The organism is Paenibacillus sp. URB8-2 (assembly GCF_013393385.1).
In the GTDB taxonomy this organism is placed as follows: Bacteria; Bacillota; Bacilli; order Paenibacillales; family Paenibacillaceae; genus Paenibacillus_AQ.
On sequence record NZ_AP023239.1, the window covers coordinates 5475273 to 5532943 of the forward strand.

The window sequence follows — 57671 nt, forward strand, 5'->3', positions numbered from 1 at the left end:
CACTTCCTGCAAAGTTGTAGAGAACACCACTTTGGTCATCTGGTTTAATTCTTGGGCCATCATCCGGGCGCCTTCGGGAGCATTCGGATTGTTTGCCACATGCGGCCAGTAGCTTTCGAACATCTGGTAGGTCACCCTGCCGAATAATACGGTGTCGGGATTCATCATCTCATGCGCAGCTTTGTCGACCTCGGGATCATGGATAAACCAGTCGATCTCTCCGCCCAGACCCGCATAATAACCATCGATAGAGAGATTGTTGAACACAACAACTTTTCTCATAGGGCACCTCTTTCATAGATTAGATCAACCCTCTTTCATAGATTAGATCAAAATGCAGCCGAAAACGTCCTGTCCGAATAGACTATATCCCAATCTTTAGCAGATTCTGTCCTGGCGTTCAAGAGGGATTTTCGCCGCAGCAGAAGCAGAGATGCGTATAGCCGCCACCGCATACGATAAGTCCCCGCCAAGACTGCTTGCCGGGGACTTTCAACCTCCTAAGGAATGGCGCAAATCAGATGTCCGCCAAGTCAATCGGTCTTCAATAACGAACCGAGCGGTTTCAGAACCGCTTCCACCCCTTTTGTCGGATTGGGTAGATGGACATGAAGCAAAGCTAAAATGCTTAACGTCAAGCCGGCCAGAATAAGCACGACATACACAATCAGATCTTTGCGCTGTTTCTTTTTGATTAATTGGGGAATATCCCAGCCGGCCAGCACAACAAACAGGAGGATAATCGCCATGATCTTCATGCTTATTCCTCTCCCTCTTCCACGGTAATCATCGACTTGTTCGTCAGACCGGTGCGGACCACCTTCGCATGAGGCTTAATGTCCACTTCCAGTTCGGGGAAAACGTCATCCCAGCTTTCTTTAAACTGCCGATTCCACGCTTTCGGGTATGCCCGGTATACAGCGTTGCCGAACCCGAAGATGTCCGAATTAAATGTTTTTTGTGCCTTCTCGATCGTGGATTGTATTCTTCTCTTCGTTTCCAGCTCCAATTCTTGTTCGACATATTGAATGATCTTGGGGTCGCTCATATCCAATGAGGAGTTATTTTCATAGACGGTGTTTTCCATATAGATGTCCCCTTGGATTCGGAGCTTGCGGTCCCGGAGAATCGGTTTGATCTTCGTCGCTTTCCGGACAGCCATGGCGCTGATATTGCCCCCGCCCTTATCCTTTGAAATCTCCACTGTGACAACACTGGTCTTCAGCTCATTGCGCAGCCACAGCGCCCCGCGCGTCTCCGCATCGTCCAGCCAGCCGACCAATTTATCTTTGCGGAATACGGCTGAACCGGATATAACCGTGTTCATGTCCCCTCCGGAAGATCCTTCTTCGTTGTCAATCTCGGTTTGTCTTAAAGCCACCTGGGCAGCGATCGGCTCGATTCCGTCCGTAAGGAGCATCTGAAAAAAGTCTTTTAAGTAGATTCTGATTGCGACATGACGCTTCTCCTCTTCCCTGATTTCCTCGGCGGAAATCTTCTCCCATTTGGCGTTGAACTTTAAAATTTCCGCCGCTTTCCCTTCGCTGAATAGAATGTAACTGCGCAGCCGGGATTCCCGGTACCGCACAAAAAAATCAAGCACGGGCGCAACCCCCTCCCGCGCCAGCTGCTCCCCGATGATAATAATCCGGCTATGGGAGAAGAACAATTGGCGGGGAAGCTTCTTCTGCAGCCTGCGGCAAGCGTCCAGCATGGTCACTCCTTTCTCCGACACGACCACGGTTGCTTTATTTCCATCGCCGCTCCCTGAACCGCCGCTTCCCGAACCGCTGGCCGGTCCGAGCATCGTCGGAACGGCAATCTGCAGCGTGAGCAGGTATTTCCCGTCCTCCATCTTGTCAATGGCGGAGGCGGTCACAATCGACAGATCGTTCAATTCAACTCGGCCCCAGCAGCCGCTTGTCGGCAGCATTGCGAGGATCAGCAGCATAATCCCTAGCTTTCTCATCAGGCGTCCTCCTTTCATAAGCAGGGCTACTCGCCGCGCTTCGGGGAACGCGGCCGTAGTGTTCCTTTCATACGCCGGGGATTGTTCTTGCCGGTCTCGGTCGAACGCTTGGTCATTCCCCACCAAGGCACACGCAGAAAAACATCCTTCATATCACTGGCATGCATGGGAGCCAGCGGAGACAAATAAGGAACACCGAACGAACGCAGGCGCGCCATATGGATCAGAATGAACAGCACGCCGAGCAGTACGCCATACAGTCCGAGTGTCCCGGCCAGAATCATCATCGGAAACCGAAGCAGCCGGATGGTAATAGCCTGGGAGTAGCTCGGAACGATGAAGGAAGCAATCCCTGTGATAGAGACGATAATGACCATGGGCGCGGACACGATCCCTGCGCTTACGGAAGCCTCGCCGATCACGAGCGCCCCGACAATGCTGACCGCTTGTCCGACCGGCCGGGGCAGACGCACCCCTGCTTCCCGCAGCGCCTCGAATGAAATTTCCATCAGCAGCGCTTCGACAATAGCCGGGAAAGGAACCGTTTCACGGGAAGCAGCGGCGCTGAGCAGCAGGGATGTTGGCAGCATCTCCTGATGAAACGTCAGCAGAGCGATGTACAGTGATGGCAGCAGCAGAGCAATCATCAGAAACAGATAACGAAGCAGCCGGATCAGAGTCGAGACGACAAATCTTTGGTAATAATCTTCACTGGCCTGCATCATTTCAAAGAAAGTAACCGGAAGAAACAGGGCAAAGGGAGTGTTGTCAATCAGCACCCCAACTTTGCCTTCCAACAAGTTGGCCACGATCCGGTCGGGACGCTCCGTGTAGTTTATCTGGGGAAATATGGAAAAATGGTTGTCCTCTATCAGCTCCTCCACATAACCGCTCTCGAGAATGGCGTCGATGTCGATCCGGTTCAATCTCTCCCGGACTTCTTCGATGAGTGCTTCGTCCGCGATCCCTTCCAGATAGGTAATGGCGACATCCGTCTTCGACAATCTCCCCAGCTGGATGCTTTCAAATTTCAACTGCGGCGTTCTCAATCTGCGGCGAATGAGATTAATGTTGGTGAGCAAATTTTCCGTAAATCCTTCTCTTGGCCCCCGAATGACGGCCTCAGTAGCCGGCTCTTCAACCGCCCGCATTTCCCAGCCCCTCGCGCTGATGAACAGGGCCTTGTACACACCGTCAAGGAGCAGCGCCGTATCTCCACGCAGAATATGGTCTATGGCATCCTGAATCCGCCCGCCGGTGCTTACTTGCGAAGCGCTGATCACCTGTTTCCGGAGCAGGTTCTCAAGGCCGGTCAGCGTTAGTCCCGATTTCTGCGTCATTTGTTCGCCATACCTCAGCAAGGGCTCCATGATATCGGATTCCAGAGTGAGGGTATTCACCATTCCGTCTAGGAAAACTAGGGCCGCGTTTTGGGAGTCGCCTATTTGAAATTCCCGGAAGATGATGTCGGAGGATCGGTCAAAAATCTTCTTGATGCGGGCCAAGTCCTGTGCAATATTCCCGCTGACGAGCTCGTGATTTGGCGTCATCCCTTGCCCCATATCTCGTTCACCCTTTCCCACAAAGTCGACCCTTCCCTACATATAAAGTGCCGGAAGCACTAACCTCTCTTATTTCCGCTCCCTTCTCCCTCCCGTTTCCTTTCGTCCAACCGCCGGATTTTGGCAACAATCAACATGAGCAGAGGAAGCAAAATAACGAAAGGGAGGGAAAAGAACGGCCAAATCGTAAAAGCAAACACGGTATCCTCAACAAGATTTCCATAGGCGACGATAGAGAAAATAAAGATCAAAACACCTACGGGTATAACAACGGACCGGTAGTCGGAAAGCCTGCACCACTGAGCCAACCCGATTACAGCGCAATAATAGCAGACCCCTATCTTCGTAAAGCCCGACGTTATCCAAAGCAGCATGCCGAGAGTATCCAAATTGGTTACGAAACCCGCCTTTTCGATGTACTTTATAGTTTCGTGAGTCGGATAATTCATTCTGGCAGTGACCGATGGACCTAGCACGAGAATAGATACCAGAACACTTATCGTAAGGATTATGCCGCCAAATAAAATAGCAAGGATATAGGACTTCTTCACCTTCTGAATATTGCGGATATTGGGCAGCAGCATCGCAAATAGAATGGTCTCGCCAAATGGATTTGAAGCCGCCGAGATTGAGCCTTTCATAACGGGAACGATTCCTTCACCCATAAACGGAGTCAAATTATCCCATTTGAATTCCGTTATTAACAGAATGATGATGGGCAGGACGAACAGTTCGCGAAAAGGCAAAACAAGTTCATTGACTCGCCCAAGGGTTTCAATCCCTCCCCGAATGGCATAAGCGATAACGGCCAGCAGCGATCCGCTTACGATAATAGGCGGTGCACTCGGCAGTGCGGTTATCGTCACATAATCGCGAAAAATCCCGGTAACGAGCGACCCCAAATATAAAGGGTACAATACATACAAAAAGCCGACTATTTTTCCAATCCATTTACCCAATATGATTTCGCTGTACTGGATGATGCTTCGCTTCGGAAATAGAAGCCCCAAGCTGGTAAATAGAAGAACAACCGCTACTCCAGTCAAAGTGGCGATAATAATGGTAAGCCAACCGTCCTGTTTAGCAAAGGAAGCGGCACTGGACGGAATGATCACGGTGGCACCCCCCAGTAGGAAGGTTAACATTAAAAAACCGGCCTGCCTGGCACTAATCTTTCCACGATCCAGCATGATGGTCCCTCCATTTTCCAAGCATACTTCGCATAGTTTTCCAATTTGCCGTTAAAATAACCGCTTCCGATTATGTTTATTTTCATCTGAATTGCAAATACTGGGTTTATTATTTTTCACGGGAAAGGACAGGACATGGCACAGGAAAAAATCAGCGGGTGGCAGCTATTTTCCATGATTATTCTGTTTGAAATCGGGACTACAGTACTCTTTGGATTGGGTATGGAGGCCAAGCAAGATGAGTGGCTGGCGATCTTGGCCGCGATGCTCGGGGGACTTGCGTTAATGCGGGTTTACTCCAAGCTCTGCGAATATTATCCGAACCGGACGCTTGTGCAAATCATTCCCGAGATCGTCGGAAAATGGATCGGCTATCCGCTGTCGCTTGTTTATATCTTGAATTTTGCTTATGAGTCTTCACGGGTGCTTCGGGACTTCGGGGAGCTCATTGCGCAGACGATTTTGATAGAAACGCCGATCCTAGTCGTTATGGCCGGATTCATGCTCGGCATCATCTATTGTCTGCGTGGCGGGGTTGAAGTGTTCGGACGTTTGGGGGAGATCTTGTTTCCGGTTGCTTTTATCGCCCTGGTCACCGGATGGATTCTCATCCTCACTTCTCAAATTCACCATTTTGAGTATATGGAGCCCGTCTTTGAAAAGGGCGGACAGCCGATCTTGAAAGCGGTCTTCCCCTTCCTTCTTGTGTTTCCGTTCGGCCAAACGCTCCTGTTCATGATGTTTGCCAAAAACCTGAATCCCCACAGTCGCTTCCGAAAAGTCGGGATGGTCGGGATTCTCGCGTCCGGCATCATTTTGTCATTAAATATGCTGGGTCTAATTTCCACATTTGGCTCACTCGTTCTGAAAGAAACGGAATTTCCGCTGTATACTGCAATAGGCATGGTTGATCTGGGGGATTTTATTATGAACCTGGATGCGCTCGCAATCCTGATGATGGTGCTGGGCGGGTTCTTCAAGCTGGGGGCATTCATGTACGGTACCGTACTCGGAACCGCGCAGCTGTTCAAATTGGAATCCTACCATCCACTCCTTATTCCATGGGGAACGATTATTCTGGCAATGTCCTTTATCATTGCGTCCAATTACACCCAACATATCTATATCGGCTGGAAAATATCGATACCCTATATTTTTTTCCCGCTCTATATCGTAATCCCTATTCTGTTATGGATCATTGCCGCTATTCGTAAAATGGTGGGTGCATGAATAACGGGCGCAAAAAGAGCCGCTCCGCATGTAGAGTGCTCTACCGCGGGGCAGCCCTTCTATAGCTTTTTCTGATTCACCTGTGATTTACCACAATGTATACCCTGCTTCGACAAGGATTTTATACCATTGCTCTTTGGTCAGCTCGGGGCCTTCGGCCGACTTTATAGCCCGCTCAATCCGCTCTTTGTTTCCGGTGCCAAGGACAATGACGGGATTGGACGAGTGCTTGAAGATCCATTTGTAGATGACTTCGTCGAGATGCTCCAGCCCCTGCTCCTGCCGAATCGCTTCGAGGACGTTATGCATGTTCTCCTCAACTGCACTAGTCGGTTTAAAAATTCTGCCGCCCGCCAGAGGCGACCAAATCATCGGAGATATCCCTTCTTTCAGGCAGTGGGTCATGGTGCCGTTTTGATAATTCTGGATGCCCAGCGGATTCAGCATAAATTGGTGAGTGACAAAATTAATGTCCGAATATTTTTGCAGTGTGTCAAATTCAAGCGGACTATGATTGGATAATCCGAAATACTTGACCTTGCCCTCGCTTTGAAGCTGAAGCAGCGTTTCGTTAAGCTCGCGCGGATCAATCAGCAGATCGAACATATGGATGAGCAGGATATCAATGTAGCCGCATTGAAGTTTGTCCAAAGAGTCATTAACCTGTGTCAAAATATATTCTTTATCCGTGTTGAAAAAACGAGTTTTAATATGAGGGTTTCGGGCATTCGGCACACTGATTGCGCATTTCGTTACGATTTCGATTTTCTCCCTCAGGGACGGTTCCAGCTTCAGAGCTTCCCCGAACAGCGCTTCGTTTCGATGATCGCCGCCGTAAATATCGGCATGGTCAAACGTTGTGATTCCCCGCTCAATGCACCATTCGATAAATTCCACCGCTTGTTCGACACTTAAATTCCAGTCATTCATTCTCATGCATCCAATGACCAGTTTGGATATGGAAAGCTGCTCGTTTAATTGAATTTTCAACACAGTCACCCGCCTTGTTCCTAAGATATGACAAGCTAAATCCGTTCTCATTATATCTCTTTAGGAAAGCGATTACTTTAGATGTTTTCGGATGTTTCTTTCTAAAACTTTCGGATTTCATTTCCGACTGCCTATCCCAAATCGCCTTTGGAATAAGGCACTCATAGGTTTGACTTAACAGTGTTGTAAGGATTCGATTCGGCGGGATACGGTATAATGAAAAATCAACACGGATATAACCATTAGAACAATCGCCTCTAAATAGAGATAAACGTAGGATAGTTGTTCAACAACAACTCCGCCCAGCATGGGTCCGAGTGCTCTGCCTAAGGTAGAGGACATATTTACAAAACTTTGATAGGAACCTTTTGCATGAGATGGTGAAATCGTATTAATCATTGCCGGTATGGCGGGAAACACAAACATTTCTCCTAAGGTAAGCAGGACAATAGCAGCCATGAACCCTATATACTGCTGACTAAATATGAGGACAATGAAAGAAAAAATAAACAGCGTAACGCCCAAATAAATCTGTATTTTATAAGTATGAGCCACTTTCTTAATAATTAGCGAAAGCAGCGGCTGGCCTAAAATAATAAGTATGGCATTGATCGTCCATAAGAAGCTATATAAATTGAACTCGTAACATTAAGGACCGCCAGAATCGGGTAAAAGGTAAGAAAGAACCTGAAAAGGCGGAGATTTAAATGACTACAGAACAAGAGATCGGAAAACTGACAGAAGCCATGAAGGAAACGGAAAGTACCCGGATGTATGAAAGATATTTGGCGATAAGGCTGCATCTAGAGGGCCGGACCCTCACCGAAATTGCCGATATTTTGGGCAGATCCTTTCCGGCCATCAGCGGATACTGGAAGAACTACCGTAAGAACGGACTGCAAGGTCTCGAATTGGGTGAATATCCGGGTGGTTCCAAGCGACTTTCGAATGAGCAAGAGGAACGGCTGAAGCAAGTCATCGCTGAGAAACGCCCTGTCGATGTTGGCTTTGAAGCGAAGTATACCTGGACGTTAAAACTCATTCGTGCCTGGATTCTTCGGGAGTATAGCGAAGACTACACGCTCAAAGGCGTCTCCAAAATGCTGAACCGCCTTGGCTTCAGCTACACGAAGGCCACCTATACTTTGGCAAAGGCCAATCCAGAGGAGCAAGAGCAGTTTCGCCAAGTCACGCTACCTGAGCTCAAAGACCAGTTAGATCAAGGAAAAGTGGATCACCTGCTGTTTGAAGACGAATCGGCTATTTGGGCCTATCTAGCCTTACAGTACAATTGGTTTCCGAGAGGACAACAGCGAAAAATCAAGACGTATGGCCAGCATCAGGGTGCCAAGCTGTTTGCAGCGATCGATTACGAAACCGGCCATGTCCTTCACCGGGAAGAAGAAAAACTGGATGCGAAAGCGTTCCAACGCTTCTTGGCCGACATTTTACAGACGTATTCCGGCAAGGTCGTGGTTGTACTGGATAATGCCCACATTCATCATGCCGATGAAATTCAGCCTTTTCTCAAGGAGCACGCCCGATTGCAGTTGGTCTATTTACCCAAGTACAGCCCGGAACTCAATCCCACGGAAGGTTTGTGGAAATGGCTAAAGCACGATGTCGTGAACAATGTGTTTTTCCAAAAGTTCTACGTCATTCGTTCCCATGTGGCCGATTTAATAAAAAGCATCAACCGAACTCCTCAAGCCGTAATTGACCGCTTACTTCTTCAGGTATAAAGATTTTTAGTTCAACTTATATAGCCAAGAAAATCTTAGCAACTGGAGAAAATTAATAACATAACTATGGAGGACGGATTTTCCGTTCTCCTTTTTTTCTAACTAGATTTTTAACCGCCGTATAGTACAAAACAGCCGCTCCATCTTTTCCGTTACATTACAAGTTATTTACACTAGTAATCGAAAAAAACTGAAAGCAACTTGAACTCAGTCAATTGTCTGGGCAATTTAAATAAACCGGGCTAGTTTAATAGCAAAAAAGATGTACATAATAAGTGTAATTGACTATACTTTAAATAAGAAAAAAGCATTGATATAATCGGATTTTTAAGTGTAAAAGGGTGGTGTAAATGACGACATACTTATTTGCCTATGAGCACTTTGATACTACAGAAGGACGTCTAGTCTATAAACCTAATCTCAATCCCTTTGACTATGAAATATACCAGCTTATCCTAGAAGCAGAGCGAAATATAGGGGCATTAGCTAGACTTGGATTAAAAAGCCATCCATTAAAGCCTACAATCCTGCGTAACTCTTTAGTTAGAACAGCCCATTTCACAACTAAAATTGAACAGAATAAACTGGAATACAAAGAGGTAGAGCAACTCTATCAAAATTACAAGAGAAACCCAATTACTATAAAACAAAAGGCACAATTAGAAGTTAAGAACGTCTTTGAAACCTATGAATTTATATACAGTTTAGATCCAAGCAAAGATTTTTCGGACATGGATGAACCTGTATTAAAAAAAATCCAACACACTTTAATGAACGACTTAACCGGTTATCCAGAAGGTTATAGAAATATACCGGTAGCACTTCAAGATGGTGATGGGCATGTTAGTTATCAACCTCCTGCATTTAATGAAGTCCCACGGCTTATGCAAGCCTACTTTTCCTGGCTATACACTAGTGTTACCGGATTTATGAATCCCTATGAAACGGAAAAAGTAAATCCCGAAAAGAAAGTGCATCCTCTGATCATCTCTGGGGTCACCCATCATTTAATAGGGTATATCCACCCGTTTCCTGACGGTAATGGAAGAACAGCTCGGGCATTCTCAACTTTGGTTGGCTTAATTCATACCGACCTCGCTACAATCAAGGATGCATTTAGTGTTGAAGAATTCTTTGATAAAAGAATCGAGGATTATTACGACACGCTTATGACTGCAACCCAAGGTGACCTACAACCTTTCATTGTATTTTATCTTGAATGTGTTAATGCATCTCTTACCAAAGTTCTCAAAGAACTCCAACGTTACGATAGAATAAAACATATTCGTGAACTATTGGGAAAAGGACATGCTAAAACTATGTTCGAGTTGATTAGCAGGATGGAAGACGGAGAAATATTTCATAGACAACTGTTTGATGATATCCTTGAGGCCTCACCCTCAAGTATTGCAAAAAACATTTCAAAGCTTAAAGATTTGGGTGTTATAAAGTCAGGGCATAGCCGAGGAGAATATATCGTTTGCATCGTGGATTAAGCCAATGTGTGCCTAAATCAACATTTTTTTCGTACCACAAGGACTTACCTATTAACTACATCAATCAGAGCAAACTTCGAACCTCCTCTATAAATTCTCGAGGAGGTTCTTTAAATTAAATCTTCCGCAATATGCTTTTTCCTACATGTAATAAGGTTCACCGCGCTGGCAGTAACACCAAGTTCTCACCGTACACTCAGCAACTCGGCTAAAGAAATTCGGTCTATAATTTCGTAGCCTCGACCCTGCCCTCTTGGTTTCACCACAACGGTGCCTAAGTTAGGAATCTCGCCCAGCCCCACTCCTTGAGGGAAACTGTGAGCAACGATCACTTGGTTCGTGCCTGAAGGCGGCGCTTTCTCTAACACCGAAGTCAAGGCAACTAATGCCGCTTCTCACTCGGAAGGGGTGACGTCACCGCTTAATCGATAAATTCTAATCCAGAAGGGATCGGTCTGAATATTTTCTTTCCCAAAAGCCAGCTCCGCCGTTTCCTTTGTACGACATAAAGGACCTGCCAGAACCGGAGATTGAACGGGAATTTGCAGCCTGAGAAATGCCTCCCCAAAAGCGGCAGCTTGTCTTCGGCCTTCTCCTGAAAGATTTCTCTGCGTGGAACAATCCCTCAGATCAAGATTGGGCCGGTCTTCTCCTGCGGTTGCTTCGCCATGCCTGACATACAGAATATATCCGCCTTGGCGAAGCGAATCCAGGATCGACGGGTTCACTGGAGCGTATTGGGGAGCATTTTTTTCAAAACTGCCACACCCCTCTCGCTCGCATACGATTTCCAACCTGTAGTATATGCAAGGAGAGGGAATTAAATCGGGTATTACATCAGTCCCAGCAGCATTCCACCCGCAGCGCCGGCGAGTACAACCATCCAGGGTGGTAGCTTCCAAAAGACCAGCATAATGAACAAAATAGCCGCCAGGGCAAAATCCATCGGTTCCAAGATAGCGGTAGTCCACAGCGGATCGTACAGAGCCGCCAGCAAAATGCCGACCACAGCCGCATTGACCCCTACCAATACTCCTTGGATTTTCGGACTGTTTCTTATCCCATTCCAAAATGGGAGCGCGCCGACAACAAGCAGAAATGCCGGTAAGAAAATGCCGAGCGTCGCAACGACCGCGCCTGTTATCCCCCCGGCCATGGCTCCAAGGTAGCCTGCAAAGGTAAATAGCGGTCCCGGAACCGCCTGAGCCGCCCCGTAACCCGCCAGGAAATCCGCTTGGCTAACCCACCCAGTCGGAACAACTTCCCGTTCCAGAAGAGGGAGCACGACATGCCCTCCGCCGAACACCAAAGAACCGGAACGATAAAAGCTGTCAAACATTGCGAGCCAGCCCGTTTCCCCCGGCGTTCTGAGAAGCGGGAGCGCCACAAGCAGGCCAACAAATAAAGCGAGGCAGCAAACGGCAACGGTCCGGCTAATCCCAATCTGAAGGTCCGCCGCCCCCGCCGCGTTGTTTTTTCGATACAGACACAAGCCGACAGCCCCCGCAGCAATAATAATAAGCACTTGACTGTAAGCTGTATGCCAGGACAATGCAACCGCAGCAGCAGCAACGGCGATGGTCACTCTATGCCGGTCGGGCGTGAGCTTTTGCCCCATTCCGAGAATGGCCTGAGCTACAATCGCTACCGCTACGATCTTCAGTCCATGAATCCATCCTGAGCCCGCGATATCGTAACCTTGAAGCAGGAAGGCAAACGCTACTAGCGCAATGACTGACGGCAGTGTGAAACCAAGCCATGCAACAACCCCTCCAAGGAGCCCTGCCCTTAATATTCCGATGCCAATTCCAACCTGGCTGCTGGCGGGACCGGGGAGAAACTGGCACAGGGCTACGAGGTCGGCGTAGCTTCGTTCATCCATCCATTTTCGGCGGCGTATGTACTCATTATGAAAGTAACCAAGATGTGCGATAGGTCCCCCAAATGAGGTGAGTCCGAGTTTTGTAGAAACACTCAGCACTTCCAGAAGAGTCGCAACTCTTCCCTTTTGAGCATATTTCGGCGCTTCTTGCTGATTTGCATCCATGATATGGACTGCTCCTTTTCCTATCAAAAATTGATTTTATTCTATGCTATGCTATGCTATATGCCCACACGAATCCAGAGCTTTTACAGAAATTTTACAAACCGTTTTCAGTTCAAATCTTCTTAGGGCATAAACATCCGATAATAGTTGACTGTTGCTTGCACTCATGTTGAAGAACAAATATTAATTCATTGTCTATATTTTACAGCCAGCCGTTTTGCTCGCAACATCACAAAATTAGCTGAACGGACGTTTGATTTCGGTAACCTGGCTCCTTCGTATTTTTACATGATCATGATCGTTAAATTCCATCCGGAAATCACACAAAAAGAGCTATGCCACAAGCTGTCGATCGCTCCTTCCACTAGTACGAGGTTCGTTGATAAACTTGAAAGCTTAAAGCTGGTGACCAGAAAAGTAAACGGCAAACAAACCTGCATCTCTTTAACGGAAGATGGAGAGAAAGTGTACGGTCAGTTTCGAAGTTCTTTGGCCAATTCCGTTGTAAACAAAATGTGGGTGGACCGGCTGCACCAAGAAGAAGACGTCACGGTCCATGATTTATATGCGGAATACCCGGACAAACAAATTAACGTGGAACGTGAACAGCAATTATTGCTGGAGCATGACCGGATTGTTTTTCAATTCCCGCTTTACTGGTACAGCAGTCCTTCATTACTAAAAGAATGGCAGGATGTGGTCCTCACTTACGGCTGGGCTTACGGATCGCAAGGAATGAAATTGCATGGAAAAGAGTTTGGTCTGGCGATTTCGACAGGGGGAGCGGAACCGCTTATCAGGCGGGAGGGTACAATCATTACAGCATGAGCGAGCTGACCAAACCGTTCCAGGCCATGGCGAACCTGACGGGTATGCGCTTCCTGCCAACCTTTGCGACCCAAGGGGTCCGGTTGTTGAACAATGAACAGGTGCGAGAAAGCGCAGAGGCTCTGGTCAATCATCTTAAATCATCATTCTAAAATTGAAGGCTCGATCAAAAATATAAGCGGGATTCATTGCAAAGACCCCGTCACTACTTAAAGTAGATGACGAGGTCTTATTGGAACATGCCGAAAATCAGCCTTTTTATATAATATGGCTATGGAGCAGTTGTGATTGCCGGCAGAGGCGGAGCTACTCTTTTCTTTGTAGACTGTTCATATGCACTTGCAATGTGGATAATTCCGGATTCGTCAAACGCCCGGCCGAGGAATTCGATATTCGCTGGCATGGATGTCCCCGTCTTGGAAGCGGCATAGCCCATCGGAACGCTGATCGCCGGGAAGCCTGTATTCTCGCTCCATCTGCTGAACAAGCCGGCCTGTTCTTTACCGATCAGGTCAGCCAACTGAGCCGACGAAGGATAGGCGATCGCTGCAAATCCGTTTTTAGCCATGGTATCGAGCGTCCAGTCCTGCAGCTTCGTCCGCATGGCGAGTGAACGCTGATAGCCTATATTATCGGAGAGGGCCGCAGGATCAACCTTAATCTCACGGTCGTAAGATTCTTTGGCGTACTTGCTATATTGACCCGAATCGTATAATTCTTTGAATGACTTCACAGGAACGCTGCTGCCTTGTTCCGAAAGGAACTGGTTCACATCCCGGGCCGATTCGAAAGTGATTACGGATGACGAGCCGAGCAGATCTTTGCCGGGTCCGGTGATTTCAACGACATGGCCGCCTAAGGCTCGGATATCATTGGCGGCTTGACGCAGCAGAGCAACAACCGGCCCATTGGGTTGGTCACCCCATATTGCCAAGCCACCGGTTACAAGACCGATCTTGACTCCGTCCAGACGACCGCCCTTGGCGAAAGAGGCATAACCTTCTTCAGGAATCTCTCCAACGCTGCGGGCAGTCATAGGGTCAGCAGGGTCATAGCCAGCTATGAGGTCCAGCCCGATGGCCGCATCTTTAACGCTCGCGGCGAGCGGTCCGGCTGCATCCTGCGTAATCGCCCGCGGGAATATGCCATGTTGGCTTACCAAACCCATAGTGGGCCGAATGGTGACAACCCCGGTCAAGGCTGCAGGTATGCGGAGCGACCCTCCCGTATCCGTGCCGATCGCAAGGGGAGCGTATTGCGCGGCAATCGCCACTGCGCTGCCTCCGGATGAGCCTCCGACGGTACGCTCAAGATCGTAAGGGTTCTTCATGGGGCCTTGGAGACTGGATATGCCGTAAACCGAAGCGGCAAAATCATCCAAATTGCTCTTTGCAAGGATGATCGCTCCTTGCTCCTCCAATCGGTCAATGACGGTAGCGTTGCTATCCGGTACCCAGTCCTTAAAAAGGACGGACCCGTTAGTCGTAGGCATTTCCTTCGTATTGATGACATCTTTGACCACTACCGGAACGCATTGGGCCGCACGCATCGGCAGACCCGAACTCTGTTCCATGTCAAGTGCGGCCGCCTGGGCCATTGCCTGTGGATTCATATTAATAATGGCATTAAGCTTAGGCCCTTGTTGATCATAGGCTTCAATCCGGGTCGTATAAGCGCTTATTAGTTGTTGACAGGTGAATGCGCCTGTTTTGATGCCTTTTTGAATTTGAGAAATCGATAATCCCTGAACCGAATTCGCCGTGACGGAAGAGAGCTGAAGATACTGGGTTAAGCGTTGGTTCAGCACCTCTGCATCTGCTTTGGTCAGCTTGCTGCCGAAGCCGAACTTCCCATTTCCCGAACCATTCATTATCCCAGCTTTGGTTAAGGCTCCGATAGCACCTGCATACGGACTGTCAGCCGGCACATCCGAGTAATTTGTAGGTGAATTGCTTAGGTGAACAAGTGTTTGAATGATCATGGCCGCATCTTCTCTGGAAATAGGTTCATTTCCGCCATTAATTCCCGTTGCAGATCCATTTGGCGCGGTTTGCTTAAGCAATTCTAGCAGTTCCGTTCTTGTCAGAACTTCCATAGAGTTGGATTGTGCAACAGACAAGCCCGGCAACTGAAACAGCAAGCATCCAACAAGCAAAACTTGTACCACACGACGACAAAAATAATTCATTTGAACCCTCCAATCACCTATTTTTTCACAATACATCTCATACTTTAATAGTTAAAATTTTTAATGTCAATTTATATGACATTTAAACGGTTTTATGTAAATATATATTACATATTTAGTTTTTTGGAGGTTTACAGGAAGTTATTTTCAAGTATGGCCGCAGCAAATAACCCGCAATTTTTAACAGGTCGATGTGTTTGGTTTGGGACAGTTTTTTTCCCCAATACCCGCCCAGCAAATGAATGATCCGATCCAGGTCATTATTCTTAAGCTGTTCCATGGCTCTGCGCAGGACAAGAGAATTCTCATAGCTTTGACGCAAAGGTTGGGTCAACTCCTCGTAACTGCCCTGTCCACACAAGTCATAGGCGGCGTATACCCCTGTAAGTAATGACGTATATTGTCCGAATCCCATAAAGGGCATCATGCTTCCAAAACAATTTCCAACGTAAAAGGTATTGCCTAATCTTGCGCTTTGGCATATCCCTATCGGATATTGAGTGATCTGAAATTGATCGGTAATCGGTAAGTCTTGTCCGAGCAAGGATTGTACTTTTGTATAAAATGGTTCCCATAACTGATCGGTACTTGTATTTTTGTTCTTGGGTATATCAGGAATCGCTACGACGATATTCGCTTCTTTTTCTGAAAAGGGTATCAGATATCCGTATCCATAGGGGCCCAGATCATAATCCATCCAGGTCATGACCGTGTAGAGATCGAAGTTTCCCTCCACTGTCGCTCCTTTAATCGATACTGTCAGATCCTCCCGAAAATTTCTTGATTGTTTGGCGTAGCTTGCGTCTCCGGTGGCCACAACGACATGCGTATAGTCTTGAAGTAAATCCTCATAAGTTTTCATCGAATGAAAATGAATGGGCGATTTTAACTGTCTTGCCAACTGTGCTTCAAACGAACGGTCATTTCTCCCTCTTACGTTTGAATAGCCAAGCTCCCCCTCCAGTACCGCCGCTTTGTTTTTGGAGTAGACATTCATTGTCCGTATATTCGCCGTAGGTTGAAGAAATATACCGAACTGGTCCGAAAGTGAAGCTATGCTGTCATGAACGGGCCGAGTCATGATGGAAAGAAGAACTTCCCCGTTGACGAATCGGTCCCCGGCCATACTGCGTTTTTCGAATATGCTTGGCTGAATCCCGTGTTTCTCCAGAGTCAACGCACATGCTAATCCGGAAAGTCCCGCACCCATAATTGCAATTTTCATGGCTGTCCCCTCAGATCGAATATTTATAGAAACTCAACACTTACTATCTGCAAAATGAGCCCTTCGTATTCTCAGGTAAGTCACCAAGAAGCGCTTGAGCATGTTAGAAACGTAGAGGGGATTCTCCGGGATAAAGGATACGAGGTTATGGTCAATGAAACTGCAAAAGAACGGGATGCCACCCTTTTTTGTATGACTGCGTGCGAGGAAGGTTATGACCTGGTCGTTTCCATCGGCGGGGATGGCACGCTTCACGAAACAATTAACGGGCTCAGCGGTCAGGACTATCTCCCGAAGCTTGGCATCGTTCCTCTTGGGACGGTCAATGATTTTGCCCGGGCCTTGCAAATTCCGCAGGACCCGGAACAGGCGATCCGGACACTCACTTCTTCCAGAGTACAAACCATAGATATCGGCCGATTGAACGACCGGTTGTTCATTAATGTGGTTGCCGCTGGCTCACTCGCTGAATCGGTGTCTTCCGTATCATCAGAGGATAAATCAAGACTTGGCGCTTTAGGTATGGGAAGGTGAATCCCAAGTTGACGGCGAAGAGGGGCCTCCTCTGCCGATCGATCTCGGGATTATTCCCCGTCATATCCGGGTCATTGTGCCGAAAGAGGAATAGAGGATCACTCCCCGCAAATCATCAATTTGTTACCATCCGGGTCTTTCACCACGAACCAATGGCCATGTTCGATTTCTGTAACAAGCTCCGCGTCGAGCTCTTTCATATAGTCAAATGAACCTTGCAGATTATCCGTCAACAACATAAAGGCAGGGGTCTTGATGGACGGGGCTCCGCCCGGTTCGTCTCCTCCCCACTTCGGCATCGTATCAAGAATGATCCCGGTTCCTTCCATCGGCAGCGGGCATAAGTGGCCTGAAAGGATTTCGCAGTCTGCTTCATTCAACCCCAAAACCCGGCAGTACCAGCTGCGGGACCTCTCGATATCCCGAACCGGAACAAAAATACTTCCGACCTTATTCTTGATCGGGCTGTTAGCCTTTGAAACTTCTGTGGACTGCTGATGTTCGCTCATAGGTTTCCCTCCATTAATCAAATTAAAACGCTTTCGTAAACGCAATCGGACTATTTAATCAGACCTGAGCCACAACTATCAATTTAAAGCCTAAACCGAAATCATCTCTAACTGCCCACCATTCCGTAACTTCACAACCTAATGCATTTTGATAATATGACTTTGATTGTTCCAGGTCAGACACTAATAGAACAGTCAAGCTGTTTTCGATTTTCCCTTTGGCTTGTTGGTTCAGCTTTACACACCGCCATTTCACAAGGTATTTTTCACCATAATACCAAACTAATGTTCCCTTTTCAATTAAAATTTTAATCAATCTTCACTCTTTATCAATCGGTTTCGTGACGCCATCTTCGTAGAAATCAAAGATGAGCTGTTGCCGGGTTCCCCTTACCCCGTAGAATACGTCCGCTAACTGCTTTCCCCTGCGTTTCAACTCCGAATCCAGCCATTCCCTGGTCAATCCGTTATTCTTCAAATTTTCTTCGATGAGTATTCCGTCCATGATCAATTCCACCGGAAAAGCTTGCTTGTGCGAATGAAGTTTCATATCCTTTTTGGTTACATATTGGTGCTCGTCCTTCTTTAATACCGACACCGTCCCGTTATCTTCGAGAACGGCATACTCCACTTCCTCAATGTTAAAAATCCCTTTTCCCCTCAAGGCTTGATCCAAAGAATCCATAGAATATCTTAGTTTTCTCATATTATCTTCCAAAATTTTCCGCCCTCAATCAGTATGGTGGGAGAACCGGATATCAGCCTTCTCATTTTACGGCTCTTCAGGGCGATGATCGATAGTACAATGGATGTAACGGTAATGACAAAGAGCGATAGCAGCAGATGGGTGAACGCCAAGTTGGCCGCAATGGTTCCAATGGTAATGCCAGTCACAAAATCACGCAGCAGAATCGCTGAAAAGGTCCGAATAATAATTCCTATATACGCTTCCATCTTTATACTCACTCCTTAAACGCCCATTATTCCCATATCGAATGGAAAGAAAACCTGTTGCAATCCCGTATGGAGAGTCTGGCAGAATTATTGGAATAAAGAGCGATCTATTACTTTAGAGGCAAAATTTTAAAGGGCACCCTTGTCGGGTGCCCTTCGATCTGGGAAAGGAGACTGGGAAAGCAGTAGTGGCGCCCCCCTTCCTTAGCTGTCTAGATTCTGTAGTCGTCGACTCTCCACTTTTGGATAGACTTTTTAATGGCGTCGGGTGACAACTGATCTGCTGCCGCTTTCTTGCAAAGTGAAGGAAATTCCTCATCGGAGGCAAATCGCAAAGCTACAATTTGCTTTACGTTAAGCCTCGGATCCAGCAGCTTTTGAGTCAATACATAGTGCCGGAGATTTTCTTCGGCTCGTATCGCTCGATCCTGTGCCTTTAAAGGATAAGAGCGAACGACTAGAAAAATAACGATGAACATTATAGAAATAATTAGAAAAAGAACTGCAGGAAAAACTTGACTTCCCGCTTTCAATGATCTCATCAGCTCTACTACAGCAGAGATAAACAAACCTGCGGTCATAAGGGTAAGCAAAACGTGAAAAAGAGGATGTATTCTCCGATGATTTTGATAGTTTTGAGATTGCTGACTCATTTCTCTCCCCCATTTTATGTCCTATTCGCGCACTATACCTTTTTTACAAATTCAGATTTCAAACTCATAGCTCCAAACCCGTCAATTTTACAATCAATATCATGATCCCCGTCAACTAAACGTATATTTTTCACTTTTGTGCCTACTTTTAAGACGGATGAACTTCCTTTTACTTTAAGGTCTTTGATTACGGTCACCGTGTCGCCATCGTTTAAGATATTCCCGTTCGCATCTTTGATAATTCTTTGATCTTGAGCAGTCTCGGGTTCGGATTCTAAAGTCCACTCATGAGCACATTCCGGGCAAACATAAAGACTTCGATCTTCATACGTATATTCGGAATTACATTTTGGACAATTTGGCAAATTAGACAACACTACATTCCTCCATTCGTTACATCCATAGTAACATATCAAGTAGGAATGGTTATAACAAATGTTGTGCCTTTGCCTTTTTCACTGTCGACTTCAATCATCCCTTTAACTTTATTGATTGTACTGTAGGCCATGAGCATGCCAAGACCCGTTCCTTCTTCTTTGGTAGAATAATAGGGCTTGCCCAGACGTGATATTTCTTCCTTTGTCATTCCAATTCCTGTGTCCTGGATACTGATAATGATATTTTGCTTTCTTTCCGATATATCAATGACCAGAGTACCGCCGCCCTTGTCTTTCATTGCTTCAATACCGTTTTTATAGAGATTAATTAAACACTGCTGGATTTGGTTCCTATCATAGCTTTTATTTAACGAGTTATTGAAACTAAATTGGACCTCTACTTGATGGATGGTGGCATAAGGTAAAATGAGATTTTTTGTATACTCTGACTCGGCCTTCATGTTGGAATAAACCATATTTTCGGATTGTGGCTTGGCAAATGAAAGATAATCACTCACTATTTTTTCAGCTCGATTTAGTTCTTGCAAAGATAATTCTATATATCCTTTTTCCGTCGGTGTTACAGTATTTGATTTATTTAAAAGTTGTAAAAACCCACTGGTAACCGTAAGAGGATTTCTTATTTCATGTGAAACGCTGGCCGCAAGCTCACTAACGACATTTAATCTTTCCGATTGTAAGATCCGGTCACGATTTTTAATATTGGTAATGATCTTCTCTATTAAGAGCATAATGATCCCCATCACACCAACATGAGTCGTTAATGCATCCAAGGTGAGAATCCAGAATTGTCTATCCAATGTCCCCATAATCATACTTAAAATGATCAGGTAAAATCCCATGGTAAGAAAAGAAATAACGGTTGCACATAGTATTCGACTTTTAGAATCCAGTTTCAAAAACTTTTTACTGAATAAGGGTACCAAAATTAATACAGCCGTTGAATAGAAAAACGAATGAACCGTTCCGGCGCCGCCTACATAGAACCGGCAGATATTTAATATTAAATATAACGGGAGAACATTCTTGTACCCTCCAAAAAGGGCCACTATAATAAACGGGATGTATCTTAAATCAAAAATAAATCCCATTTCCAGCTTAATCGGTTTGGCAATACAAAGAATCATCGTTACTGCCGATAGTATAAGGAGCATTTTTCTATTATAGGAACGCGGTTTATTTTCAAAAAAAATTAGAACGATTACAACCGGAAAGAGTAAAAACAAGAAATTCAACAGTAAGGTCTCAAACAAGGCAAAACTTCCTTTCGGCCTCTCTTGCTAAAAAAATGAATGTCTATTTTAATATTATAAGCAAAGTCAAACTTGGTCACTATTGAATTTTAGACACTTTATGTAAAAATACTTTGCTCACTGATTTACATCGGTCACTTGTGGGCATAATTGAACCGCCGGCGGGTTCCGTATATGATAATCTCATCATGTTTTCTTGGGAGGCTTCGTTAACGTGGCAGTATTCATCAATGAACAAATTAAAGCATCCGAGGTGGTGCTGACTGGACTCAGAGGCGAGAATTTAGGCATTGTCTCCAGAGAGGAGGCGCTGGCTATGGCCCGGTCTGAAAAAGCGGACTTGGTCTGCACCTCGCTGATGAGCAGTCCCCCGCCCTGCAGCCTGGTTTCGAAGGGAACAGGAAAAACGGCCGCTAAGAAGAACGCGGCAGCGCATAAGACGGACGCAGGGCGGGGAACAGGAGGCAGCGGCAAGGAGAAGGTCAAAGAGCTTCGCTTCACCGCTTATATTGAGGAGCATGATTACGACACGAAGCTCCGCCAGGCGGACAAGCATCTGCGCTCCGGCAAACCGGTACAATTGGTCGTAAAAGCATCCGGCGCCAAAGAAGGGCTCGCTGCCAAGGCTGTGCTTGAACGCCTTTTGGCCGATCTAAAGGAGATCGGAGTGAAGGACACCGGCATCCAGACGGGTGGCAAAGGCTCGCAGGTGAAATTAAATCCGCGCTGAATCAAGATTTGTTCCCAGTTTTAGACATGACCGGTTCATTTGCGGGTAACATTCATTGTGGCTATCGTTGCTCCCTGCCCGCTAATTGCTCTTGGGCGAGACGGATCATTTCCCGAACCATGGAGCCGCCAATTTTGCCGCCGACATGACCCACCGCTTCTGTAGTCAGGCCCCCATTTTCACCTGGCTGCAGAGGTACACCAAGCTCTTTAGCCACTTCGTATTTCACGTCATCCGGCCGATTCGGATCAACAGCATATCCTTCGCGCTTCATTACATTGGCTTTGAAAGTCTGCATATCCTGCTCCACCCCTGGCACCGCATATTTCCTCTTTCTTCTTGCCATTCTGATACACTCCCTTGATGTCTTTTCCCTAACATGCCCTGAGGCATAAATCTTCATCCCGTTTCCGCCGCAACCAAATTTCGCGCTGCTTATGTATGATACGGTAGATACGATTCACCGCGCTGGCTGAATCCGCAAGTTTTACTTTTTTATCCAAAAAGTATTGAGATAGGCGGTCTTAAACCCTACCCGTTCCATATTTCCGTGGCTGACCGAACCGAACATCACATCCGTATAAACCGTCTTAACGCCAAGTTTAACGGCATCAGCAAGCCGATGGTTAAGCAGAGCCAATTGGCATCCTCTGCCCCGATACGTTGGGAAGGTATAGTCAATTGCAACTGCTCGGCGGGAAAAAATCCTCTTTCGGATAGCGCGCGAGTTACCTCTTCTGTCATATGGTTAGGGGTCATTCAATACATGGAGCGGCATTAGGATAAAACTCAAGCAGCTTATCCAGATCCGGAAGGTCCCCAGGCCCGAATCCTTTGATCCGATTGTAATAAATCGAAGCCGGATCCGTTTGGTCCCGAAGCAAGATGGAGTGGCCTACGCGTAACACTTCGAGTTGTCTCTCCACAGGAACCAGAGAACGGCTTGCGTTCAGCCTAGTGAGTTCCAGGTGAACTCTCCCCCACTTAGCTTACGCATGAAGTGGGGGCTTCTGTTGGCATCGATACAGGGTTGCACACGCTTGCGAGCTTCATGATTGAAGGCTCAACGCCTGTTGCACCCGAATGAGGGAAGCCAACGTCCAATACGTTCGTTTTGCCAATGAAGGGTCTTTTGCCTCCAAGGACAACCACATCTTTTCAGATGTGGCTTTTTGTATAGTACGTAGCACGTAGCGTGCGCCGATGTTATACGAAGCATTAAGATCCGCGTGATACGTTTTTCCTGTTGCGAATACAGCAACATCACGCTTTGTGTTGCGTTGTACAAATCCACTTCCGTCAAAAGCAAGCGCACTTGTATTCGCCGGGTTAACCATGGAAACCCGCATCCCCAAGAAATGCGCCATTTCGGTCACTTTCGTTTGGATGCACCGCTTGGCCCAAAACTGGAGTTTGGCACGAAGCCGCTTGGCTCCCCACGTTCCTTTAGGCAAACGCATCTTGCCTAAAAACTCCATGACAATGACATCTGCGCTGTGCTTTTGGGCAAAGGCGAGGATTTGATGCGCAGTATCGTGGACGATATGCGTCTGTAAGCCATTCATCCGCCGCCAGAAATTCGGTTTTGCCCCTATACCGGATTGTCGCTGGGCTTGTTTCAGTTTGCCTGTGATTTGGCGCAATCGGTCTTTCTTTGGCTTGGTTGATAAATGCCCTCGCCAAGACAGTGCCGCTTACGTCCATCACGGAACAGACTGCGGAATTCGTTAACCCCAAATCAACGGCACACACCCGTTGCTTGGAAAGTTCCGCCTGAGTCAACTTCACCTCCCCTTCATAGGCGATATGAAGGGCATAGCGTTTTCCTTTCCGGACTAATGTGGGGCTGCATTCTTTCATGCTCCACACGTTACGTTTAAATAGGTCTTGCCCCTTAAAGGTAATGGGGAGCCATACCCAATCGCCTTGATGAAATATCTTAATGTTGGCTGCCCGATCGGAGGTTCGAATGAACATATTGCCTTTGTACAAGCAAGGGAACGCCTGATGCTGAGCTTGGAGTGTCGGCGGTTTCTTCGAAAAGCGTTTCCCTTCTTGCCCAGCGTGTTGTCGCTCGGCTTGCCAAAGCCCAAAGCGGGAATGATGACTTTTCACAATGCCAAACGCTTCTGCAATGGCACTTCTGCGGAAGTACGAAGGAAACTTATAAAAGCGTTGATCAAACTCGGCGTAGAGCGGATTCGGATTGTGCCTGGTACGGTGAGTCAGCCGTTCTACCGCCGTCACAACCGCTTAGGTGGATAACGATTCCAAGGCCATAAACTGCTCTTGAATGACCGTAATCAAGAACGACAGCGCCTCTTGATAAACATGAAGAGTCGCATCTAGCATGCGGTGGTGAGACGTAATCGGATGTTTGAGTGTTTTGACCACCTTCATGAGATACGCCTCCATCGCAAGTTTGATGGATCTAGCATAACACAAGAACGTATGTTTGGTGAAACAAACGTGTCTAACCCCCACCTTCGCTGTTGGCTTAGAGGCGGGGGACTGCGACACTAAATCTTTTCAATTTGTTCCAAGTAATACAAAGGTTTGTTCACATTCACAGAGGATGCATCTCCTTATGGAAAGGTAGCGTTCATTTTAGACGGACTTCCCTTCACCATAGCGCCAACTATAGTCTTTATCAAAAAAGCCCTCATTCCTATGAAAGTCGGGCATTGCTCTATTTTCAATATTAGCTGTATCGGGAGATGAGCTGATGCAATTGGCGGGAGACCTCATGTACGCCGCGGCGAAGCTCATTACCGGTAAAAGTCACGCGGATAAAGCTCTCGTCCGTACCCATGGCTTCTGACAAGAAACTGCCAAGTCCGCGAGCTCTGCGGTCAATCTGGATATAGAGCTCTAAATTGTTGACCCGAGGGAAGAACATTACTTCAAGCTCATCCAGCGCGCCGCGAAACTCACGGGTCGGCACATACTCGAACTCCTGTACAAAAGGCAAGCCGGCACCAAGACGGGGAGCATACTCATTGGTCACCTCACGCAGCCTGAAACCCAGCTCCTCCAGCGCGCCGAATACCACCTGCATGTTATCGCTCGGCAGCACCTCGAGATAATCATGGTCGCTTGGGTCCAGCGCCATCTTGATATCCAGCCCTGTCATCAGCCATACCGGTGTGTTGCGGTACGATACGGGCGTACGCTCAGGAACGGTAATTTCAAACGGAATTTCCCGATCCTCCCCTGCCTTAAGCAAAAATCCGTCCGTGATAAGGATACGCGCGATTTCTACTTCATGATTTACCTTTCTATCATTTTCTTCTTTCTCATACTGAGTCTTTACGTAAATATAAATCTTGTCAATTTGCTGCTCCACCTGGCCCCCGCGAATGGATACCACTCCGCGCAGCGTACCGCCAGCCACTACCTGCGCCTCCTCGAGCCGAGTGTCCACTTTAGCCGACCCTATGCCGACGCTTGCCAATACCTTTTTGAACATAGACATGTACCGGTTCCACCTCCGCAATAATGCATCCTTATAATACGTTGATACTATGCATTACGCAGCATCCGGCTGATCCGTTTCAGCCAAGAACGAACTTTAGTCTAGGCACATGCATAGTATGAAAAGAAGTTATTATAAAGGAGTGAATCAAATGGCATTTTTGCCACCGTCCGGAACACCCGCCCAAGACTTGGCTCCTCCCCCTCTCTTCATCCCTCCCAAACCTCCGGCATATGGATCTTATATTATTGACTGCTCGCATAGTTATACTTATGTCTGGCTATGGAATGGGGATAGTTTCTGGTATTACCCAACTCGGGTGGAGTACGGAGAAGTTTCAGGCTATCGCTGGAGCGGTGCGTATTGGTTTTATTATGGAATTGATCCCAGATTCATAAATGCGGTTTCTTGTCCTCCGATTCCTACGCTTTACTAAACATGAAGAAGCAGAGGGGGCTCGGCAAGCTTTTAGGTCATCCTTTGCAGGATGGCCTTTTCTATGTAATGCTTAAAGTAATGACGCTCCATTTTTACACTTAGATTACTCCATATTCAGATAACCTGCATACTGCCTCTAGAGTCACCCGACCGCGCCATTCTAATTCGGAAGCAAGACCTGGGGCTTCCCAGGTAATAGGCCATCCTCCGTCAGGCATTTGTTGTTTCAGAAGTGCCTCCAAGTGACTATCGATTTGGTTTTGAGTAAACAACGGCCTACAAATTGCGTCTGTTTTCGGTGCAAAGTGAAGAGGTGTCAGACCATAAGTATCAACTGGAGCATTAGGTACGAAAAATCGTGCTCGAGGAAGAGCTGTAGCGATTGCATCTAAAAGGTTCAATGCCTTGGCCCTATCAGGTATATATTCTGCCAAAGTAGCAGCACAACAAAGAGTATGAGCTTCAAAGGAAGGACTTTCGATCATCATTTGATAGCAAGTTTCCGTTGCCAGAGAGAGCCATTCGTGCTGGACACCCTGATAATGAAGTAGCCCGCAAATAGCAGTTGTCGGATTAAGACCAGGAGTTAGGGTTGAGTGTATCCAATGACTCGCCATAGGAGACTGATATACGGATTCCTGAAAAAATGGGACGAGCCCCTTCTTGTCTGAAACGGATTCCAGAAAGCTGCATAAAGAAGTTGCAAGTTCAACGTCACGATATCCAGCTTCCTGGAGTGCTCCAAGGCCAAAAGAAATAAACAATGGCTGACTTTCTGGACAACGAACATCGGGTTCTAATGCATGCCCCAGTCCACCATCCGTATTTTGATAGGCACGTACGATATTTCCGACAGATTGGGGAGGTGCGCCTTCATAGTGAACCTCGAACAGTCTGCGTTCCAATAAACGAGCATGTGTAAGCATGAATGTACGTGCTTTTGCCAAATGTTCAGTCATGATTAACCCACCAATCCATATCATTATTAGATAGTAAAACATTTTATGGAACGGTTCTCTGCGCTGTCTGAAGCGGCAAGTTTTGAACAAAAACTACCTGCAGCACTATGGATAGTCTTTAGGATTATATAGCCTTTGTCTTTCGGCAACTCGGATAGACATAAAGAAGGCTGTTGAGACTTTCTCGACAGCCTAGAACCTTATTTACTTGGCGATTGCCGAAGGGCTTGCGGATTGTCCGGCAGCTGCCGGGCGGCCGGAGAGGAGCAGCGCAGCGCCCCAGAACAATTTGACGGCAAGATCCACATAGACAAGGGTGTGAAAAGACAGGTCCGGCCACAGCATGCCGGTCAGGGCGTTGGCGCTTAGCAGGACCGCCAGCAGAATCATGGAGCGCCCATGCACCCATGCCATCGGAACAAAATGAAGGCCTATCGCCAAAAAGGCCCCCAGCCAGACCATCCGGTAATTGCCGTCTCCAAAGTGAGGACCGCCAATCGACACCATTAGTATAAACATGAGAATAATAGAATAGAGCGTCATCTTGCCTTGAAAGGCGGTTTGCGGTCCGTAGGATAGCCTGCGGTTTACCGCTTTGTTGGTCAATATCCCAAATATTCCGGTCATATACCCCAGTGAAAATACAGGCATGGAAATGAGCTGCGTTCCACCTGCAAGCAGTCCCGCAAACAGGATTGCGGCCACCTAGATCAGCCATAATCCGTAAACTCTTTTATTCAGAAAGGTTCTGCCCCGTTCTTGTCTTCCGCTTGGGTCAAAAGCATGCATCAGAATATAAGGAGCAAAACAATTGTTCTGCTCCTCTTAGCTTTACCTGCATATAGTTGTCATGACCCGGATGCTGTTTCCCCTACTTCTGACAAACTTTATGAAGTAAATACATGAGCCTTTTTCTCATGCTCCCATCCTCCATTAGTTAGACCGAGCGACCGCGCGGTTGAATTGTGAATTTCGTGCATAAGTTCCGGGTTTACAGGTAATGACACGCCATAAGAAGGAATCATTTCTTTTATTTTCGGTTCCCAAGCCTTTATATGTTGCGGGAAGCATTTTAGGATGACTTCAAGCATGACAGATACGGCGGTAGAAGCACCCGGAGAAGCGCCAAGCAATGCAGCGATCGAGCCATCAGCGGCACTAATCACTTCCGTGCCAAACTGTAGTGTTCCCTTGCCGGCAGCCGTATCTTTGATAATTTGCACTCGCTGGCCCGCGACCACTAGATCCCAATCCTCGCTTTTGGCGTTCGGAACGAAATCCCGTAAAGCTTCCATGCGTTGTTCTTTCGATAACATCACTTGCTCAACCAGGTATTTGGTCAGTTGAACGTTCTTGACGCCTGCCGCCAGCATCGTTACGAGATTATCCGGTTTTACGGAAGTTAACAGATCAAACATGGAACCGAATTTTAAGAACTTTGGTGAGAAGCCGGCAAAAGGGCCAAAGAACAACGATTCTTTCTTGTCGATGAATCTGGTGTCAAGATGCGGAACAGACATGGGAGGAGCGCCAACCGCAGCTTTGCCGTATACTTTGGCATGATGCTGCGCGACAATATCCGGTTTCTGACACACCATAAATAGTCCGCTTACCGGAAATCCTCCAATCCCTTTTCCTTCAGGAATACCGGATTTCTGCAGCAAATGCAGGCTTCCTCCCCCGCCGCCGATAAAGACGAATTTGGCCGTATGGCGCCGGGCGATACCGCTATCTATATTCCGCACTTTCAATTCCCACGAGCCGTCGCTCGTACGTGTAATATCATCAACCTGATGTTTGAACTTAATATCGACTTTGTTACTCTTTAAGTGGTCAAACAAGATGCGTGTTAAAGCACCAAAGTTGACATCCGTTCCCGATTCGATTCTTGTTGCCGCTATAGGCTGATTGAGTGTTCGGTCTTTCATCATCAGCGGAATCCATTCCATCAGTTGCCTTGGGTCATCGGAGTATTCCATCCCTTGAAACAGGGGATTTTTCGAAAGCGCTTCAAATCGTCTTTTTAAAAATGTTACATCTTGTTCCCCTTGTACAAAACTCATATGAGGCACAGGCACGATAAAATCCCGCGGATTCCGTATCCGGTGGCTGTCCACCAGATAAGACCAAAACTGCTTGGAAACCTGGTACTCTTCATTCACTGTTATCGCTTTGCTAATATTGACCGACCCGTCCGGTTGTTCGGCGGTGTAGTTCAGCTCGCACAGTGAAGAATGCCCCGTACCCGCATTGTTCCATTCGTTGGAGCTTTCCTCTCCTGCGCCCGCGCGCCGCTCAAACACGGTGATTTCCCAGTCCGGCGCTAATTCTTTCAGCAATGAACCCAAAGTCGCACTCATGATTCCGGCACCAATTAAAATAACGTCAGATTTCGTTTGTCGGTTGCTCATTTTTACCGTCCTTATACCCTACGATTTGCAGGAAGGATGTAAGGCGCTCCTGCTTAGGCGCCACAGCAAGCCAGTGCGCGACCGGGTCGCACACCTTTTCTGGATCAATTATGATCTAATCTTAGTGTATCATTATTGTTATTAGATTTTAATATTTATCTAATTTTTTATTGGAATAGCGTTGAACAAATTATGCCAGCGGTGCTGTGAGCATGTTTTCGCACCTATCACAGTATTATTCAACTTTGTTTGTCCTACTTCTTTAAAGCCTATTTTACCCTCAGAAGTAATTTTTATCGCTCGTGTTTTAGGTAGACGTTGCACCCAATTTAGCTCTAATAACTTCTCCAGAAGGGCATTTCCTAATGCTCCAGTAAGGTGGTGGCGTCTTTCACTCCAATCCAGACATTTGTGTGATAATGAGCGGCGTTTGTTCTTAACATTTTCAATACCCGTTCTAAGCAATATATTTGTTAATTGCACCCCTACCCCCGGCGAGATGATCATAACACGTTCTTGCGTAACGCAGCGCTTTATCTTCTGAAGTTAGCATTGACCAATTTTGCTAAATGGAAACTTGCCGTTTGAGGCTGGATTCTTACCATATATGCTAACTCACTTGCTGCATGAAACCTCCCGTCTAGTAAGACAGTTAATATTGCTGCACGAGAAGTTTCGCTCATAAGAGAAGCAATCATGGCTACATTCGAGTTTGCTTTCATTTTGACCCCCACTTTGCAATCCATACTTCGACGATAATTGAACTATTTATATTATACAATTAGGGAGGATGTAGAAATAGGAGGAGAACTACAATGAAAAATACGAAGCAGATTCCAAACGCAGAAATGATTAAACCTATGATTTTATATTATGGAACTTCTGTAATTTTGCTAAATACATTGAATGAAGATGGAACAGTAAATATTAGCCCTATTTCATCATCATGGGCATTAGGAGACTACAACTTCCTGAGTGTGTAATTAATATTCCCAGTCTTTCTCTTTGGGAGAATGTTGAACAACTAGCCCCTTACACAGGGAAAAATCCTGTTCCTGAAAATAAGAAAAAATATGGATGTGCATATCAAAAAGACAAATATTCTATTAGTGGATTAACTCCCATTGAGTCTACGACGGTAAAACCTACACGAATTATGGAATGCCCACTACAAATTGAGGCAAGAGTAAAAAACATTCGAATTCCTGATCATTCCCCTAACTTTGCAATTATTGAGACACAAGCTGTGCATGTACATGCTCACAAAGAAATTATCATTGAAGGAAATCATATCGATCCCCAAAAATGGAGTCCCCTAATATATAATTTTCGTCATTATTTCGGTCTAGGTAATCAGCTCGGTAAAACCTTTCGATCTGAAATTTAAATAATCAAGTACGGCACAAACGTCTGGCTCATCCCCTCCGCGGCAACTTCATTCATTGTCTAAAGCCCTTTTATGGAGCTATTATCCGGAAAGCTTGCCGTTACTTATGGTGGGGTTCACCGTGCTGTCTGTAACGGCAAGTTTACAAATTTATTTTCTAAAACTCGATAGTTAGATGAATAAAATGTGTTACAATTGTATATACAATAGAATATACAAGATTGTGGGGAAGCGGTTGTGTCATTTTTTATATGGGACGATGAAAACATAGAACATATTGCTCGTCATAATGTTGAACCATTTGAAGCAGAAGATGCTTTAATGGATCCACAGAGGCTAAAGTTTTCAGCCCATAGTGGAAATTTAGGGATAATTGGTGCTACTGAAGATGGAAGACGGCTAGTTGTAATTTACGTGAAGAAGATCAAGGGAAGAATAAGAGTAATAACGGCACGTGATGCTACTGAATCTGAGATCAAAACATACAAAAGGAGGAATCGATAATTATGAAAATCATTACTTCAAAAGACCAGATTCCACAAAACATGAGTGATTCGGAAACAGCAGAATTCTGGTCGAACCACACAATGAGCGAAGAATTATTGGAGGCTTCAATTATAGAAGAAGAGGATCATGACTTACCCAAAAGAAAATCTTCAACAATTTCTATTCGTATCGATGAGGACTTACTCCTCCGTATCCGTAATTTAGCCAGATTAAGGAAAAAGGGCTACCAGACGCTTATCAAAGAATTTTTAATTGAACGGACCTATGAAGAGGAAAAAAAAATTCTCCTTTTTGAGGGGGATATTTTAGATTTCAATGATATTACTCGAAAAGAGACAGCAGTAGCAAAAGCTGAATAAATCCATAAGAGGACGGCCACTATCACCATTAAAGGGGTCGTTTGGGTCTATTAACAAAACATGCCCTTACTTATGATACTGTTCCCCGTACCACTTTATAGGGCAAAATTCTTCGGCCTCTTTAAGTACTCTTCAGATTTTTGAAGTCTACTATATGTACATCTAACTAAGCTAGTCCTGTAAACGAAACGGATTGAAGCGCTTCTCCAGTTCCAGTAGCCGATTCAGTTCCATTCCCGTTTCTTCGAACTTTTCCCTCTGATCATAGAGCCTTGTATACAGGCAGCGAAGGAAGTGCTTACGGTTCGTATTGAGGGTGTAGCTTTCCACGCTCCTTGTTCGCGTCGGCTCCATCTGCCCCAACCACTCGCAAATCGTGGCAAAGGAAACCTTTTGACTCTGAATCATAGAGACGATCGCCGTAGCGAGCCGTTCGTCCTCTTCTCTCTGATACACCTCGGCGGGTCTTTCGAGCAAGGCCTGCACGCCCGTCCAGATTTCGGCACATTCTTTCGCTCCCGCATAGCGACTCATCGCACATTCATCCAACGCATCCGCAACATGCGCAGCGGCATGCGCCCATCCCTTTACCTCCACGTATCCGCGAAAATCGCTTTCCAAATGGCAATAGCGAATCAGTGCATTCAGAGCGAGGTCATAGCTTTCTCTAGTTAAGTACGGCTCCCGATTATCGCAGGTAAGCAACAGGGCGATCAAAAGGGAAGTAAACGTACGCTTAAAGACGCTGTCCGTCTCCTGCTCCCCGATCCCGTAAAACAATCCGCTATCTGAAACGGATTGCTGAAGCAGTTCTTCCATTTGGGGCTTCCCGAGTGCGTTCTCCTCCAGCAGCCAATTAAACAGAGCGGAGTACGCTCCTTCCCGAATTTCGGAGTCGGGAGACCCGAGCAAGATCACCGTCCGCTGAACGAGCGTCCATACATCCTGTTGTTCCTCTTCCATTCTGTCATTGACCCCTTCTATTCCCATGTTCGTTTCTCATTGATTGCCATCTTTTGCGTGAATGCTTGTTCGAGATCAATCCCAAGCTTGTTGGCAAGATCGAAGATATTCCATACCACATCATACATTTCAAACCCCAGGTTCTCCCGCTTCTCTTCGTCTGGAGAGAAGGAAACATTCAGAACCTCTTTCGCCAGTTCCCCCACTTCGGTCATGAGGTACAGCGTTCTCTGCTCGATGGTACTCGTGTCGAATCCTTTGACCTTGCTGTATTCCCTTACGTATTGCTGAAATTCTGCTGTGTTCATCTGTGAAAATGACCTTGATTGTGATTCAGGAAGCTTCATATTCATCCTCCTCATAATTCATACGATGATTTTACCATTAAATTACTATACAAAAAATATGGAAGGGCCTTTGCAAGCCAAATGAAAAGGCCTCAGTCCCAGTGAATTCAGTTGCTTACGTAATCATTTGACAAACAAATTACTGCATAATAGAATTAGAATGAACATTCGATCTAATCTATTGTTAGCTATAGAATGAATGTTCAATTTATATATTGGAGGTTTTATGATGAGTAAAACAGTCTTTATTACGGGGACCAGTTCAGGATTGGGTAAACTAACGGCGATTCGATTTGCTCAATTGGGCTGGAACGTCGCAGCCACCATGCGTACGCCCGAGAAAGAAACCGAACTTACGGCTTATGACAATATTAAAATTTTTAAACTGGATGTCACAAAAGTGGAGCAGGTTCAAATGGCCGTGGAACAAGCCATAGCCGCATTCGGGAAAATTGACGTCGTCGTCAATAATGCCGGTATGGGCACTTACGGCCCGTTGGAGCTAGCCAAAGAGGACGCGATCGATTGGCAGTTCGCCGTTAATGCGCGGGGACCGATCAATGTTATTCGTAAATTTTTGCCACATTACAGAGCTAATGGAGGGGGCATGTTCATCAATATCAGCTCCTTCATGGGGATCACGACAGCGGTGCCGCTTGGATCGCTTTATAACATGTCGAAGTTCGCTTTGGAAGGATTAACGGAAGGTCTTTATTACGAACTGAAGCCGTTCAATATCGAGCTTAGATTGATTGAGCAAGGCGGGTCTACAGGAAATAATTTCAAGGAAAGTATCACTTGGAACAGAGATGAGAACATTAAAGACTACGATGATTTGATGGCGAAAGTGCAAAATGTAATGAATACCGCCGAAACCAGCGGCAGTCTGGATGACCCTCAAATCATTGTGGACGCCATTGTCGCTCTGGCAACGGGGGAAAGCAAGAAGTTCCGTACCGTTATCGGCGCAGCAGGCAACGACCTGATGGCTCTTAGAAACTCTGTGCCGATCGAGGATTATTTGGAGACCATCGCTAAAAATTATATGTAACGATATTACAACCTTCTCCCGCTGCTACCCTGAGGCTGTATTGACTGAAGAACGTATTAAGTATATTCTAGTTTAGAATGAACGTTCGATTTGATGCTGGGAAAGGAAGATCTGAATGTTTGAAAAATACAACAAAGTGCAGCGGGCCGTCCTCGAAACGACTCTTAACATTATCATTCGGAAGGAATTACAGGCTACCTCAATGGCGCTAATAGTTAAGGAATCTGGCGTATCGACCGGGAATATTTATCATTACTTTCAAAGTAAAGAAGATATTGTAAACGAGTTGTACAAAGCAATTGTCACATTCAACGGAGAGTATGTGCGCGAGGGTTTACTGCAGGGCAGAACGATTCGTGAAAAGTTCGAATTAGGTTGGAATCGGGTTGTCGAATTGGGTGAAAAATATCCACAGGGCTTTCAATTTATTGAGCAGTATTCGTTCTCGCCTTACATTTATGATGAGGTGAAGCAGGCAGTCTATACAGATGGCTGGTGCGGGCCTATGAACAAGTTGTATGAAGAAGCCATTCAGCAGAAGTTGTTTATCCCCATGAATCCGAAGCTGATGGTACAGATGCATTACGGGACATTAGTTTATATTTTGAAAGCCCATCTGCAAGGGATCTTCGAATTAACCAGCGACAGCGTGCATGAAGTAATCCGTTCCTGTTGGAAGGCTGTGCAGCTAAGCGGATAATACTCAGGCGGCGAAGACCCCTCGAAATACTAATTTCGACGGGTCTCTTCCTTCCGATACAGCACTCTAAAATATCCGGGTCGATTGAACCGGCCAGCGTACCTGAACCTTATCGCCAATTTGTAGGCCAAGCTCCTTCGTGGTTTGGTTAAGCCTTGCAATAAAATGCTTGTCCATCTTCTCAATGACGACTCCGATCAGATAGGATGCGCCAGTATAATGGATAAATGAAACATTGCCGGACAACGAGTTGAAACTTTCCAAGTCTCTTACATCAGACAATCCCGTCCCCTCCGGCAGCACTTCGACGGTTTCGGGCCTTACCATGACATAGGTCGGAGATGCTGCTTTCACCGTCTTTTCCGCCATAATCTTCTGACCGCCCGGCAGCTCAAACCTCCATTTTCCGTTACCTGCATCCAAGGCGGAAGCCTCCACCAGATTGGATTCCCCCACGAAATCAGCGACAAAAGAATCCGCCGGCTCCGTGTAAATTTGCTGCGGCGTTCCGATTTGCACAATGCGTCCATGATTCATAACCGCAATGCGATCAGATAATACCATCGCTTCTTCCTGATCATGCGTCACAAATATACCGGTAAATCCGAATTCCTTCTGAAGAGAGCGGATTTCAATACCGAGCGCTTGCCGAAGCTTGGCATCCAGATTGCTGAGAGGTTCATCGAATAACACCAGCGTCGGCTGCAGGACGAGTGTCCTCGCCAAAGCGACACGCTGCTGCTGCCCTCCGGAGAGCTGCGCGGGAAACCGTTTCACAAAGCTGCTTAATTGCACCGACCGCAGGGCGGCCTCCACTCTGTCCTTTATCTCGGATTTCGGTACTCCTTTACGGCGCAGCCCGAAGGCCACGTTGTCATACATGTTCAAGTGAGGGAATAAGGCATAGTTTTGAAAGACCAGACCGACATCCCGTTTATGGGGAGGCACCTTCGTCAAATCCCGCTGGCCCAGCAGGATCGATCCGGACGTCGGATCTTGCAGGCCGGCGATCATACGCAGTGTCGTGCTCTTCCCGCAGCCGCTCGGCCCAAGGAGAGACAGCATTTCGCCGCGATTAATGGCAATATTCAGATCTTTTACGACAGTATTGCTTCCATATTGTTTGACAAGATTCTTTATTTCCAAATGACTCATGACCACACCTCATATTCAAAATCTGTTGTTCCGCTTCATGACGAAGGCTCCCAATAGACCAATCAAAAACGTGCAAACGATAATAATGGACGATACTGCCGCCAGAGACGGTGACAGATTGAATTGAATATCGGAATAAATCGTCATCGGCAGTGTGTTCACTCCCGGGCCGGTCAGGAATAACGCAATCACAAGCTCGTCAAACGACATGACCAGACTTATAAAAGCACTTGCTGCCAGCGCAGGCTTGGCAAGGGGCAGCGTGACCAGAAAAAACGTTTTTACCGGTGAGGCGCCGAGGATGATTGCCGCTTCTTCAACCGATCGTTCCATGCGGGAAAACCCGGCCAGCATCATTCGGATAACATAGGGGATGACCAGCACGATATGGGCGAGCAGAAGTCTCATAAAATACATTTTGACTCCCAAAGAACTGAAGTATATCAGCAGCCCGATCCCGAACAGCAGCGTGGGAATGACCAGAGGTGACAGGAACAGCGATTGAAGCGCATTTTTAAACCGGAAATTAAACCTTGCCAAGGCATAGGCAATCATCGTTCCGATCGGAAGCGCCACACAGGTCGTCAAAATGGCGAGCCACAAGCTGGTCCAAAAAGGCTTCCCGTATCGCCCTCCTGTCAGTACCTCCTCATACCACCGGAACGTAAATCCCTTTGGCGGAAATACGAGATACTCTCCGGGATTGAATGATGAGATGATAATGACAATTAGCGGCGCCATTATAAACAGATAGATTATGCCGTTGACAAGATTAAGGAGCCGGAATTTCCGTTTCATATCAAGTTCGCCCTTTCCGACTTATTACGGCTAAGCGCCCGGTTATACAAATTGGTTACAATAAGTACGGTCACAAGCAAAATTACGCCAAGTGCCGATGCGTACGGCCAGTTGAGCAGATTAATCGTCTGATCGTAAATTTCCGTGGCCATCAATTTAACCTTGGATCCACCGATCAAGGACGGCGTAATGAAGAAGCTCAGGGTAATCGAAAAAACCAGCAGCGTTCCGGCCAGGATGCCCGGCATCGACAAAGGTACCGAAACAAACCAGAACACTTTCCATTTCGAAGCACCCAGATTCGCCGCCGCCTTCTCCAGATTGCGGTCCATTCCTTCCAGCACCGAATACAGCACGAGCACCATGTAGGGAAGCATCACGTGGACGAGGGCGATGATAACCCCCGTCGACGTATACATCAGCGAAAGCGGTTCTTTAATCAGGCCGGACTCGAGCAGCAGATTATTCAGGATGCCTTTCCGTCCCAGTATGATGATCCAGCCGAAGTTACGAATGACAGCGCTCGTCAACAGCGGAAGGGCAATCATGATTAACAGCAGCGGCTTGCGTCTTGGAGCGGATCGGGACACACCGTATGCCAGACAATATCCCAGGATCAAGCAAATCAGACTGACAGCCGCGCCGATTAGAAGAGTGCGCCACAAGATCTTCAAATAGAACGGGTCCGTTAAAAATTTGATATATTGATCCCAGACGAAGGCTGATTCCATCCCGCCGGAGGACGTCGTTCTATAAAAACTGAGAACGAACAGACGCCCTAACGGCAGCACGAACATCAGCAAGAAAATAAGCAGTCCGGGGGTAAGTAAAATCCAGTAAGCGGGTAATCGTTTCAGCATGGCTTCATAGTTCCCTTCGCCATTATTTTCACCAAATTATTCAGCAATCAGCTTGCTCCATCTTTCCATCCAATCCGACTTGTTGGCATTAACCAGCTTAAGATCCAGTTTGATCAATTTGTTGAATGCTTCTTCGTCGCTTGGGATTAGCGCCTTGACATCGCCGGAAAGCTCCACCTTTTTGTTCGTCGGTGAGAAGCCGAAGCCTTCGGAGGATTTCTTCTGGCTTTCCGGACGCAGCAGGAAATCAATAAATTTCTGCGCCAGCTCCGGATTTTGACTTCCTTTGACCACTTGAGCATTCACATAAATTCCAACGGCACCCTCTTTCGGTGCAGCGAATTTGATGGGCTGTCCCTGTTTGCCGAACGTATAGGCGTATCCCGAATCGAAAGGAGCAATCCACGCTTCTTCCTGGGCGAACAGATTGCCTACCTCCGGACTCGACTTGACAATGGCCGCCTTGTTGGGTAGCAGGGTTTTGATTTTATCAAGCCCCGGTTGAATGTTGTCTTCACCGCCGCCGTTTGCCTTCGCAATAGCAGCCAGGAATTGGTTTCCGTAGGTGTTGGAAATATCGACAAGTCCTACATGCCCTTTGTACTCGGGTCTCCACAAATCCTCCCACGAAGTTGGAGGAGTCGTAATTTTCTGCTCGTTGTAGATGATGCCGAGAGCTTCATATGCATAAACCGGACCGTATCCGTCCGGATTCAGCGCCCCGGGATACAGATCTTTCAGATTGCCCATTTTAGAGGAATCAATCTTCATAATCAGGTCTTCTTTGGCTGCAATCTCTTCCTGGCCTCCGGAGAACTGAACGACATCAATGCTCGGATTATTTTTCTCCGCTCGAATCTTCGCCAGCGCATCGGCCGAATACAGCGTAATGACATCCACTTTGGCATTGTATTCTTTTTCAAATTCCTGGATCAATTCCTTCTGCGTCTTCTCAATCGCTCCACCGAAGGAGGTTACGACAAGCTTGCCGGGCTCTTTCGAAGATTCAGCGGAGGAAGCATTCCCTGAAACATCCTTATCTCCTCCATTCGCGCCGCAACCGGCAATCACAATCATCAGTCCAGCCAGAATTCCGAATGCCGCTTTAGAAAAAAATCGGTTTCTCATGATCCATTCCCCTTTATATAAGTTCTTTCAAATTCATATTATCGGCTAAAGCGAAATCAGCTATGCAAGGTTGTCCCCCGCCCTCAATTGTTCATGCTTCGTTCCCAGTTTCTTATATACAGATTACGCGCATTTTCGGATAGAACCATCCCTGCCGCTTGATAGGCATAATCCTCATCAATAATCCCCTCATCAACAAGGCCGCTAAGCACCTTACCCAGCTCTTTCTTGACGATCTTGGCGCCAAGCCAGCTAACTTCCGGAATAGTAAACCCGTCAGATCCGTACAGAACCTTGGTAAACGGGGCCATTTCAAAAATCTTCCGCAGCTTCGAATATACCCCGATACTGCTGAAAGGGATCATGGAGGACAGATCAAGATGAATGTTGTGATACTGGTTGACAAGATATCCGGCCTCTTCGACGAACGGATATGCACAGTGAATAAAGATAATCTTGACCCCCTGATAGTGCGGGTCGCTGACAATACCGTGCATCAGCAGCGGACTGGACAGCTTAACATCGAGCAGAGGGGCATCGCCTGCACCCGAATGCATTTGAATCGGAATGTCATATTCCAGGCACAGCTCGAACGCAAGCAGTACAAGGTAATCACGCACATCCTTTTCGGCGGATCGGTTGCCCGGGTCTGCAAGAAACATACCATAGCTCTTTGCAGCCTGTTCTCTCGATACTTTGTTCATTTTCAGGCCGGTATGGTAGGCAATGACCGATTTAAAAGCAATGGTCCCCTTATTCTCAACTTCGTCTCTCAGCTCCCGAATATAGCTCTTTTCAAGCTCTTCAAAATCCACCTTCTCTTCAAACAATCGATGATACGTCGCCTCTACACGATGAATCCGTCTGGCCGTTACAGATGAAGATACACTATGGAACCAATCCAGTTCCTCCTGGGATAATCTCGGCCCCATAACCGGAAAACCGTAATCGACGAGGAACGATTCAAAAACAGCATCTTTAAATAACATATCCGCGTATTCTTTGGGATTTGAATGATATAACTCATTTCTCATGTTAATCAGCTCATCATCCGTAATGTTGGGATTGATCTTGTATAATTCGATGAGCTCTTTGCGGACCATTTTATACAACAACGTGTTTCTCGAATCTTCACTTTTGGGAGGTATAAGCGAGAGTGTAAAGATATTATCAAACGTTCGGGTCTCACGCGAAATCATAAATGGATGACAATGATCGTCAATGATAGGCAGTTTTCTCAAGTCAATGTTCATTGTTTTTACCTCCGAAAATTAAAATAAACAAATTGTTTTTGTTATTGTATACAATACTATGGGTTATACCCCTTGTCAATAAAAATCACACGCAAGCATTCCAACCGGCTGAAATGAGGAATAATAGCGGGTTAAGGGTATTGTTTCTTACTCGACATGTTAGTTTTTGCATCAAAAAAGAGCCGACAGCTTTGGCGACGCGTAAATACGGTCATCAAATCTGACAGCTCGTTTATCAATCAGGTTAAATCAGAATCCTATTGAAAATTGATGGATTTCCTTATTTCGCATACAGATTATCCCCGTGCGCATGTATCAGGAATTCCGATCTGGCTCTGCTCCAGTTCTGCTGTGTATATTGACGGGCTTTTTCCTGATCTTGATTGGAAATTGCATCTAATATTAATTTATGCTCCGAATTCGCCTTCTCCAAATTCACACCCGTAACAAAATTGGTCTGAATTTGATAGGTTTTATGAAACAGCTTTTCCCAATGGTAGGCTAGAAGCTTGTTCTCGCACATATTGTGCAGAGTCTTATGAAACTCCATATCGTATTCTTTCCATTTATGAAAATCCATGAGCCTCTTGGCTTCGTCCATCCTGTCAATCAGCTCACTCAGTTGCTTGATATGCTCTTTGGAAGGATTGTGAGCCGCCAAATAGGAAATCATTCCCTCAACGGCTTCCATCATTTCGTAACAATCGTTAATGTCCTGCGCCGTCAAAACGCTGACATAAGCACCCTTGCGCGGGTAAACTGTAACAAAGCCCTCCACCGAAAGCAGCCGAATAGCTTCTCTGACTGGAGTTCTGCTCATCCCTAAGCTTCTTGCATAATCTTCCTCGATGATAGGCTGACCTTGAGATAATTTATTCTCTTTAATATCCCGGAGAATGCTGTTATATGCAACTTGCGCTTGATTTTGCTTAACCATATACATCCTCCCGAGCCCTTCTCTTTTCATTTACACGAAAATCATTATACTTTGTTGGGATTTAGATGTAAAGTTCAAGAGACTCCCTCTTACGTCTCCACCTCATACAAGGACTCATCCAATGCCTGAATGAACGGGGTCCACTCTCCTGCTGCGTACAGCAGAAGCCGATGCATGGCACGCGTACACGCGGTATAAAATAGCTTGCGCTCGCTCTCCCGATGATACGTCTGCGAAGAGGCGTCAAAGATGAGAACGGCGTTGAATTCAACCCCCTTGGCGAGATATACGGGGATCACCAATGTTCCCTTCTCGAAGGTGGGCGTGCTCTTCGTCACAAGCTTCAGCCCCTGGCATCCCTGAGACGTCAATAGATCATAAGCTTCGTTGCTTTCGGCCGCTGTCTTCGTAATGACGCCGATGGAGGCGAAGCCTTCCGCTTGAAGCGCCGCGAGATGCTCCCCTATTCGCGCTGCGCGCTTCTCGCCGTCGCCCGCCTTAGAGAGGAGCGGTTTTCTGCCGCTTCGTTCAAAGGGTACGATCTCCTTGGCGTTCGGCAGCAGAGACTTCGTGAATTCCACAATCTCACGGGTTGACCGGTAACTGCGAACCAGGCGGAACAAGCTCGTGTCCGATTCGCCGTACAGCCGGATGAGCGGAGATTCTTCACCGTACAGCTCCGTGGCCTGAGCAAAGATGGCCTGACCGAAATCGCCAAGCACCGTCATGCGGGCTCGGGGGAACATTTTTTTGAGGAACTCGTATTGAAACATCGAATAATCCTGACCCTCATCGACGAATATATGCCGGATCTCCGTGTTCGTCCGAACGCCCTCGATGAGCTCTTTTAAATACAGGTACGGCGTCGCATCTTCATAGAAAAGCTCATGCCGGCCAAGCTTCTCCTTGGTCTGCTCACAGATTTCCGGCCAAAGCGAGGGCATTTCAGCTTCCTTCGTCATCTTTTTAAAAGCATCCTCTTCTTCAAACAATTGAATGTACAGCTGAGCCATATCGATGAACAACAACCGATTCACGCTTCGCTTCAGCGGCTTAAACTGCTCCTTCACGATCATCCGGCGCAGCAGCTCTTCCTCCCGCTCGGCATAGTCGAAATCGCCCTCGTCCGGTCTGCCCTTGCCGTCCAGCCTTTCGCGGACCTCTTCATACTGCTCGGCAAAGTCAAACACGCCCCTCTCCTTGTGCAGAGCATGATACGCTTCGGCATACTGATCCTTGTCAAGATAATCGAGCTCCTCCTGAACCCAAAGCGCCTCACGCTCCTTGCTTTCCAGCAGGTTCAACTCACGCAGCAGCCAATCCTGCAGCATAATAATGCGATTGGTCATGCGAATGGAGGGATCATAGCTGTAAAATGTGGATTCCATTTGCTTGGCCGTGATCAAATCGCGGTCCCGAAAGCGGATGCTTGTGAAGCGCATGCCCTGCTGCTCCAGCCACTGCGCATAATTCTGGAGAGCTTGCAGAAAGTCTGCGGATGCCTTGTACTCCATGCCTTTCATCCGGGCCTCATATCCTTGGCTTGATGCTTCAGTCAGCACGTATTCGATCTGGTCAAAGGGGTCCTCTACACGGAACGTCCCGCCAAGCCAGTGGTCCAGATATTCCTGGAAGGTCGTCTGCTGCATGTTTTCTTCACCGAGCTCGGGAAGAACGGTAGATACATAGCTGTTAAACATCGGATTCGGGGAAAAAAGAACGATTTGGTCCGCCTTGAGCCGCTCGCGGTGCTTATACAGCAGATACGCTACCCGCTGCAGCGCCGCCGAGGTTTTCCCGCTGCCGGCCGCCCCCTGCACGATGAGCATCCGGTTTTTGTCATCGCGGATAATGGCGTTTTGCTCCTTTTGGATCGTCGCGACGATGCTCTTCATCTGATTGTCCGTACCCTTGCCGAGCACCTGCTGCAGCAATTCGTCGCCGATCGTTACGCCCGTGTCGAACACGTTCTGCAGCACTGACTCGCGGATCTGATACTGTCGTTTCAGCTTCATCGTCCCCGAGATGGCTCCATCCGGCGTGTCATATCCGGCCGCTCCCGGAGAATAATCGTAGTACATGCTCGCGATCGGTGTACGCCAGTCATATACCAGAAAATTCATGCCGTCTGAATCAACGAAGGATGACACGCCGATGTAGACTTGCTCGGTGGAGCTCAAGCCATCCTCATGGAAATCGATACGCCCAAAGTAGGGCGATGACAGCAGCCGCTTCATATTTTTCCACTGCTGCATGCGCTGCCGGTGGCTCCGCTCCCGTTCGGACAATAACGCTTCTTGCTGCCTGATACTGTAGAAGGTCTCTTCAAAATCTTCGTCAGTGCTTGTGTTGACCGTTACTTCCTCCCAGAATTGCTTGCGGATATCCACCGCCTGATCATGCAGCCCGGCTACCTCCGGCTCCAGTTCGGCGATTCTCGCTTGGAGCTTTTCCGTAACCAGATTCAGCCGCTCCTGCTCTTGCTTCCAATCCCCCGCGCTTATCATCTTCCTGCATACACTCCTTCATTCGAATTTGAAGAAAAAGAAAGTTTGACAAACCGTAATGTCGTGTGGTAAGATTAAAGTGTAAATAAGATGGGTTAATTATGAAATCCTTTAAAATATAATCAAAAGTTCTTTAATCATAGCATAGTGCTTCTTTGTGCGCAAACTTTATTTATGCATAGTTGAACCCCCGGCGGGATTGCGAGGCCACTGAAAAACTTACGTATTTTTCTTTGACGGCTTATGTCTCAAACAAAAAGACATCCATTTCCCACCTTTTAGGAACGGATGTCTTCTTTTTTAGGTCAAGTACGGCTCCATCATTCGGTAATTCTTAGTCTGTTAACTTTAAGATTCGTTTTAAATTCACAGCGAAAATTGTCATCGCCCCTTGCATTTCCATGCCAAGCAGACCCGAGGATGTCGCGACATCATACCCGTGTCCATGTTTGAGTTCACTGTTCTTCGCTTCAATTTTGTAGCGTTCCTTGGATTTTTCCTTGAAATACTCTGAATCTTGGAACGTCATTTGCTCGGTGTGCTCATCGGATTTAATACTTACCGAATAGCTTTTGCTTTTAGCGCCTTCTTTGTAGCACCCTTCCTTGAACGGACAATGCTTGCATAGTTTCACATCAAAATAATAGGTGTCTGTTTGATTTTTGCCGACCCCTTTTTTACCCTGCCGAGCCTTTCGAATGGCCATATGTCCAGCTGGACATACGTACATGCCTGCATCTTTGTTGAATAAAAATTCGTCTTCTTTCTTACGCGCACCTTGCGTGACGAGGGGATTTAGTTTGGCCACAAGTTCAATTTCATTTGTTTTCGTGTACGCAATATTATCTTTTTCGGAATATGCAGTATCCCCAATCACCGTTTTGACCTGCATGCCAGCTGCCTTGCTTTTTTCGATAAGGGTCTGCAATTGCTTGCCGTCATTCTTTTCACCGGTTGTAATGACAGCCGCCGTAATAAGGCGTTCCTCAGTCATCGCTAGATGAGTTTTGTATCCAAAAAATGCGGAATCTGCGCTCTTGTGGCCAACGCGCGCATCCGGATCCGCCGCCAGGCGAAGTTGCTCGACGTCATCCGCAACCGTTTCTTTCAGCAGGTTAAGCGGCTCCAGAATTTTTGGCACTTGTGCAATGCCACTCTCATTTTCGATGAAGTTGACGAGTTTTTGGCAGTACGCAATTTCATCTTCGAGTTCGCTCGTTGTATTCTTTGCCGGCATTTTGACCTTGACTGACTCATCCATGGTGTACACGGCTTTTCGCAATTTCCGTGCACGGTCTTGTAGAATTTCTTGAGGCGTTTTCTGGTTGTAACGTGCTTTCGTATGCGTGGCGTCGACGATGATGGAATTGCTCTTTAGGATATTTTGCTCGATGGCAAGTTCTACGGTCTTGCCGATGAGCATGTCCAAAAGGTTGATATCTTTCAAACGTAGTTTACGGAACTTCGTTAAGGAACTCGGATCGATGACCGGGTCTTCCGGCGCCATGCCGAGGAAGTACTTGAACGACAGGTCGTACTTTGAACGCTCCACGATGTCGACGTCAGAGAGTTCAAAAATGGCTTTCAGCAGTAAATATTTAAACATGCGCACCGGATCAATGGCGTTGCGTCCATTATCCAAGCAATACTTTGTTTCCAGTTCTTCGTATATGAAAGTGAAATCCACCAATTCATTGATTTGACGGAGTATATTGTCCTTCGGGACAACGATGTCATACAATGCCGCATAAGGACTCAAAACTAAGGTTTGTTGTTGCCGAATCATCCACTCACACCCGCTTTTTTGTTAGATGACTTCAGTATAAAACAAAAAAGGTACAGCCTCTTCAATTTTCTTGAAGATCTGTACCTTTTCCTATGAGACGGACTTTTTCAGTGGCCTCCGGGATTGCCGGGGGTTTTTTGATTTAAATCATGCGCAGCTCGACGAAATGCACGTTTAAAATCAGATTCCAGAGTCCGGATCACCGTTATCCTTTTAAGACAAGTTCCTTCGCCTGTCACAACTACATACCTTGTAGAAAAAACTGGGTGTGTGTACTGTGAATGAGGAGAGAAGGAACCTTAGTTCGTACGATATTTCGGACCACCCTCTTTCAAACTTGGAATGGTGGTATTGTTATACTTTTTTGGATGGAGACCGGGGGAACCGTTACACGTTAGTGGCTTCATTTTTTCGAGTAGGGGATTTGCCCATTCTTAAAGGCCATTATTTGATTTATTCACTTGTTCGGCTGAATGATAAGAAGGTAACGACACGATCACTTTTGGATCGAACCTTAGTCGGTCAAATGCTTGCGTTCTACCTGCCCGCTTATCTGCTGATGAATCCCACGGACCGGATAGTATGGGGCCAATATAGCCATTTGTTGAAAGGAACCTTACCGTATCCACACCTGCTGATGAGCCGCGGCTCCGTACAGTCTAAACCAACCAAGCTAGAGTACGGACAGTCCCAACTGGCTTTTGAAGAAACACCCGACCCCCATTTTCGATTGCAGCTTATCGATCAAACCTTCCAAGCCGAATTACTGTTTCACCCTCAAAAACCCTTAGCGAACATTGATGAAGATGGAAAGTTGAATAAGCTGCGCTACCATTCCCTGCCTCGCAATCAAGTGCTAGGACAAATCGAACAAGGGGGAATGACAGAGACAGTAACCGGTGAGGGATGGTTTGACCATCAGTGGGGACGAGATTACGGACTCCTTCAGGGAATGGGATGGGATTGGTTCGGATTACAGTTGGATGATGGACGTGACGTACTGATCAGCAGATTACATTCACCAGACTCCGATTCTCCTCAAGCACCGATAGCCAAGCTCATCGAAAAAAACGGCACGGTCATTACCTCAGAGAATGTCATCCTTAAGCCTCTAAAATACTGGAGCAGCATCTATACAAAAATAAAGTACCCGATAGAGTGGCAGATCACTTTACCAGATTTTTCGATCGAGCTGCATATTGTTCCCCAAATCAACAACCAGGAAATCCCTATTATCGGGCCTCTTCAGGCGATATGGGAGGGTTCTTGTACAATAATTGGAGAACAGCGTTATTCTGAAGGACACCGTAAGCCGCTGAAAGGAAAAGGGTTTATCGAGCTGGTGGGTTATGCGGAATAGGAGTCCCAAGCAGCAAAAAAACGCACCAACTCCATGAGAAGTCAATGCGTTCATAACAGCCAATCTATTTGATGTTCGTCGCTACACTGCTGCTTTTTTCCCTTTTGCTTCGGTTCGGATACAACAAAAACAATAAAACAAACCATAACGGGGTGAACAATAAAGCCGGACGTGTTTCGCTGGCGAACAGCATAATGATGAGAATTGCGGCAAACAACGCTAAGACAGCATAATTAATAAATGGCGTAAAAGGTGCCTTGAATTTGGATTTTGCCTGTAATTCCGGCTGGGTCTTCTTATACCGGATATGGCAGACGAGAACGACGCCCCAAACCCAAATAAAACAAATAGCACTTATCGTTGTCACGATTCCAAACGCCTGTTCCGGAATAAGTTTACTCAAAAGAGCGCCCACCGATATGACAAGCGTGGAGATGAATAACGAATTTCCTGGCACATGATTTCTGTTCAATTTGGCAAATTGAGAGGACGCCTGCTTGTTCTTGCTCAAATTATAGAGAATCCGGCTTGTAGAGAACATCCCGCTGTTGCAAGCGGAAGCGGCTGAAGTCAATACGACGAAATTAATAATCCCCGCGGCCACCGGAATTCCTACTAAAGTAAAGGTTTTAACAAAAGGGCTTTCTGCCGGACTAAGCTCCGTCCATGGGTTAATGCAGAGCAGGACGAACAGCGCGCCCACGTAGAAAAATAAAATCCGTAGAGGAATTTTATTAATCGCCGATGGAATATTTTTTTCCGGATTAGAGGTTTCCGCTGCCGATACCCCCACTAATTCCACACCGACATAGGCGAATACGACCATTTGGAAGGAAAATAAGAAACCTGATATGCCGTTCGGAAAAACTCCCCCGTGTTCCCAAAGGTTTCGTATCGTGACCGATCCTGCATCCGTCTTAAATCCCATGACCAGCAAAATGACCCCAATGCCAATCAATGCAAGAATCGTGATCACTTTGATTAAAGCAAACCAAAATTCCAGTTCTCCGAAATTTTTTACCGTTAACAGATTGAGTCCCAATAAAATGATTAAGCAGACGATAGCAGGTACCCATTGCGGGATATCGAACCAATATTGTACATATACGCCTACCGCGATCACATCCGCCATAGCCGTCATGATCCAGCAAAACCAATAGGTCCAACCGGTTATAAACGCGGCCCGAGATCCAAGATAGTCTTCAGTAATATCTGTAAACGATTGATAACCCGCTTTAGACAGCAGAAGTTCTCCCAGCGCTCTCATCACGAAAAATACGGCGATCCCCACGATGATGTACGTCAGCATGATGGATGGGCCTGCCTGTTGAATCGCTTTGCCCGATCCTAAGAACAATCCCGTACCAATGGTGCCCCCGATTGCGATAAGTTGAACATGCCGATTTGCTAGCTCTCTCTTTAGTTCTGGTTGTGCCATACCTAGTTCCCCCTTATGAATGCAATACATTGATGCCAATAAAAAAAGAGATTGGATGTCCTCCAATCTCCCGGTTCATAAGAATATTGAATAATAATTGTCCTACTAACAACGATCAGCATAACAAATACATTCAGTACTCTTCTGTCCTTTTGCCTGAGATTGTGAACCCTTCGGCGCCGCGGAATTCTCGCGGTCTCTCCAGAAGCTGCTCCTGCTATAGTGTACCCATAGCAATCATAGCTTGCTAACTATTAAGTTAGTGAAGCGGTAATGCCTTCTGATATTTTAACATATTACTTGCGATGTAAGTATTTAAACAGTGACAAAAGTCACAACGACTTTCCTAAACCCTCTTGGGTTTAAGGCTGCGCCCCTTAAAAATAAGGTGCTTGTGGTAGGGTTCTCTGTAACGGGTCTATCGGCGAACTTTCAAACGCGATCAATACGGCAGTGAATGGCAACTAGCTTGCTTTTCGAACATGTATCATAATTTGAGTGGTAATCCAATTAATATCTAAAGTGGCCTCAAAGAAAATCATAAAAATACAGGAACAGGCGATTAAGAGGCGCTTCCCCCAAGTGTATTGGAAAAAGCCTCCCTCAGTTTTGAAGGAAGCTCTAAAAGTTTGCGTCATTTATGGTACGGTTCAGCATATCATCTATGGAGCGAAATCGAAAGGCACCCAATTGTGTGCCTTTCGCATGTTCCGTATTTCCTTGTAACGCGAAACCGATGATCATCTTAGTGCAACATGCTGTGGGCCGCCAAAAACTACGGATGACTCCCAAATCCCCAACAAATTCGATCTATTTTGCTTAGTTAAACCAGAAAAAAAGCGCTTGCATTACTTTTTACTTAAGATTATAATACTTGTATACAAGTGTACTTGAACTCTTTTATAAGGTGATCTTAGCAAGTTCTATATCCCGAACAATGGCTTTCTAAAGCATCCGTTGGAGACCGTGTACCCAATACACTCAGTATGAGAATTATTTTGGGCTTAATTGAAAGCGGTACCGACACCATTTTATCAGCGCATAAGTTGGCAACTGAATTTACGGTGAGTCGCTTCCTGATGATTTGAATTCAAAACTTTGATGATGTGCAAAAAAAAGTTAATGGCCTCTGGATGTTCCAACAATTGCACTCAAAAGGAGAAATGGCAGAAAATGACTGACTATATGTTAGGAATAGACATCGGTACAACAAGTACCAAAGCAGTATTATTCTCTAAAAAGGGAAAAGTCATCCAAATAGAGAATATTGGTTACCCTCTTCACACACCTGATATTTCGACAGCCGAACAAGATCCTGAAGAGATTTATCAGGCTGTTTTGCAAGCGGTTACAAATTTAACAAAACATCATCCTGATAAAAAGCCATCTTTCGTTTCATTCAGCAGTGCCATGCATAGTGTCATAGTAATGGATGAACATGACCAGCCTCTGACAGCGTGTATCACATGGGCGGATAACCGCAGTGAAGCCTGGGCTCATAAGATAAAAGATGAATTTAATGGACATGAAATCTATAGGCGAACAGGAACCCCCATTCACCCAATGTCACCCTTAAGCAAAATTGCCTGGATTGTCAATGAATATCCTGAAATCGCTATCAAAGCGAAAAAGTATATCGGGATCAAGGAATTTATCTTTAAAAAATTCTTTGATCGGTATGTGGTTGATCATTCCTTGGCTTCAAGCATGGGGCTGATGAATCTCCAAAAGCTCGCTTGGGATGAAGAAGCATTGGAAATTGCCGGCATCACCGCTGACCAGTTATCTGAGCTTGTACCAACAACACAGATATTTAGCAACTGTAATCCAGACCTGGCTAAACAGATTGGCATCGATTCACAAACTCCATTTGTCATCGGCGCCAGTGACGGGGTGCTTTCAAATCTCGGGGTAAATGCCATTCGAAAAGGCGAAATTGCTGTGACCATCGGTACAAGTGGAGCGATCCGAACCATTATTGACAAACCGCAGACAGACGAAAAGGGAAGAATCTTCTGTTATGCTCTAACGGAAAAGCATTGGGTCATTGGCGGACCGGTCAATAATGGCGGTATGGTCCTTCGCTGGATTCGGGATGAGCTTGCTTCATCTGAAGTAGAAACAGCTAAACGACTTGGATTAGATCCGTACGATGTATTGACCAAAATTGCGGAACGTGTAAGACCAGGATCAGATGGACTGCTATTTCATCCATACCTTGCAGGTGAGCGTGCCCCCTTATGGAATCCGGACGTACGCGGCTCATACTTTGGTTTAACCCTTTCACATAAGAAAGAACATATGATTCGAGCAGCCCTGGAAGGAGTGATTTACAATCTTTATACCGTATTCTTAGCTCTAACGGAATGCCTGGAAGGTTCTGTGACCCGGATTCAGGCAACAGGCGGATTTGCCAGATCAGAAATTTGGCGGCAAATGATGTCAGACATCTTCGCATCAGAAGTAGTTGTTCCAGAAAGCTACGAAAGCTCATGTCTTGGCGCATGTATTTTAGGTCTCTATGCCACAGGAAAAATCGACTCGTTTGAAATCGTTTCTGAAATGGTAGGCCATTCACACACACATACACCGAAAGAAGAAAATACGAAAGAATACAGACAGTTGCTGCCGATCTTTATAAGCTTATCCAGACTATTAAAAGATGATTATAGCCGTTTAGCCAACTACCAAAGAAATTTAACAAAATACAACTAAATTTAGGAGGAATACAAAATGCCCTTAGTTATTGTCGCATTTGGAATTGTTGCATTATTAGTATTAATCATGGGCTTGAAATTGAATACCTTTGTTTCCTTGATCATTGTATCATTTGGTGTTGCTTTAGCCCTTGGAATGCCATTAGGGGAAGTTGTCAAAACGATTGAAACAGGATTAGGCGGGACACTTGGTCACTTAGCGCTAATCTTTGGACTTGGAGCGATGTTAGGTAAGTTGATTGCTGATTCGGGGGGTGCCCAGCGAATTGCCATGACCCTCGTTGATAAATTTGGAGAAAAGAATATTCAGTGGGCGGTCGTTGTCGCATCCTTTATTATTGGTGTCGCGTTATTTTTTGAGGTAGGACTGGTATTATTAATTCCAATCGTGTTTGCGATTTCTAGACAACTAAAAGTTTCTATCTTGTATCTTGGAATTCCGATGGTAGCTGCTTTATCTGTGACTCACGGTTTCTTGCCGCCGCACCCAGGACCAACGGTTATTGCAGGTGAATATGGCGCAAACATTGGTGAAGTATTACTTTACGGTTTCATTGTTGCGATTCCAACGGTGATTTTAGCAGGACCGGTATTCACAAAAATCGCTAAAAAATTGGTACCGAATTCATTTACAAAGTCTGGTGATATTGCTTCTTTAGGGAAACTAAAAGAATTTAAGCTAGAGGAAACACCTGGATTTGGAATTAGTGTATTTACCGCATTACTGCCCGTTATCTTAATGTCAATCGCTACCATTATTAATCTTCTTCAAAAGACAATGGGATTCGAAGATACTAGCTTTCTAGCTGCTATCCGTTTTATTGGTGAAGCTGGTACTTCCATGTTGATATCGTTATTAGTTGCAATCTATACCATGGGATTGGCAAGAAAGATTCCAATCAAAAACGTAATGGAATCTTGTACAACAGCTATCTCACATATCGGAATGATGCTGTTAATCATAGGTGGCGGCGGCGCCTTCAAGCAAGTATTAATCAACGGCGGTGTAGGTGACTATGTAGCCGAATTGTTCAATGGAACATCATTGTCTCCGATCCTGCTTGCCTGGATCATTGCAGCAATTCTACGCATTTCCTTAGGGTCTGCTACCGTTGCCGCTTTAACCACAGCCGGGTTAGTGCTTCCAATGTTAGGGCAAACGGATGTTAACCTTGCACTTGTTGTGCTTGCAACAGGCGCCGGTAGTGTAATTGCCTCTCATGTAAACGATGCTGGTTTCTGGATGTTTAAAGAGTACTTTGGATTAAGCATGAAAGAAACATTTGCAACATGGACTTTGTTGGAGTCGATTATTTCAGTAGCTGGATTAGGATTTATTTTAACATTAAGCTTATTTGTATAAACCTGGATTGATATTATCCCCTTTGAGTAGACAGTTCTTAAGAAGAGCACTACAGTCTACTTGGAGGGGATTTTTCATGGGCGAAAAACGTAAGACCTATTCAACCGAGTTTCATTTTCAGCGTTCCATTCTCTATATACGCTTGCCAGCTTCAAAATCCGCATCATCCCATCTCCTCTTAGCTCTTTAAGCCATTTGTTTTCTTGCTTAATCCAAATATAAGCTGTTTTAGCTAAATAAGTAATATGGAAATTGATAATTTTTATGTGGCTAGTAAAGATGTGTTTTATCAGGTAAATCTCACTCCTATCCCCATACAACGGGCAATTTCCCGCGCCCCATAAGCATGCAAGGCCAAAAATTTCGCCCTACTTATGATACGGTTCACCTCGTTATCTGTAACGGCAAGTTTTAAAGCCATTCTTTGTCGGGTAGTCCTTTCTTTGCTCTCGCTTTGTTTAATTATCTTTTTCCGGTATCTTTTGCAGGATTCCCAACCCCCGGATTTTCTCGCGAGCCTACTTCAATAGATATTAAAATAGCTACGAGATCTTAACTATCCACTGCAAGCCCGAACCGTTGACTCTTGGATGATAGCGGCAAACACAAAAAGTCGCACAACAAAGAGAACAGCCTGCAGGCTGTTCTCTTTGTTGTCTGCCTTAGAAGCACGTAAACGAGCTAATCCGATTCAAATCAATACCGAAGTATCCCCAGAAGAAACCGAACCATCTGAACCCTGCAATAGAATTACGCCCGACGAATACCGGGTAGAACCAGAATTGCTCGCCGTTGTTCAGCCAAATGTATGTGTTGCGGAACAAGCAGCGTCTGATCCCGCCGGGGTCGACGGCAAATGTGGCGGCCTGCATTTGCGGTACGAATTGCGGTGGAGGAGCCGTCGGTGCTTGAGCGCCTCCCTGTGCACCCCCTGGAAAACCCGTTCCTCCCGGCACGCCAGGTCCGCCTGGAAACCCTCCGCCGGTTCCCGGCGTTGGAAAAAATCCCATATGTGATCGCTCCTTTTAATGAATAGGCATAGTCATCATATGCATTTCGCGGAAAGGGCGCTTGGGAATGCCCATAAAAATCACCGCCCAGCCGAAGCTGAACGGTAGTGAAAGAAATTAGTGGAATTAAGCCGCCTTTTTATTCTTGGCCGGTTTATTTTAACTGAAAATCAGCAATAAGATAACATAGGCAGTATCAAAAAACTTGCCCCTACTTATGATACGGTTCCCCCCGATTGATCTTCACCGCCCGATAAATCTGTTCCACTAGCACCAGGCGCATGAGCTGATGGGGCAGCGTCATGCGCCCGAAGCTGAGCCGCTGCTGCGCGCGGCTCAGAACCGCATCGGAGAGCCCGTGGCTGCCTCCGATGACGAACACGACATGGCTCGTCCCGTAGGTGCCGAGCCTGTCGATCTCCCCGGCAAGCTCCTCCGAGCTCCAGAGCTTGCCGTCGATGGCGAGCGCGATGACATGCGCGCCCTCCTTCACATGCGCGAGGATGCGCTCGCCCTCGCGCGCCTTTACGCCCGATACCTCGGCTTCGCTTAAGGTATCGGGCGCTTTTTCATCCGCGACCTCGATCATCTGGAACTTGAGGTAGGGCGTCAGGCGCTTCGCATATTCCTGTATGCCCTGCACCAGGTATTTCTCTTTTAATTTTCCGACCGTAATGAGCTGAATGAACATAAAACTCCGAACTCCCCTTTCTTCGTCCTCTAATGATAAACAAGGATCGATGAATACACAAACACGAGCCTTCCCTTAACTTAAGTCAAGGAAGTCCCGTTTCCTCCTTAGTACAATGTAACCATGAAGAATTCTTATGAGGAGGGTTTTCGAATGTCGACTCCAGCTGCCCGGGCGGCCGGGATTTCACTCATTTTGATGGCGGCTGCCGCCGCATTCTCGTACGGATATGTACATGGAAGTCTGGTCACGGAGGGAGACCCGGCCGCTACATTTGGCAGCTTAACCGCCGCTCCCCTGCAGTTCAGGGCTGAGATCCTGGGATGGACTCTGATTATGGTCTGTGACATCGTGGCTGCATGGGGATTAAATAAGGTGCTGAAGCCGGTGCAGCCGGGCCTGTCCCTGCTGGGCGCATGGCTGCGCCTGTCCTATACGGCGGTCTTGGGTGCGGCCGTCTTCAGTCTTATCGTCGTTTCACTGCTTACAGGCAGCAGTACCGGGGCATTTTCGGGCTTCACGGCGAATCAGTTGGAGACGGAGACGATGCTGTTTCTGCGGTCTTTTGAAGCGGTATGGTCGGTTGGTTTGATCATTTTTGGCGGGCATCTGCTGATTGTGGGGGTTCTCGCTCTCCGAACAGGGAATGTACCGAAGATCATCAGCGTACTGCTGCTGTTGGCTGGGGCGGGTTATATCGTCATCCATGTGTGCCGCACGCTTTGGCCTGAAGCCGAGGGTATTGTGAAGGGGCTGGAATGGGTGTTTATGCTGCCGATGACCGCCGGGGAACTGGGCTTTGGGATCTGGCTGCTGTTCAGAGCTCCATCTCCTCGCGTTCGCGGTGAAGCCGCTTCTTGATCCGGCTCAGCGACTCCGGCGTCATGCCGAGATAGCTTGCAAGCTGATGCTGAGGGACACGGTCGATGAGTCCGGGTCTTCGAAGAAGCAGGGTCTTATAACGCTCTTCGGGGGAAGAAGCGATAAAAGCGGCGAACTCCTCCTGAAACTGACCGAAGCTCTCCTCAATCATCCGGCGCGTCATGGACTCCAGCTGCGTGTATTTGGCGTACATCTCCCTCTCGGCGTCCAGCCGGCCGACGACCAAAACAGAGTCCTCCAGACAGGTCAGGGTGTAATCCGACGATTTATCCGGCTTATGTACGTTAAAGATGGCGATCGCCTGCTCCTCCGTGTAGAAGTTCGAGGTTATGTCCCGGCCCGTCTCATCCACCGCATGCTGCCGTACGCACCCCTTCAGGACAAAATAACATTTGCCGGTAATCTCCCCCTGCCTGAGCAGAACGGTTCCCTTCCTGTATTCTTCCACCTGAATTTCATCCAAAATCGCGTGCTGCTCTGCTTCGCTCAAAGAGGTCAGCCGGGCCATATATTTTAGTAAAAGATGCTTCATTTTTTCCAGCCTTCCTCCTTCAGTGTATGAGTTACCGCATCATGGGCACGTCAAAATTGTCCGAATGAAAAAGGCTGCCGTACCGCCCATTCTCCACCGTTAATTACAGCACGCAGTAGTGCGGGTCGGTCACGCCGATCGGATATGACTTGCACCATGCTCCATTTTAAGGGAGGCCAGGCGGGTTGTACATTTCTCTTTTTTGTAGGCTAAGGTTGCCCTAATCGCTATGCTCCGCCAGCTGCACCTCAAAGCCGTCCGGGTCCAGGATATAAAAGAACCGCAGGCGCGGATTCGGCGCGACCGGTCCACGTGCAACCGGAATGCCCAAGTTCTTCAAATATTCCATTGCCCCATCCAGGGACTCCACCTCAAAACCAATGGACACACCGCATTCCAGCTTAAGCCCCGGTTCGCTCCCCTGGATCAGCTCAATCTTCGGTTGCCCCTCCGTACCCAGCATGGCAATCTGCCTGCCTCTGCTCTCGAATCTGCGCTGAACCGGCAGTTTGAGGATCCCGTGATAGAAGGTCAGGGACACCTCGAGATCGCGCACCCGGAGTGTAATCCAATTCATGCTCAAATTCATGCGTGTATCCCCCTCTGTTGATTGTCCCATCCGCTAATATGCGATCAACCAAGAAGAAACGGCTTCGCCGTTCTTTCAGGGGCGGTACCGTTTCTCTCCCATTTCTATTTACACGACCAGATATTCCGCGTTCTTCTCGCATTCCGCGCATTTGGCCGGCGGGTCCCAGTCCGAGAATTCGGTATCCTTCAAATCCACGACGTCGGGCGCGTCCTCGTATTCGTCGACAAACATATCAATGGCCAGCTCCAGATGTTCTTTACAGACAACATACATGTAATGCAAGCATCCCTTTCCCTTTGCTCTTTGAGCGTAATACTTCTCTTACTGTTCTACCACAATTCCGGCGAAAAAGAAATCCAAATAACCCGCAAAAGCGGCCGCCCGACGCAGCTGTACTTTTACGGGTCTATGATTGGCCTTACTCTATAAAAATGCTGCGTTTGGCTTAATTGGCCGAAGAGGCGCGCTGCGCCGCATACCCCGGCCGGTCCAGCTCATACAATCTGCGGTAGCGGGGCTTGGAAGCCATCAGCTCGGCGTGGGTTCCGCGCATTTCGACTCTGCCGTTCTCCATAAAAATCACCTCGTCCATCCGCTCTGCGCCGACGAGATGATGGGTCACCCAGATCAGCGTCTTGCCCTCCATTGCGGCAAAAATCGTCGACAGCAGCTCTCGCTCGGTACGCGGATCGAGGCCTACCGTGGGCTCGTCGAGCAGAACGACCGGCGTGTTCTGCAGCAGGATACGCGCGAGCGCGATCCGCTGGCGTTCACCGCCGGAGAAGCGCTGGCCTGCTTCGCGTACCCGCGTGTCGTAACCTGCAGGCAATGAGGCGATCAGGTCGCCCAGCTTCGCCAAAGCGCCCGCATGCGCGATGTCCTCCTCCGAAGCCTCGGGATCGCCAAGCCGGATATTATTCGCCACTGTTGTGTCGAACAGATGCGGACGCTGGTTCAGCACGGAAATTATTGATGGAATCCGATCTCCGTAAGAAGCGGCGGCACGTCCGCTAATCGTGACAGATCCTGCGGTCGGTGCAATCGCCCCCTGGATCATCTTCAGCAGGGTCGATTTGCCTGCACCGCTGCGGCCGATAATGGCAATTTTTGCGCCTTGGGGGATGTCCAGCGTCAAATCGCGGACCGACCATTCCCCCGCTTCACCGTAACGGTAGCTTGCATTGCGCAGCGATATATGCGCCGAATGACCTTCTTGGCCATCGGCTGCAGACAGGTCTGAACCAGCGCGGCCGGAGTCGCTCCCAGCTGCACGGTCAGCATCAGACTGCTCCAAATTAGTGCTGCCCGGTTCGCCGCCTCGCAAACCTTCAGCCGCTGAACCGATCGGCTCACTTGGAACGGCTCTCCCTTTGCCCAGATGCGCCGAATTTTTGTCCGAGCCTCCGGCGGCAGACTGATACCAATCGGCGCGGCCGGAATCACCACTGTCTGGCGCACCGCCATCCGCCAACTCCTGCGGCCTTTCCGCCACACCCGCCAGCCGTTCCAGCGAATTGCGGTACTGAGGGATTTTCTCGATGGCCTCGGATACCGGCAGGAACGCATCCGCAACCGGAAAGACCACCAGCGCGAAGGCGGCAATCAGCGTGCCGGGAATCACTCCCTGCGCAAACTCGCCCCCGGCCCACCAGATCATGGACACCACGCCCAGGCCGACCACCGACTGGCCGAGGAACATGCGGATTCGCGCCCAGCGCCGCAGCGCGGCGTCTGTACGGGCAACCGCCCGTTCATCCGCCTCGTACGTTTCAACGAACTGCCCCTGCCGCCCGCTGATCATCCAGTCGCTCATGCCGAGCACGGCGTCCGTCAGCTTTTGGTACAGCCGGTTCCGTTCCTGCTTGATTTCTCGCTGGCGCTTTTGCGTCAGCAGCAGCGAAATGAGCGGCAGCACGGCGACCAGCACCAGAATGTACAGGCCGACCAGCAGCGCGAAACGCACATCGAATGTACCGATGGCAATGACTGCCGCCGCGTAAAGAATCAGGGAAATTACGGCGGGAAATACGGTGCGCAGATATACATTTTGCAAATACTCAATATCGTCGGCCAGCATGCCGAGAATATCGCCCGTGCGGAAGCGCGAGGACAGGAACAATGCCTGCGGTTCCAGGATGGAGTACAGCCGCTGGCGCATTTTGGACAAAATCCGCAAAATTGTATCATGCCCGACCAGCCGCTCCACGTAGTGAATGACCGCCCGGCTTGTGCCGAACGCGCGAACACCGACAATCGGAACATAAATCATCAGGATGTTCTCCGGCGGGATGGATGCTTTGGAAATCAGGAAGCCGGACGTATACATCAGGGATGAAGCCGAGAACACGGTCAGCGCACCCAGCAGGACAATCGCCAGGAAACGCCAGAAATAGGACGACACATAGGGAGCAAACCAGCCTTCCCGTTTCAATGAATCCCCTCCAGTTGCGCTACTACAAGCTCGTAATAGGTTCCTTTGCGTTCAAGCAGCTCCTGATGGGTGCCCACTTCGGCAACTCTGCCCTGCTTCATGACAATAATAACGTCCATGTCCGCCATCCAATGCA

General features: G+C 47.1%; 57 protein-coding genes, 6 pseudogenes and 1 riboswitch (2 of these 64 cut by a window edge). Of the genes and pseudogenes, 18 read left to right on the forward strand and 45 right to left on the reverse strand.

Annotation, left to right across the window (positions count from 1 at the left end):
• From PUR_RS25320 to PUR_RS25340, 5 genes are all read right to left on the reverse strand, one after another.
• Positions 1 to 282, reverse strand: the beginning of a protein-coding gene (locus tag PUR_RS25320) for a dihydrofolate reductase family protein (protein ID WP_179037604.1). Its footprint begins 294 nt before the window's first position; the window shows 282 of its 576 coding nt (coding positions 1–282); the start codon lies at positions 280 to 282; the stop codon falls past the left edge of the window.
• A 251-nt stretch (positions 283 to 533) separates the two neighbouring features.
• Positions 534 to 758 (reverse strand): hypothetical protein, encoded by a 225-nt coding sequence (locus tag PUR_RS25325; protein WP_179037605.1) that lies wholly within the window; start codon positions 756 to 758, stop codon positions 534 to 536.
• 2 nt (positions 759 to 760) lie between these two features.
• Positions 761 to 1969: a Ger(x)C family spore germination protein gene (locus PUR_RS25330; RefSeq protein ID WP_179037606.1), complete on the reverse strand. Its 1209-nt coding sequence runs from the start codon at positions 1967 to 1969 to the stop codon at positions 761 to 763.
• A gap of 26 nt (positions 1970 to 1995) precedes the next feature.
• Complete coding sequence (locus tag PUR_RS25335) at positions 1996 to 3531, reverse strand: spore germination protein (protein WP_179037607.1); 1536 nt, start codon at positions 3529 to 3531, stop codon at positions 1996 to 1998.
• A 59-nt stretch (positions 3532 to 3590) separates the two neighbouring features.
• A complete protein-coding gene (locus PUR_RS25340) occupies positions 3591 to 4721 on the reverse strand; it encodes a GerAB/ArcD/ProY family transporter (RefSeq protein ID WP_179037608.1) in 1131 nt (376 codons plus the stop codon).
• 135 nt (positions 4722 to 4856) lie between these two features.
• Here PUR_RS25340 and PUR_RS25345 point away from each other — a divergent pair, with 135 nt between their 5' ends.
• Positions 4857 to 5951 (forward strand): GerAB/ArcD/ProY family transporter, encoded by a 1095-nt coding sequence (locus PUR_RS25345; protein ID WP_179037609.1) that lies wholly within the window; start codon positions 4857 to 4859, stop codon positions 5949 to 5951.
• 87 nt (positions 5952 to 6038) lie between these two features.
• Here PUR_RS25345 and PUR_RS25350 read toward each other — a convergent pair whose 3' ends face one another.
• Entirely contained in the window at positions 6039 to 6941 is a 903-nt protein-coding gene (locus PUR_RS25350) for an aldo/keto reductase (RefSeq protein WP_179037610.1), read from the reverse strand.
• A gap of 174 nt (positions 6942 to 7115) precedes the next feature.
• Positions 7116 to 7562, reverse strand: a pseudogene (locus PUR_RS26695) (MFS transporter); the annotation flags it as partial.
• An 86-nt stretch (positions 7563 to 7648) separates the two neighbouring features.
• On the opposite strand from PUR_RS26695, the gene PUR_RS25360 reads away from it, so the two are divergent.
• Both PUR_RS25360 and PUR_RS25365 read left to right on the forward strand, forming a co-directional pair.
• Positions 7649 to 8683, forward strand: coding sequence for an IS630 family transposase (locus PUR_RS25360; RefSeq protein WP_179037611.1), 1035 nt, complete (start codon positions 7649 to 7651; stop codon positions 8681 to 8683).
• Between the two features lie 350 nt (positions 8684 to 9033).
• On the forward strand, positions 9034 to 10179 hold the full coding sequence (locus PUR_RS25365) for a Fic family protein (RefSeq protein WP_179037612.1): 1146 nt from the start codon (positions 9034 to 9036) through the stop codon (positions 10177 to 10179).
• Between the two features lie 395 nt (positions 10180 to 10574).
• On the opposite strand, the gene PUR_RS26225 is transcribed toward PUR_RS25365, so the two are convergent.
• Positions 10575 to 10907, reverse strand: a complete 333-nt coding sequence (locus PUR_RS26225; RefSeq protein WP_232101644.1) for a histidine phosphatase family protein — start codon at positions 10905 to 10907, stop codon at positions 10575 to 10577.
• A gap of 104 nt (positions 10908 to 11011) precedes the next feature.
• Positions 11012 to 12226 carry a chromate transporter gene (locus PUR_RS25375; protein ID WP_179037613.1) on the reverse strand — a complete coding sequence of 405 codons (1215 nt, stop codon included), beginning with the start codon at positions 12224 to 12226 and terminating at the stop codon, positions 11012 to 11014.
• A 294-nt stretch (positions 12227 to 12520) separates the two neighbouring features.
• Here PUR_RS25375 and PUR_RS26440 point away from each other — a divergent pair.
• Positions 12521 to 12631: pseudogene (locus tag PUR_RS26440) on the forward strand (MarR family transcriptional regulator); the annotation flags it as partial.
• A 108-nt stretch (positions 12632 to 12739) separates the two neighbouring features.
• A pseudogene (locus PUR_RS25385) lies at positions 12740 to 13206 on the forward strand (NAD(P)H-dependent oxidoreductase).
• A 119-nt stretch (positions 13207 to 13325) separates the two neighbouring features.
• Here PUR_RS25385 and PUR_RS25390 read toward each other — a convergent pair.
• Together PUR_RS25390 and PUR_RS25395 are read right to left on the reverse strand one after the other, a co-directional pair.
• Positions 13326 to 15035, reverse strand: a complete 1710-nt coding sequence (locus PUR_RS25390) for an amidase family protein (protein WP_179037614.1) — start codon at positions 15033 to 15035, stop codon at positions 13326 to 13328.
• Between the two features lie 322 nt (positions 15036 to 15357).
• Positions 15358 to 16467 (reverse strand): NAD(P)/FAD-dependent oxidoreductase, encoded by a 1110-nt coding sequence (locus PUR_RS25395; protein WP_179037615.1) that lies wholly within the window; start codon positions 16465 to 16467, stop codon positions 15358 to 15360.
• 54 nt (positions 16468 to 16521) lie between these two features.
• Here PUR_RS25395 and PUR_RS25400 point away from each other — a divergent pair, with 54 nt between their 5' ends.
• On the forward strand, positions 16522 to 17001 hold the full coding sequence (locus tag PUR_RS25400) for a diacylglycerol/lipid kinase family protein (RefSeq protein ID WP_232101645.1): 480 nt from the start codon (positions 16522 to 16524) through the stop codon (positions 16999 to 17001).
• Between the two features lie 98 nt (positions 17002 to 17099).
• On the opposite strand, the gene PUR_RS25405 is transcribed toward PUR_RS25400, so the two are convergent.
• The 7 genes from PUR_RS25405 to PUR_RS25430 all read right to left on the reverse strand — a co-directional run bounded on the left by PUR_RS25405 (position 17100) and on the right by PUR_RS25430 (position 20768).
• Positions 17100 to 17510, reverse strand: coding sequence for a VOC family protein (locus PUR_RS25405; RefSeq protein WP_179037616.1), 411 nt, complete (start codon positions 17508 to 17510; stop codon positions 17100 to 17102).
• A gap of 58 nt (positions 17511 to 17568) precedes the next feature.
• Complete coding sequence (locus PUR_RS26230; protein WP_232101646.1) at positions 17569 to 17826, reverse strand: VOC family protein; 258 nt, start codon at positions 17824 to 17826, stop codon at positions 17569 to 17571.
• 3 nt (positions 17827 to 17829) lie between these two features.
• On the reverse strand, positions 17830 to 18216 hold the full coding sequence (locus PUR_RS26235) for a DUF421 domain-containing protein (RefSeq protein ID WP_232101647.1): 387 nt from the start codon (positions 18214 to 18216) through the stop codon (positions 17830 to 17832).
• Positions 18213 to 18464 carry a DUF421 domain-containing protein gene (locus PUR_RS26240; protein ID WP_232101648.1) on the reverse strand — a complete coding sequence of 84 codons (252 nt, stop codon included), beginning with the start codon at positions 18462 to 18464 and terminating at the stop codon, positions 18213 to 18215. Before PUR_RS26240 ends, PUR_RS26235 begins: the two co-directional genes overlap by 4 nt.
• Before the next feature lie 212 nt (positions 18465 to 18676).
• Positions 18677 to 19117 (reverse strand): DUF6526 family protein, encoded by a 441-nt coding sequence (locus tag PUR_RS25420; RefSeq protein WP_179037617.1) that lies wholly within the window; start codon positions 19115 to 19117, stop codon positions 18677 to 18679.
• 32 nt (positions 19118 to 19149) lie between these two features.
• A complete protein-coding gene (locus PUR_RS25425; RefSeq protein WP_036591848.1) occupies positions 19150 to 19491 on the reverse strand; it encodes a zinc ribbon domain-containing protein YjdM in 342 nt (113 codons plus the stop codon).
• 38 nt (positions 19492 to 19529) lie between these two features.
• Positions 19530 to 20768, reverse strand: a complete 1239-nt coding sequence (locus tag PUR_RS25430; protein ID WP_179037618.1) for an ATP-binding protein — start codon at positions 20766 to 20768, stop codon at positions 19530 to 19532.
• Positions 20769 to 20982: 214 nt separating this feature from the next.
• Here PUR_RS25430 and infC point away from each other — a divergent pair, with 214 nt between their 5' ends.
• On the forward strand, positions 20983 to 21498 hold the full coding sequence (gene infC / locus PUR_RS25435) for a translation initiation factor IF-3 (RefSeq protein WP_179037619.1): 516 nt from the start codon (positions 20983 to 20985) through the stop codon (positions 21496 to 21498).
• 61 nt (positions 21499 to 21559) lie between these two features.
• Here the strand turns inward: infC and PUR_RS25440 are convergent, their stop codons facing one another.
• From PUR_RS25440 to PUR_RS26245, 3 genes are all read right to left on the reverse strand, one after another.
• Positions 21560 to 21844 carry an alpha/beta-type small acid-soluble spore protein gene (locus PUR_RS25440; protein WP_124697234.1) on the reverse strand — a complete coding sequence of 95 codons (285 nt, stop codon included), beginning with the start codon at positions 21842 to 21844 and terminating at the stop codon, positions 21560 to 21562.
• Positions 21845 to 21985: 141 nt separating this feature from the next.
• Positions 21986 to 22138, reverse strand: coding sequence for a hypothetical protein (locus PUR_RS25445; RefSeq protein WP_179037620.1), 153 nt, complete (start codon positions 22136 to 22138; stop codon positions 21986 to 21988).
• Between the two features lie 409 nt (positions 22139 to 22547).
• Complete coding sequence (locus PUR_RS26245) at positions 22548 to 23141, reverse strand: transposase (protein ID WP_232101649.1); 594 nt, start codon at positions 23139 to 23141, stop codon at positions 22548 to 22550.
• A 283-nt stretch (positions 23142 to 23424) separates the two neighbouring features.
• Between PUR_RS26245 and PUR_RS26250 the strand changes: the two genes are divergently transcribed.
• Positions 23425 to 23763 carry a hypothetical protein gene (locus PUR_RS26250; protein ID WP_232101650.1) on the forward strand — a complete coding sequence of 113 codons (339 nt, stop codon included), beginning with the start codon at positions 23425 to 23427 and terminating at the stop codon, positions 23761 to 23763.
• Here the strand turns inward: PUR_RS26250 and PUR_RS26255 are convergent.
• The 6 genes and pseudogenes from PUR_RS26255 to PUR_RS25475 all read right to left on the reverse strand — a co-directional run.
• The gene (locus PUR_RS26255; protein WP_232101651.1) at positions 23752 to 23898 is read right to left on the reverse strand and encodes a hypothetical protein; all 147 of its coding nucleotides are present in this window, start codon (positions 23896 to 23898) and stop codon (positions 23752 to 23754) included. The genes PUR_RS26250 and PUR_RS26255 overlap by 12 nt on opposite strands.
• Positions 23899 to 24199: 301 nt before the next feature.
• The gene (locus tag PUR_RS25455; protein ID WP_179037621.1) at positions 24200 to 24973 is read right to left on the reverse strand and encodes a sporulation protein; all 774 of its coding nucleotides are present in this window, start codon (positions 24971 to 24973) and stop codon (positions 24200 to 24202) included.
• Between the two features lie 536 nt (positions 24974 to 25509).
• Positions 25510 to 26370, reverse strand: coding sequence for a hypothetical protein (locus PUR_RS25460; RefSeq protein ID WP_179037622.1), 861 nt, complete (start codon positions 26368 to 26370; stop codon positions 25510 to 25512).
• Positions 26371 to 26574: 204 nt separating this feature from the next.
• On the reverse strand, positions 26575 to 27075 hold the full coding sequence (locus PUR_RS25465; protein ID WP_179037623.1) for a DUF6609 family protein: 501 nt from the start codon (positions 27073 to 27075) through the stop codon (positions 26575 to 26577).
• Positions 27076 to 27257: 182 nt separating this feature from the next.
• A complete protein-coding gene (locus PUR_RS25470) occupies positions 27258 to 28781 on the reverse strand; it encodes a malate:quinone oxidoreductase (protein WP_179037624.1) in 1524 nt (507 codons plus the stop codon).
• 237 nt (positions 28782 to 29018) lie between these two features.
• A pseudogene (locus PUR_RS25475) lies at positions 29019 to 29503 on the reverse strand (transcriptional regulator); the annotation flags it as partial.
• A gap of 93 nt (positions 29504 to 29596) precedes the next feature.
• On the opposite strand from PUR_RS25475, the pseudogene PUR_RS25480 reads away from it, so the two are divergent.
• From PUR_RS25480 to PUR_RS25490, 3 genes and pseudogenes are all read left to right on the forward strand, one after another.
• Positions 29597 to 30168 (forward strand): annotated as a pseudogene (locus tag PUR_RS25480) (flavin reductase).
• 237 nt (positions 30169 to 30405) lie between these two features.
• Entirely contained in the window at positions 30406 to 30672 is a 267-nt protein-coding gene (locus tag PUR_RS25485) for a BrnT family toxin (RefSeq protein ID WP_179037625.1), read from the forward strand.
• A gap of 2 nt (positions 30673 to 30674) precedes the next feature.
• On the forward strand, positions 30675 to 31034 hold the full coding sequence (locus PUR_RS25490) for a CopG family antitoxin (protein ID WP_179037626.1): 360 nt from the start codon (positions 30675 to 30677) through the stop codon (positions 31032 to 31034).
• 171 nt (positions 31035 to 31205) lie between these two features.
• Here PUR_RS25490 and PUR_RS25495 read toward each other — a convergent pair whose 3' ends face one another.
• Together PUR_RS25495 and PUR_RS25500 are read right to left on the reverse strand one after the other, a co-directional pair.
• Positions 31206 to 31997 carry a DUF2785 domain-containing protein gene (locus PUR_RS25495; protein ID WP_232101652.1) on the reverse strand — a complete coding sequence of 264 codons (792 nt, stop codon included), beginning with the start codon at positions 31995 to 31997 and terminating at the stop codon, positions 31206 to 31208.
• Positions 31998 to 32014: 17 nt separating this feature from the next.
• Positions 32015 to 32305: a MazG nucleotide pyrophosphohydrolase domain-containing protein gene (locus PUR_RS25500; protein WP_179038077.1), complete on the reverse strand. Its 291-nt coding sequence runs from the start codon at positions 32303 to 32305 to the stop codon at positions 32015 to 32017.
• Between the two features lie 268 nt (positions 32306 to 32573).
• On the opposite strand from PUR_RS25500, the gene PUR_RS25505 reads away from it, so the two are divergent.
• The gene (locus tag PUR_RS25505) at positions 32574 to 33395 is read left to right on the forward strand and encodes an SDR family oxidoreductase (RefSeq protein ID WP_179037628.1); all 822 of its coding nucleotides are present in this window, start codon (positions 32574 to 32576) and stop codon (positions 33393 to 33395) included.
• A 115-nt stretch (positions 33396 to 33510) separates the two neighbouring features.
• Positions 33511 to 34095: a TetR/AcrR family transcriptional regulator gene (locus PUR_RS25510; protein ID WP_179037629.1), complete on the forward strand. Its 585-nt coding sequence runs from the start codon at positions 33511 to 33513 to the stop codon at positions 34093 to 34095.
• A 66-nt stretch (positions 34096 to 34161) separates the two neighbouring features.
• On the opposite strand, the gene PUR_RS25515 is transcribed toward PUR_RS25510, so the two are convergent.
• From PUR_RS25515 to PUR_RS25550, 8 genes are all read right to left on the reverse strand, one after another.
• A complete protein-coding gene (locus tag PUR_RS25515) occupies positions 34162 to 35250 on the reverse strand; it encodes an ABC transporter ATP-binding protein (RefSeq protein ID WP_179037630.1) in 1089 nt (362 codons plus the stop codon).
• 15 nt (positions 35251 to 35265) lie between these two features.
• Entirely contained in the window at positions 35266 to 36048 is a 783-nt protein-coding gene (locus tag PUR_RS25520) for an ABC transporter permease (RefSeq protein ID WP_179037631.1), read from the reverse strand.
• Positions 36045 to 36908, reverse strand: a complete 864-nt coding sequence (locus PUR_RS25525) for an ABC transporter permease (protein ID WP_179037632.1) — start codon at positions 36906 to 36908, stop codon at positions 36045 to 36047. Before PUR_RS25525 ends, PUR_RS25520 begins: the two co-directional genes overlap by 4 nt.
• A 36-nt stretch (positions 36909 to 36944) precedes the next feature.
• Positions 36945 to 38036 (reverse strand): ABC transporter substrate-binding protein, encoded by a 1092-nt coding sequence (locus PUR_RS25530; protein ID WP_179037633.1) that lies wholly within the window; start codon positions 38034 to 38036, stop codon positions 36945 to 36947.
• An 83-nt stretch (positions 38037 to 38119) separates the two neighbouring features.
• Positions 38120 to 39289, reverse strand: a complete 1170-nt coding sequence (locus PUR_RS25535; RefSeq protein ID WP_179037634.1) for an amidohydrolase family protein — start codon at positions 39287 to 39289, stop codon at positions 38120 to 38122.
• 280 nt (positions 39290 to 39569) lie between these two features.
• A complete protein-coding gene (locus PUR_RS25540) occupies positions 39570 to 40226 on the reverse strand; it encodes a GntR family transcriptional regulator (protein WP_179037635.1) in 657 nt (218 codons plus the stop codon).
• An 89-nt stretch (positions 40227 to 40315) separates the two neighbouring features.
• Complete coding sequence (gene helD / locus PUR_RS25545; RefSeq protein ID WP_179037636.1) at positions 40316 to 42733, reverse strand: RNA polymerase recycling motor HelD; 2418 nt, start codon at positions 42731 to 42733, stop codon at positions 40316 to 40318.
• Between the two features lie 334 nt (positions 42734 to 43067).
• Positions 43068 to 44519 (reverse strand): IS1182 family transposase, encoded by a 1452-nt coding sequence (locus PUR_RS25550; RefSeq protein WP_179033663.1) that lies wholly within the window; start codon positions 44517 to 44519, stop codon positions 43068 to 43070.
• A 277-nt stretch (positions 44520 to 44796) separates the two neighbouring features.
• On the opposite strand from PUR_RS25550, the gene PUR_RS25555 reads away from it, so the two are divergent.
• Positions 44797 to 45879 carry a lipocalin family protein gene (locus PUR_RS25555; RefSeq protein ID WP_232101653.1) on the forward strand — a complete coding sequence of 361 codons (1083 nt, stop codon included), beginning with the start codon at positions 44797 to 44799 and terminating at the stop codon, positions 45877 to 45879.
• A gap of 64 nt (positions 45880 to 45943) precedes the next feature.
• Here the strand turns inward: PUR_RS25555 and PUR_RS25560 are convergent, their stop codons facing one another.
• Positions 45944 to 47317: an amino acid permease gene (locus PUR_RS25560; RefSeq protein WP_179037638.1), complete on the reverse strand. Its 1374-nt coding sequence runs from the start codon at positions 47315 to 47317 to the stop codon at positions 45944 to 45946.
• Between the two features lie 134 nt (positions 47318 to 47451).
• Positions 47452 to 47532: riboswitch (glycine riboswitch) on the reverse strand.
• Positions 47533 to 48234: 702 nt separating this feature from the next.
• Here PUR_RS25560 and PUR_RS26260 point away from each other — a divergent pair.
• The 3 genes and pseudogenes from PUR_RS26260 to PUR_RS25570 form a co-directional block, all read left to right on the forward strand.
• Positions 48235 to 48390 (forward strand): annotated as a pseudogene (locus PUR_RS26260) (GntR family transcriptional regulator); the annotation flags it as partial.
• A gap of 100 nt (positions 48391 to 48490) precedes the next feature.
• On the forward strand, positions 48491 to 50032 hold the full coding sequence (gene gntK, locus PUR_RS25565) for a gluconokinase (protein ID WP_179037639.1): 1542 nt from the start codon (positions 48491 to 48493) through the stop codon (positions 50030 to 50032).
• 18 nt (positions 50033 to 50050) lie between these two features.
• Positions 50051 to 51397, forward strand: a complete 1347-nt coding sequence (locus tag PUR_RS25570; RefSeq protein ID WP_179037640.1) for a GntP family permease — start codon at positions 50051 to 50053, stop codon at positions 51395 to 51397.
• A gap of 662 nt (positions 51398 to 52059) precedes the next feature.
• Here PUR_RS25570 and PUR_RS25575 read toward each other — a convergent pair.
• Both PUR_RS25575 and rlmH read right to left on the reverse strand, forming a co-directional pair.
• On the reverse strand, positions 52060 to 52407 hold the full coding sequence (locus tag PUR_RS25575) for a collagen-like protein (RefSeq protein ID WP_179037641.1): 348 nt from the start codon (positions 52405 to 52407) through the stop codon (positions 52060 to 52062).
• 211 nt (positions 52408 to 52618) lie between these two features.
• Complete coding sequence (gene rlmH, locus PUR_RS25580) at positions 52619 to 53098, reverse strand: 23S rRNA (pseudouridine(1915)-N(3))-methyltransferase RlmH (protein ID WP_179037642.1); 480 nt, start codon at positions 53096 to 53098, stop codon at positions 52619 to 52621.
• Between the two features lie 153 nt (positions 53099 to 53251).
• Between rlmH and PUR_RS25585 the strand changes: the two genes are divergently transcribed.
• The gene (locus tag PUR_RS25585) at positions 53252 to 53959 is read left to right on the forward strand and encodes a DUF4386 domain-containing protein (RefSeq protein WP_179037643.1); all 708 of its coding nucleotides are present in this window, start codon (positions 53252 to 53254) and stop codon (positions 53957 to 53959) included.
• On the opposite strand, the gene PUR_RS25590 is transcribed toward PUR_RS25585, so the two are convergent.
• From PUR_RS25590 to cydD, 5 genes are all read right to left on the reverse strand, one after another.
• Positions 53916 to 54512 carry a Crp/Fnr family transcriptional regulator gene (locus tag PUR_RS25590; protein ID WP_179037644.1) on the reverse strand — a complete coding sequence of 199 codons (597 nt, stop codon included), beginning with the start codon at positions 54510 to 54512 and terminating at the stop codon, positions 53916 to 53918. The two genes, PUR_RS25585 and PUR_RS25590, sit on opposite strands and share 44 nt — an antisense overlap.
• A 220-nt stretch (positions 54513 to 54732) precedes the next feature.
• Complete coding sequence (locus PUR_RS25595) at positions 54733 to 55101, reverse strand: VOC family protein (protein ID WP_179037645.1); 369 nt, start codon at positions 55099 to 55101, stop codon at positions 54733 to 54735.
• A gap of 108 nt (positions 55102 to 55209) precedes the next feature.
• Positions 55210 to 55377: a CxxH/CxxC protein gene (locus PUR_RS25600; protein ID WP_084266607.1), complete on the reverse strand. Its 168-nt coding sequence runs from the start codon at positions 55375 to 55377 to the stop codon at positions 55210 to 55212.
• Positions 55378 to 55549: 172 nt separating this feature from the next.
• On the reverse strand, positions 55550 to 57535 hold the full coding sequence (locus PUR_RS25605) for an amino acid ABC transporter ATP-binding/permease protein (protein ID WP_179037646.1): 1986 nt from the start codon (positions 57533 to 57535) through the stop codon (positions 55550 to 55552).
• Positions 57532 to 57671: the end of a thiol reductant ABC exporter subunit CydD gene (gene cydD / locus PUR_RS25610; protein WP_179037647.1), read on the reverse strand. It continues 1756 nt past the right edge of the window; the window shows 140 of its 1896 coding nt (coding positions 1757–1896); its start codon lies off the right edge, out of view — the gene reads right to left on this strand; the stop codon is at positions 57532 to 57534. The genes PUR_RS25605 and cydD overlap by 4 nt, the downstream gene beginning before the upstream one ends.

Coding starts and splice junctions, on each gene's coding strand:
- PUR_RS25325 (WP_179037605.1), bottom strand. CDS start 758: ATGAAGATCATGGCGATTATCCTCCTGTTTGTTGTGCTGGCCGGCTGG.
- PUR_RS25330 (WP_179037606.1), bottom strand. CDS start 1,969: ATGAGAAAGCTAGGGATTATGCTGCTGATCCTCGCAATGCTGCCGACA.
- PUR_RS25335 (WP_179037607.1), bottom strand. CDS start 3,531: ATGGGGCAAGGGATGACGCCAAATCACGAGCTCGTCAGCGGGAATATT.
- PUR_RS25340 (WP_179037608.1), bottom strand. CDS start 4,721: ATGCTGGATCGTGGAAAGATTAGTGCCAGGCAGGCCGGTTTTTTAATG.
- PUR_RS25345 (WP_179037609.1), top strand. CDS start 4,857: ATGGCACAGGAAAAAATCAGCGGGTGGCAGCTATTTTCCATGATTATT.
- PUR_RS25360 (WP_179037611.1), top strand. CDS start 7,649: ATGACTACAGAACAAGAGATCGGAAAACTGACAGAAGCCATGAAGGAA.
- PUR_RS25365 (WP_179037612.1), top strand. CDS start 9,034: ATGACGACATACTTATTTGCCTATGAGCACTTTGATACTACAGAAGGA.
- PUR_RS25375 (WP_179037613.1), bottom strand. CDS start 12,226: ATGGATGCAAATCAGCAAGAAGCGCCGAAATATGCTCAAAAGGGAAGA.
- PUR_RS25390 (WP_179037614.1), bottom strand. CDS start 15,035: ATGATCATTCAAACACTTGTTCACCTAAGCAATTCACCTACAAATTAC.
- PUR_RS25395 (WP_179037615.1), bottom strand. CDS start 16,467: ATGAAAATTGCAATTATGGGTGCGGGACTTTCCGGATTAGCATGTGCG.
- PUR_RS25400 (WP_232101645.1), top strand. CDS start 16,522: ATGAGCCCTTCGTATTCTCAGGTAAGTCACCAAGAAGCGCTTGAGCAT.
- PUR_RS25405 (WP_179037616.1), bottom strand. CDS start 17,510: ATGAGCGAACATCAGCAGTCCACAGAAGTTTCAAAGGCTAACAGCCCG.
- PUR_RS26235 (WP_232101647.1), bottom strand. CDS start 18,216: ATGAGAAAACTAAGATATTCTATGGATTCTTTGGATCAAGCCTTGAGG.
- PUR_RS26240 (WP_232101648.1), bottom strand. CDS start 18,464: ATGGAAGCGTATATAGGAATTATTATTCGGACCTTTTCAGCGATTCTG.
- PUR_RS25420 (WP_179037617.1), bottom strand. CDS start 19,117: ATGAGTCAGCAATCTCAAAACTATCAAAATCATCGGAGAATACATCCT.
- PUR_RS25440 (WP_124697234.1), bottom strand. CDS start 21,844: ATGGCAAGAAGAAAGAGGAAATATGCGGTGCCAGGGGTGGAGCAGGAT.
- PUR_RS26255 (WP_232101651.1), bottom strand. CDS start 23,898: ATGAAGGTGGTCAAAACACTCAAACATCCGATTACGTCTCACCACCGC.
- PUR_RS25455 (WP_179037621.1), bottom strand. CDS start 24,973: ATGTCTATGTTCAAAAAGGTATTGGCAAGCGTCGGCATAGGGTCGGCT.
- PUR_RS25460 (WP_179037622.1), bottom strand. CDS start 26,370: ATGACTGAACATTTGGCAAAAGCACGTACATTCATGCTTACACATGCT.
- PUR_RS25470 (WP_179037624.1), bottom strand. CDS start 28,781: ATGAGCAACCGACAAACGAAATCTGACGTTATTTTAATTGGTGCCGGA.
- PUR_RS25490 (WP_179037626.1), top strand. CDS start 30,675: ATGAAAATCATTACTTCAAAAGACCAGATTCCACAAAACATGAGTGAT.
- PUR_RS25495 (WP_232101652.1), bottom strand. CDS start 31,997: ATGGAAGAGGAACAACAGGATGTATGGACGCTCGTTCAGCGGACGGTG.
- PUR_RS25500 (WP_179038077.1), bottom strand. CDS start 32,305: ATGAACACAGCAGAATTTCAGCAATACGTAAGGGAATACAGCAAGGTC.
- PUR_RS25505 (WP_179037628.1), top strand. CDS start 32,574: ATGAGTAAAACAGTCTTTATTACGGGGACCAGTTCAGGATTGGGTAAA.
- PUR_RS25510 (WP_179037629.1), top strand. CDS start 33,511: ATGTTTGAAAAATACAACAAAGTGCAGCGGGCCGTCCTCGAAACGACT.
- PUR_RS25515 (WP_179037630.1), bottom strand. CDS start 35,250: ATGAGTCATTTGGAAATAAAGAATCTTGTCAAACAATATGGAAGCAAT.
- PUR_RS25520 (WP_179037631.1), bottom strand. CDS start 36,048: ATGAAACGGAAATTCCGGCTCCTTAATCTTGTCAACGGCATAATCTAT.
- PUR_RS25525 (WP_179037632.1), bottom strand. CDS start 36,908: ATGCTGAAACGATTACCCGCTTACTGGATTTTACTTACCCCCGGACTG.
- PUR_RS25530 (WP_179037633.1), bottom strand. CDS start 38,036: ATGAGAAACCGATTTTTTTCTAAAGCGGCATTCGGAATTCTGGCTGGA.
- PUR_RS25535 (WP_179037634.1), bottom strand. CDS start 39,289: ATGAACATTGACTTGAGAAAACTGCCTATCATTGACGATCATTGTCAT.
- PUR_RS25540 (WP_179037635.1), bottom strand. CDS start 40,226: ATGGTTAAGCAAAATCAAGCGCAAGTTGCATATAACAGCATTCTCCGG.
- helD (WP_179037636.1), bottom strand. CDS start 42,733: ATGATAAGCGCGGGGGATTGGAAGCAAGAGCAGGAGCGGCTGAATCTG.
- PUR_RS25550 (WP_179033663.1), bottom strand. CDS start 44,519: ATGATTCGGCAACAACAAACCTTAGTTTTGAGTCCTTATGCGGCATTG.
- PUR_RS25560 (WP_179037638.1), bottom strand. CDS start 47,317: ATGGCACAACCAGAACTAAAGAGAGAGCTAGCAAATCGGCATGTTCAA.
- gntK (WP_179037639.1), top strand. CDS start 48,491: ATGACTGACTATATGTTAGGAATAGACATCGGTACAACAAGTACCAAA.
- PUR_RS25570 (WP_179037640.1), top strand. CDS start 50,051: ATGCCCTTAGTTATTGTCGCATTTGGAATTGTTGCATTATTAGTATTA.
- PUR_RS25575 (WP_179037641.1), bottom strand. CDS start 52,407: ATGGGATTTTTTCCAACGCCGGGAACCGGCGGAGGGTTTCCAGGCGGA.
- rlmH (WP_179037642.1), bottom strand. CDS start 53,098: ATGTTCATTCAGCTCATTACGGTCGGAAAATTAAAAGAGAAATACCTG.
- PUR_RS25585 (WP_179037643.1), top strand. CDS start 53,252: ATGTCGACTCCAGCTGCCCGGGCGGCCGGGATTTCACTCATTTTGATG.
- PUR_RS25590 (WP_179037644.1), bottom strand. CDS start 54,512: ATGAAGCATCTTTTACTAAAATATATGGCCCGGCTGACCTCTTTGAGC.
- PUR_RS25595 (WP_179037645.1), bottom strand. CDS start 55,101: ATGAATTTGAGCATGAATTGGATTACACTCCGGGTGCGCGATCTCGAG.
- PUR_RS25600 (WP_084266607.1), bottom strand. CDS start 55,377: ATGTATGTTGTCTGTAAAGAACATCTGGAGCTGGCCATTGATATGTTT.